43 protein-coding genes (1 of these 43 running past the window's edge) are annotated in these 57,671 nt (G+C 29.2%); 23 read left to right on the forward strand and 20 right to left on the reverse strand.

What is annotated here, in order from left to right; translation table 4 throughout:
• Positions 1 to 125: 125 nt before the first annotated feature.
• The 8 genes from R7X45_RS02030 to alaS all read right to left on the reverse strand — a co-directional run bounded on the left by R7X45_RS02030 (position 126) and on the right by alaS (position 9,801).
• Entirely contained in the window at positions 126 to 959 is an 834-nt protein-coding gene (locus R7X45_RS02030) for an HAD family hydrolase (RefSeq protein WP_044284444.1), read from the reverse strand.
• 1 nt (position 960) lies between these two features.
• Positions 961 to 2,427: a lysine--tRNA ligase gene (gene lysS / locus R7X45_RS02035; protein ID WP_318055725.1), complete on the reverse strand. Its 1,467-nt coding sequence runs from the start codon at positions 2,425 to 2,427 to the stop codon at positions 961 to 963.
• A gap of 83 nt (positions 2,428 to 2,510) precedes the next feature.
• Positions 2,511 to 4,823: an ATP-dependent zinc metalloprotease FtsH gene (ftsH, locus tag R7X45_RS02040; protein ID WP_318055726.1), complete on the reverse strand. Its 2,313-nt coding sequence runs from the start codon at positions 4,821 to 4,823 to the stop codon at positions 2,511 to 2,513.
• 29 nt (positions 4,824 to 4,852) lie between these two features.
• Entirely contained in the window at positions 4,853 to 5,746 is an 894-nt protein-coding gene (gene tilS / locus R7X45_RS02045; RefSeq protein WP_318055727.1) for a tRNA lysidine(34) synthetase TilS, read from the reverse strand.
• Positions 5,724 to 6,278, reverse strand: coding sequence for an aminoacyl-tRNA hydrolase (pth, locus tag R7X45_RS02050; protein WP_318055728.1), 555 nt, complete (start codon positions 6,276 to 6,278; stop codon positions 5,724 to 5,726). The genes tilS and pth overlap by 23 nt, the downstream gene beginning before the upstream one ends.
• Before the next feature lies 1 nt (position 6,279).
• Complete coding sequence (locus tag R7X45_RS02055; RefSeq protein WP_318055729.1) at positions 6,280 to 6,750, reverse strand: hypothetical protein; 471 nt, start codon at positions 6,748 to 6,750, stop codon at positions 6,280 to 6,282.
• Positions 6,734 to 7,174, reverse strand: a complete 441-nt coding sequence (ruvX, locus tag R7X45_RS02060; protein WP_303536502.1) for a Holliday junction resolvase RuvX — start codon at positions 7,172 to 7,174, stop codon at positions 6,734 to 6,736. The genes R7X45_RS02055 and ruvX overlap by 17 nt, the downstream gene beginning before the upstream one ends.
• Positions 7,150 to 9,801 carry an alanine--tRNA ligase gene (gene alaS / locus R7X45_RS02065; RefSeq protein ID WP_318055730.1) on the reverse strand — a complete coding sequence of 884 codons (2,652 nt, stop codon included), beginning with the start codon at positions 9,799 to 9,801 and terminating at the stop codon, positions 7,150 to 7,152. Before alaS ends, ruvX begins: the two co-directional genes overlap by 25 nt.
• A 72-nt stretch (positions 9,802 to 9,873) precedes the next feature.
• Here alaS and R7X45_RS02070 point away from each other — a divergent pair, with 72 nt between their 5' ends.
• Positions 9,874 to 10,557: a 16S rRNA (uracil(1498)-N(3))-methyltransferase gene (locus R7X45_RS02070; RefSeq protein WP_318055731.1), complete on the forward strand. Its 684-nt coding sequence runs from the start codon at positions 9,874 to 9,876 to the stop codon at positions 10,555 to 10,557.
• Between the two features lie 217 nt (positions 10,558 to 10,774).
• Positions 10,775 to 12,151 (forward strand): FAD-dependent oxidoreductase, encoded by a 1,377-nt coding sequence (locus tag R7X45_RS02075; RefSeq protein ID WP_318055732.1) that lies wholly within the window; start codon positions 10,775 to 10,777, stop codon positions 12,149 to 12,151.
• Between the two features lie 201 nt (positions 12,152 to 12,352).
• Here the strand turns inward: R7X45_RS02075 and R7X45_RS02080 are convergent, their stop codons facing one another.
• The gene (locus R7X45_RS02080; protein ID WP_318055733.1) at positions 12,353 to 14,353 is read right to left on the reverse strand and encodes a hypothetical protein; all 2,001 of its coding nucleotides are present in this window, start codon (positions 14,351 to 14,353) and stop codon (positions 12,353 to 12,355) included.
• Between the two features lie 300 nt (positions 14,354 to 14,653).
• On the opposite strand from R7X45_RS02080, the gene R7X45_RS02085 reads away from it, so the two are divergent.
• The 14 genes from R7X45_RS02085 (at position 14,654) to R7X45_RS02150 (ending at position 37,275) form a co-directional block, all read left to right on the forward strand.
• Positions 14,654 to 14,881 (forward strand): hypothetical protein, encoded by a 228-nt coding sequence (locus tag R7X45_RS02085; protein WP_044284445.1) that lies wholly within the window; start codon positions 14,654 to 14,656, stop codon positions 14,879 to 14,881.
• Positions 14,874 to 16,694, forward strand: coding sequence for a transcription termination/antitermination protein NusA (nusA, locus tag R7X45_RS02090; protein WP_318055734.1), 1,821 nt, complete (start codon positions 14,874 to 14,876; stop codon positions 16,692 to 16,694). The genes R7X45_RS02085 and nusA overlap by 8 nt, the downstream gene beginning before the upstream one ends.
• 9 nt (positions 16,695 to 16,703) lie before the next feature.
• Positions 16,704 to 16,994 carry a YlxR family protein gene (locus R7X45_RS02095; protein ID WP_318055735.1) on the forward strand — a complete coding sequence of 97 codons (291 nt, stop codon included), beginning with the start codon at positions 16,704 to 16,706 and terminating at the stop codon, positions 16,992 to 16,994.
• Positions 16,961 to 18,760, forward strand: a complete 1,800-nt coding sequence (gene infB, locus R7X45_RS02100) for a translation initiation factor IF-2 (protein ID WP_318055736.1) — start codon at positions 16,961 to 16,963, stop codon at positions 18,758 to 18,760. The genes R7X45_RS02095 and infB overlap by 34 nt, the downstream gene beginning before the upstream one ends.
• A gap of 11 nt (positions 18,761 to 18,771) precedes the next feature.
• Positions 18,772 to 19,119 (forward strand): ribosome-binding factor A, encoded by a 348-nt coding sequence (locus R7X45_RS02105; protein WP_129643727.1) that lies wholly within the window; start codon positions 18,772 to 18,774, stop codon positions 19,117 to 19,119.
• Between the two features lie 688 nt (positions 19,120 to 19,807).
• The gene (gene dnaE / locus R7X45_RS02110) at positions 19,808 to 22,750 is read left to right on the forward strand and encodes a DNA polymerase III subunit alpha (RefSeq protein ID WP_318055737.1); all 2,943 of its coding nucleotides are present in this window, start codon (positions 19,808 to 19,810) and stop codon (positions 22,748 to 22,750) included.
• Positions 22,751 to 22,772: 22 nt separating this feature from the next.
• Positions 22,773 to 23,663 carry a 5'-3' exonuclease gene (locus R7X45_RS02115; RefSeq protein WP_318055738.1) on the forward strand — a complete coding sequence of 297 codons (891 nt, stop codon included), beginning with the start codon at positions 22,773 to 22,775 and terminating at the stop codon, positions 23,661 to 23,663.
• A gap of 17 nt (positions 23,664 to 23,680) precedes the next feature.
• Positions 23,681 to 24,874: an endonuclease/exonuclease/phosphatase family protein gene (locus R7X45_RS02120; RefSeq protein ID WP_313359343.1), complete on the forward strand. Its 1,194-nt coding sequence runs from the start codon at positions 23,681 to 23,683 to the stop codon at positions 24,872 to 24,874.
• A gap of 190 nt (positions 24,875 to 25,064) precedes the next feature.
• On the forward strand, positions 25,065 to 25,223 hold the full coding sequence (locus R7X45_RS02125) for a hypothetical protein (RefSeq protein ID WP_313359342.1): 159 nt from the start codon (positions 25,065 to 25,067) through the stop codon (positions 25,221 to 25,223).
• Between the two features lie 427 nt (positions 25,224 to 25,650).
• Positions 25,651 to 27,336: an MnuA family membrane nuclease gene (locus R7X45_RS02130; RefSeq protein WP_318055739.1), complete on the forward strand. Its 1,686-nt coding sequence runs from the start codon at positions 25,651 to 25,653 to the stop codon at positions 27,334 to 27,336.
• 35 nt (positions 27,337 to 27,371) lie between these two features.
• A complete protein-coding gene (locus R7X45_RS02135; protein ID WP_313359340.1) occupies positions 27,372 to 28,022 on the forward strand; it encodes a phosphotransferase in 651 nt (216 codons plus the stop codon).
• A gap of 180 nt (positions 28,023 to 28,202) precedes the next feature.
• Complete coding sequence (locus tag R7X45_RS02140) at positions 28,203 to 30,122, forward strand: DNA gyrase subunit B (protein ID WP_313359339.1); 1,920 nt, start codon at positions 28,203 to 28,205, stop codon at positions 30,120 to 30,122.
• A 657-nt stretch (positions 30,123 to 30,779) separates the two neighbouring features.
• A complete protein-coding gene (locus tag R7X45_RS02145; RefSeq protein ID WP_334308812.1) occupies positions 30,780 to 33,974 on the forward strand; it encodes a P97 family adhesin in 3,195 nt (1,064 codons plus the stop codon).
• 25 nt (positions 33,975 to 33,999) lie between these two features.
• Positions 34,000 to 37,275 (forward strand): P110/LppT family adhesin N-terminal domain, encoded by a 3,276-nt coding sequence (locus tag R7X45_RS02150; RefSeq protein ID WP_318055740.1) that lies wholly within the window; start codon positions 34,000 to 34,002, stop codon positions 37,273 to 37,275.
• A gap of 131 nt (positions 37,276 to 37,406) precedes the next feature.
• On the opposite strand, the gene R7X45_RS02155 is transcribed toward R7X45_RS02150, so the two are convergent.
• The gene (locus R7X45_RS02155; protein WP_318055741.1) at positions 37,407 to 38,555 is read right to left on the reverse strand and encodes an amidohydrolase family protein; all 1,149 of its coding nucleotides are present in this window, start codon (positions 38,553 to 38,555) and stop codon (positions 37,407 to 37,409) included.
• A gap of 653 nt (positions 38,556 to 39,208) precedes the next feature.
• Positions 39,209 to 39,349, reverse strand: coding sequence for a hypothetical protein (locus tag R7X45_RS02160; protein ID WP_318055742.1), 141 nt, complete (start codon positions 39,347 to 39,349; stop codon positions 39,209 to 39,211).
• Between the two features lie 158 nt (positions 39,350 to 39,507).
• Between R7X45_RS02160 and R7X45_RS02165 the strand changes: the two genes are divergently transcribed.
• Genes R7X45_RS02165 through R7X45_RS02175 form a run of 3 tightly spaced genes read left to right on the forward strand, consistent with a single transcriptional unit; the run spans position 39,508 to position 42,908 of the window.
• On the forward strand, positions 39,508 to 40,272 hold the full coding sequence (locus R7X45_RS02165) for a glucosamine-6-phosphate deaminase (RefSeq protein WP_318055743.1): 765 nt from the start codon (positions 39,508 to 39,510) through the stop codon (positions 40,270 to 40,272).
• Positions 40,273 to 40,285: 13 nt separating this feature from the next.
• A complete protein-coding gene (locus tag R7X45_RS02170) occupies positions 40,286 to 42,067 on the forward strand; it encodes a PTS transporter subunit EIIC (RefSeq protein ID WP_318055744.1) in 1,782 nt (593 codons plus the stop codon).
• Between the two features lie 10 nt (positions 42,068 to 42,077).
• Positions 42,078 to 42,908 carry a class II fructose-bisphosphate aldolase gene (locus R7X45_RS02175; RefSeq protein ID WP_318055745.1) on the forward strand — a complete coding sequence of 277 codons (831 nt, stop codon included), beginning with the start codon at positions 42,078 to 42,080 and terminating at the stop codon, positions 42,906 to 42,908.
• A 390-nt stretch (positions 42,909 to 43,298) separates the two neighbouring features.
• On the opposite strand, the gene R7X45_RS02180 is transcribed toward R7X45_RS02175, so the two are convergent.
• From R7X45_RS02180 to R7X45_RS02220, 9 genes are all read right to left on the reverse strand, one after another.
• Positions 43,299 to 45,716 (reverse strand): DEAD/DEAH box helicase family protein, encoded by a 2,418-nt coding sequence (locus tag R7X45_RS02180; protein WP_318055746.1) that lies wholly within the window; start codon positions 45,714 to 45,716, stop codon positions 43,299 to 43,301.
• 4 nt (positions 45,717 to 45,720) lie between these two features.
• Complete coding sequence (locus R7X45_RS02185) at positions 45,721 to 47,058, reverse strand: site-specific DNA-methyltransferase (protein ID WP_318055765.1); 1,338 nt, start codon at positions 47,056 to 47,058, stop codon at positions 45,721 to 45,723.
• A complete protein-coding gene (locus tag R7X45_RS02190) occupies positions 47,036 to 47,425 on the reverse strand; it encodes a type III restriction endonuclease subunit M (RefSeq protein ID WP_318055747.1) in 390 nt (129 codons plus the stop codon). Before R7X45_RS02190 ends, R7X45_RS02185 begins: the two co-directional genes overlap by 23 nt.
• Positions 47,426 to 47,739: 314 nt before the next feature.
• On the reverse strand, positions 47,740 to 49,044 hold the full coding sequence (locus R7X45_RS02195) for a site-specific DNA-methyltransferase (protein ID WP_318055766.1): 1,305 nt from the start codon (positions 49,042 to 49,044) through the stop codon (positions 47,740 to 47,742).
• On the reverse strand, positions 49,022 to 49,414 hold the full coding sequence (locus R7X45_RS02200; RefSeq protein WP_318055748.1) for a type III restriction endonuclease subunit M: 393 nt from the start codon (positions 49,412 to 49,414) through the stop codon (positions 49,022 to 49,024). The genes R7X45_RS02195 and R7X45_RS02200 overlap by 23 nt, the downstream gene beginning before the upstream one ends.
• 281 nt (positions 49,415 to 49,695) lie before the next feature.
• The gene (locus tag R7X45_RS02205; RefSeq protein ID WP_318055749.1) at positions 49,696 to 51,648 is read right to left on the reverse strand and encodes an ATP-binding cassette domain-containing protein; all 1,953 of its coding nucleotides are present in this window, start codon (positions 51,646 to 51,648) and stop codon (positions 49,696 to 49,698) included.
• 89 nt (positions 51,649 to 51,737) lie between these two features.
• The gene (locus tag R7X45_RS02210) at positions 51,738 to 54,056 is read right to left on the reverse strand and encodes an ATP-binding cassette domain-containing protein (protein WP_318055750.1); all 2,319 of its coding nucleotides are present in this window, start codon (positions 54,054 to 54,056) and stop codon (positions 51,738 to 51,740) included.
• 2 nt (positions 54,057 to 54,058) lie between these two features.
• Positions 54,059 to 54,244: a hypothetical protein gene (locus R7X45_RS02215; RefSeq protein ID WP_318055751.1), complete on the reverse strand. Its 186-nt coding sequence runs from the start codon at positions 54,242 to 54,244 to the stop codon at positions 54,059 to 54,061.
• Positions 54,245 to 54,296: 52 nt separating this feature from the next.
• The gene (locus R7X45_RS02220) at positions 54,297 to 54,914 is read right to left on the reverse strand and encodes a hypothetical protein (RefSeq protein ID WP_318055752.1); all 618 of its coding nucleotides are present in this window, start codon (positions 54,912 to 54,914) and stop codon (positions 54,297 to 54,299) included.
• Between the two features lie 416 nt (positions 54,915 to 55,330).
• Between R7X45_RS02220 and R7X45_RS02225 the strand changes: the two genes are divergently transcribed.
• The 4 genes in view from R7X45_RS02225 to R7X45_RS02240 are tightly spaced (at most 2 nt apart) and all read left to right on the forward strand, a layout consistent with a single transcriptional unit that may run on beyond the window.
• A complete protein-coding gene (locus tag R7X45_RS02225) occupies positions 55,331 to 55,663 on the forward strand; it encodes a glycine cleavage system protein H (protein WP_010321305.1) in 333 nt (110 codons plus the stop codon).
• On the forward strand, positions 55,644 to 56,507 hold the full coding sequence (locus R7X45_RS02230; protein WP_318055753.1) for a hypothetical protein: 864 nt from the start codon (positions 55,644 to 55,646) through the stop codon (positions 56,505 to 56,507). The genes R7X45_RS02225 and R7X45_RS02230 overlap by 20 nt, the downstream gene beginning before the upstream one ends.
• 2 nt (positions 56,508 to 56,509) lie before the next feature.
• Positions 56,510 to 57,541, forward strand: coding sequence for a lipoate--protein ligase (locus R7X45_RS02235; protein WP_318055754.1), 1,032 nt, complete (start codon positions 56,510 to 56,512; stop codon positions 57,539 to 57,541).
• A 2-nt stretch (positions 57,542 to 57,543) separates the two neighbouring features.
• Positions 57,544 to 57,671 carry the start of an NADH-dependent flavin oxidoreductase gene (locus R7X45_RS02240; RefSeq protein WP_318055755.1) on the forward strand. The gene runs 1,045 nt beyond the window's last position, so only the first 128 of its 1,173 coding nucleotides appear in the window; it begins with the start codon at positions 57,544 to 57,546; its stop codon lies off the right edge, out of view.

The raw sequence follows: 57,671 nt of genomic DNA on the forward strand, positions 1-57,671 counted from the left end.
CCATAAATTGATTTTTGCCAGTGTTTTAAAATAGGTAATTAACTTTTGCCAAAAAAGTTAAAAAGTGCCCAAAATCGGACACTTTTTAAGATTATCTCATCAAACTGGCAAACTAGGGAGTAATTTTAAGAAGAAAATAATTTGTCTTGATTTTCTAAAAGAATATCGATAGTTCTTGCGATTGTGTCAGATTTACAGCTTCCAATTTTTCTTGAGGCTACCTCAATTAAATCAGGAGTTGCATCTTGCATTGCAAAACCATAACGAGCTAGTTTTATCATTCCATAATCGTTAGAACTATCGCCAAAAGTTATTAATTTTTTGGTACTTATGTTATTTTTTTCTAGTAATTCTAAAATTGCAGTAGATTTATCGACATTTAAAGGATTAATATCCAAAAAAATTCGGTTTGTTATTGTTACTTTATATAAATTATTTAGCTTTTCAGCCCATTTTTTATGAAGATTTATAATTGCTTTTTCATCATTCCGAAAGGCAATTTGTGTTATTGGATCTGCTTGAATAATTTCTATAATTTCAAAATCATTCAGTTTTGTATAGTGTTTTAGGTCCATTATATGCTGATTTTTTAATCAATCATAATTTTTATGGGGAGAATATTCAAAAAGATTGTGTGGGGTTGAAAAAGCACAAATTGAATTAGTATCTTTACAATCTTTAAATAAATCAAGTGCAACTGATTTTTTAAGTGTGCCTTTGTTTATTGTTTTTTTGGTTTTAATATCATAAATTAGAGTGCCGTTATTTGAAACAAGATAATGAAAATATGGATATTGTTTTGCTAAATCAATGCAAGCTGACAAACCTCGACCAGTTGCTACAACTAAAATATGCCCTAATTCATAGAGTTTTTTGAGCATTTTAACATTTTCAGGATGGATTGTATTGTCATAGCGCAATAATGTTCCATCAAGATCAAAAGCAAAAAATAGTTTCATTTTAATCCTTTTTAGATTTAAGTTGTGGAAATAAAATAACTGACCGAATGGATTCATTATTTGTTAATAACATCACAAGACGATCTATCCCAATTCCGCAGCCTGCCGCTGGAGGCATTCCATACTCAAGAGCTTGAACAAATTCGTGGTCAACTTCTGAAGCTTCTTGATTTCCTTTTTCTTTTTCATTAATTTGTGCTTGAAAACGACCTAATTGGTCAATAGGATCGTTCAACTCATCAAACATATTTGCAAATTCTTTTGTAGCAATAAAGAGTTCTGCTCTAAGTGTAAAATTGCGATTATTAGGATCAGATTTTGCTAAGGGTGAAATCTCAATGGGATGACCGGTAATAAAAGTCGGATTTATTAAAGTAGGTTCAACAAATTTTTCAAAAAATTCGTTGATTAAATGACCTTTTGTAAAAAATGGTTCAATTTTTATATTGTGTTTTTTAGCTTCCTCAACTAAAGCTGAAAAATCTGCATTTTTAAGGTCAAAATTCATTTTTTCCGAAGTTATTTGGACCATATCATACCGTGAAAATTTTTGTGAAAAATCAATTTTATTATCTCCATATCAGTGTTCTGATTGATTTAATCCGAGTTCTTCAAACAAAAAGCGAATTAAATTTTCAGTTTGATTCATTATCTTGTTTAAATCTGAATAGGCTTGGTAAAATTCAATCGAAGTAAATTCGGGATTATGAGTTGTATCAAAACCTTCATTACGAAAAATTTTACCAATTTCATAAACGGCATCGATTCCTCCAACTAACAATTTTTTTAACGGTAATTCAGTTGCAATTCGTAAGTAAAAATTTTGACTTAATGAATTATAAAATGTTATAAACGGTTTAGCCGAAGCACCACCTAAAACTGGTTGCAAAACAGGGGTGTCAACTTCTAAAAATCCTTGTGAGTCAAAAAACTTGCGAATTAAGGAGATGATTTTGCTTCTAATAATAAAAGTTTGTCTTGATTTTTCATTTACTAATAAATCCAAATAGCGCTTACGATATTTATCATCAGCATTTTCAATTCCATAATATTGATCAGGTAATGGGTGGAGTGATTTTACTAAAATTGAAAAAGTTTCTGCTTTAAGACTTATTTGATTTGTTTTAGTTTTAAATAAATATCCAGAAATTTCAACTATGTCGCCAAGGTCTAAATTTGAAAAAGTAAACTGATTTTGTGTTTGAAAATCTTTATTTGCATAGACTTGAAATTCTAATGATTGACTATAAATAATAAAAAACGGGGAGCGTTGACGAATAAGACGACCTGCAAAAGCGACTTTAATCTGATTTTCAACAAAAAAGTCATGGTTTTTATCTTGATATTTTTTAATTATTTCGTCTAAATTATCATGCAAGAAAATTGATTTTGGGTAATTAAATCCTTTGGATTGTAAATTTTTAAGTTTTTCAAGGCGAAATTGTTGTTGGTCGTTTAATTTTGACATAGTCTTATTCCTTAAAACGTCAATTTAATTCTGAAACTATTTTCAGTATTTCTAAATTTTAAATAAAAATGAAAAAATTTTAATTAGTCTTGTTTTGGGGTAGTGTCAGAATTTTCTTCTGAATTTTCTTCAGGGGTTTGTCCTGAATATTGTTCAGGCTTTTTTTGTGAACTTTGATCTGAATTTAGTTCAGGGTTTTCATCTGATTTTTGTTCAAGATTCACACTTGAATTTTTCTCAGAATTTTGCTCTGAATTTTGTTGAGGATTTTCTTCTAAATTATCTTCAGGATCTGGATCTACTGATAAAAGTTCATCCAAAATATCAGAAGGTTTTACAGCGCTAGTTTGAACTGGGTCTGATTTTGGAAGTGGCTCAAGAGTTTCGGCTAATTGTTGAATTTCTTCATAAACAATTGTCTCTTTTTCTAATAAAGTATCTTTGATTAATTCAAGTAAATCTAGATTATTTTTAATTGTTTCAGAAGCTTGTTTGTAAGCATTAGAAATAATTTGGCGAATTTCAATGTCAATTTCGTGACCAACTTTTGAAGAAAATGATGTATTTTTTATATAATCTCTTCCTAAAAATGGCGATGATTGATCTTGTTCATACTGAATTGGACCAAGTGATGACATTCCAAGTTCGGTAACCATTTTACGGGCAATTTTTGTAGCTTTTTCAATATCATTACCAGCACCAGTAGAAATTTCTTGTTCACCATATTTTATTTCTTCGGCTGCTCGACCACCCATAAATGCAGCAATTGTTGCTAGAAGTTCTGATTTTGTACTGTTATATTTTTCTTCTTCAGGAAGCATTAAATTATAACCACCGGTATTTCCGCGGGGAACAATTGTAATTTTTTGAACTTTTACCCCAGATCTTAATTTTAAACCAACAACGGCATGTCCAGCTTCATGATAAGCAACCATTATTCTTTCTTTTTCAGTTATTACGCGATTTTTCTTGGCAGGCCCACCAATTACTCGGTCAATTGCCTCGTCAATTTGCTCACTTGTGATGACTTGAGTTTTTTCACGAACTGATAAAAGTGTTGCTTCATTTATAACATTTTCTAATTGAGCCCCTGAAAATCCAGGAGTTCTTTTGGCAATATTTGCAAGTGTGATATTTTTAGAAATTCTTTTACCTTTTGCATGCAATCTTAAAATTTCTTCACGCTCTCTAACGTCAGGAAGTCCAACAATTATTGAACGGTCAAAACGACCCGGTCGTAAAAGGGCTGGATCAAGAACGTCAGTTCTATTTGTTGCTGCTATTACTAAAAGTCCGGTATTTTCAACCATACCATCCATTTCAACTAGAAGTTGATTTAGTGTTTGCTCTCTTTCGTCATTACCCCCACCAATTCCTGAACCACGAGAACGTCCAATTGCATCAAGCTCATCAATAAAAATTATAGCCGGAGAATCATTTCGTGCATCTCTAAATAATTCACGCACTCTTTTTGCTCCAACTCCAACATATAGTTCCACAAAATTAGATGCAGAAATGAAGAAAAAAGGCACATTTGCTTCACCTGCAGTAGCTTTTGCAAGTAATGTTTTTCCAGTTCCTGGAGGACCTCCTAGCAAAATTCCGCGTGGAATTTTTGCACCAGCACTAGAATAACGCCCAGGATTTTTTAAGTAGTCGATAAATTCAGAAATTTCCTCCTTGGCCTCAACATTCCCGGCAACATCAGAGTATTTTTTATCAGATTTAATACGGATTGCTTGATTTTTTCCAGGATTGAAAAAACCTGCACCTCCTTGAGAATTTTTGTTCACACGAAAAATAATAAAACCAATTATTAAAGCTGGCAAAAGTATAGGGAGAAATGAGAGAATATATTGGCCAAATGTTGTAGATGGTCTATCGGCTGAAGTAAAAGAAGGCAAATAGACATTATCTTTGGGTTTTTGTGCGCCGACTAAATCATAAAGTTCATTAAGAAGGAGCTTTGTTGGTTGTGTAGGATTTGTATAATTTGAGGGAACTGTTTTAACTGAAAGTGAAACTAATTCTGAATATGTTGTAATATTTGAATTTTGCAGTTGATTTTTAATCAATGGGCTAAGTTCAGCAGCACCAGATTGGAATTTTGTAATAACGGCAGGATCTGCTATTACCGAATAAGCAATTATTTTACCTTCAGTAGCTTCAACTACACGAATTCGATAAGCATTAATATCAAAAATAACTGAGTAAAAGAAATTACCATCGGTTGTATTTTTGGCATTTTTAATTAACTGTTCTTCAAAATGAGATAAACTTTTAACAGTAAGGCTGGGTTGTAATTGAGTATATATAAAATAACTAAGTCCCCCTAAAACTATAATCAAAAGAACAATTCAACCGACCGATGGCTTCTTTTTTTGTTTTACTTGCATGATTTTCCTTTCTAGTTCAACAAATCTTACTAAATTTTACTAGATTTTGCGTATATTTTTAGTTTTTTTTTAATTATATAGTTATTTTTTTTTATTAAAAACGATCCATTGGGTGCTTTTGAACTAATAAAGTCAATTATTGAATTGATTTTCCCCTTTGATAATTTAATATTGTCAAAATTTTGGTGCAAATATAAAAAGATAATTTCTGGTTTTTTTCGAATTTTTTGGAAAAAATAAGCATGATATTCTGTTTTTTTTCACTTTTCAAGAGTTTTATAATTTTTTTTTAGCTCTATTAATTTAAAAAAATTCACAATGAAATGAACAGAAAAAGTAAAAAATAAAGAAAAAGTGCTTAATTTTTGTAATTTAAAGCGAATTGCATTCCTTCTATATTTGTCTGTGAAATTTGAATCATCATCAAGGTAAGGGATTTTTCTTTTTTTACAACTATTAAGAATTCTTTTTTTTGTATAAAAATACAAAAGTGGTCTTGAGATTTGCATTCCAAAAAGGAAATTTTGCCCGCGGATTCCTCAAAATGTTACTAGTTTTTTTTGTTCTTTTTGCAAAAAAATTGTCTCGACAAAATCATTTCAATGATGAGCCACAAGTAATTTTGTGCATTTAAAATGTTTATAAACTCGATAAAAAAACTCGTAACGAACCTTTCTTAAATTTGCCTGCAAATTTCCTGAAACAGAAAAACTATCAAATGATAAAATTTTAAGCATTAAATTATATTTTTGGCAAAATTTTGAAACTAATAAAGTTTCAAAAATGGCCTGTGGCCTCAAATTATAATTGACATGAACAACAATTATATCTTTATTTTTATATTTGTCAAGCAAAAACATTGAATCAGAGCCGCCAGAAACTGCAATTAAAAATCTTTCTTTAGGCTTTGTTTTTGTTAGCATTAAATTTTTGAACCGTAGTCATAAAACTATTTGATAAATAAAAAATAAGAATGTCAGCAGCTTGGTCAACAACTTGTTTAACTTTAATTTTGTCTTGATTTTCAAAAGGACTAAGCACATATTCCTTAGAATTTTCGAACCGCGAAATACCAATTTTTAGTCTTTTTATATCTTTAGTACCGCATTTTTCAATAATATTTTCCATACCTCGCTGGCCGCCTGCGCTTCCAGTTGCTCTAATTATTGCCTGGCCAATTTCAAAATTCATATCATCATAAACAATTATCACGTCCAGAATATTAATTTTGTAAAATTGGACTAATTCAAAGACAAAATCACCTGATTTATTCATGTATGTTGTTGGCTTTGCAAGAATAAAATCACTTGTTTTACAAAAAACGCCGTTCTCAGTTTTTTGATCAAAGGTCAGTCCGAGTTTTTCAGCTAATAAATCAAGAACTCAAAATCCAACATTATGTTTTGTTTGAGCATATTTTTCACCTGGATTACCAAGTCCAACAATTAGTTTCATCTTAATTTACCTTCGATTTCATAGCTTTTTTTGCTTTATTTTTTAATTCAGGAACTCTAATTGCTTCTTTATCACTAAGTTCCTCAATTATATCATCATAATCAGTTTCGGGCGAGAAATTATTGAAAAAAGTAAAAGGATCAATTGGCTTACCTTCAAATATGAACTTATTTGTGTCAAAAAATTCACTAATTTGCATCTCTAAAAGTTCAATAGTCTGGTCGTCAAATTCAACAAAGGTTTTTGTAGTTTCTCAAGTATTTCTGTCAATTTCAAAAGCAAGAATATTTTTTTTCTCATCAAAAACAACAGAAAAAATACGCAAATCTTCAAATTCAGTATAAAAAAGTGAATACAGTTTTTCATAACCCGGTTTTGTTGAATTAGAAATTTCTTTTGCAATTATTACTCGCTGCGGGTCTGAAAGGTTGATTGGTTCTTGAGTTAAAGTTTTTTTAGTTTTCATATCCATTTTGTGTTTGTAAAAATCTTTCGAGTATAATTTGAGCTGCTAATTTGTCAATAATTTTTTGTCGTTTTTTAAAGGACAGGCCTGAGTCAATTAAAATTGAGTTTGCTTCCTTGGAAGAAAGTCGCTCATCTTGGAAAAAAAGCTGTATTTTATAGTGTTTTTTTATTAATTGGGCAAATTCTTCAACCATAATTGTTCTTGGCGAAATTTTACCTGATAAAGTCAAAGGATAACCTAAAACAAGAGTAGAAACAGAATATTGATCCAATCAAAAACCAATTCGCGCGATAACTCTTGCAAAATCATACCTATTAAAATTATATTGCTCGAGAGGTAGTGAAATTTTCCATTCTGAATCAGAAATTGCAAAGCCGCAAGATTTAACCCCTAAATCAAGCGCTAAAACTCTGGGTCTAATACTCATAAAAGCTTAATTATATCGTCTTTTATAGGTTTTTTCTTAATTTTTGCCTGAGCTATTTTAGAATTTCCACCTCCTGCGCCATCGTAAATTTCTTTAATTTTTTCAAGAATGACATTTGAATCTAAGTTAAAAGATGCAACTGTAATTAAATAATTTTCATCTTCAAGATTTGTGGCTAAAATAAATGTTGATTTTGGGTTTTTTTGTCTAAAAGTAGCCGCTGATTGTTTTAGATTTTTGGAATTAAATTCCAAATCAATATAAAACTTATTTTGATTAATGTCAACAAAATTTTCTAAATTTAATTCTAGTGATTGAGAAATATCTTGATTTTTTAGGATTTTTTTATATTTTTCTTTGAGCTCTTCTTCAATTTTTGTCAAGTGCTCAAATTCTAAATCTAAATCAGTAAAATTTGGAAAATCAAAGGTAAAATCTTGACTAATTTTTGCAATTTTATTAACTAATGAAGCAATTTGAAACTTTAAAAGTTCAATATTTTGCTTTAAAAACTCAACATTTTTGGCAAAAGAGCTAACTGCACGAATCCGGTAAATTCCTGAACCCTTAGTTTGACAGGATAAAATTGTGAATTTCTCTAATAATTTAGTGTTTTGAATATGAGTTCCGCCACATAAATCTGTTGTAATTCCAGGAAAAACTACAAGCCGAAGCGCATTAGGATCCATGTATTCTGATTCTTCTAATGTCATAATTGCATTTAGTTTTTGGGCTTTTTCTAGATTTGTGACTAAATATTCACGCTGAACTTGTTTGCTTATATATGAATTTACACGGTTTTCGACAGATTTTATTTGTTCTTTTGAAGGTTTTTGAGCGCAAGGAAAGTCAAAAGTCAGTCTTTCTTCATTATTGTCAGAACCAAGTTGTTTAATTTGAGGACCAAATTCTGCCCGAAGTGAGGCAAATAAAAGGTGAGTTGCCGAGTGATTTCGCTCTAAATTCAAACGGTTGTCTGAATTTAACTCTAAAATTACAGGTAAATTTTTTGACAGTTTACCTTCAAAAACATGGACATTATTTAAAAATTTATCTTTAAAAACATCAATAATTTCAATTTTTTTGTCGCCTTGAATTATATATCCCTGATCATGTTTTTGACCACCAGCTGTTGCATAAAATGGAGTTTTTTCAAAAATTGCATATGAAATTTCGCCTTCAGAAGTTTGGTCAATTTCATTAAACTGGTTTGCTAAAAAAGCAATTTTTGTTTCAGTTTTGTGAAATTCATAACCTATAAATTCTGAAATTTTTGACTTAACTTGATTTAAAGAATCAATAACTTTCCCCATGCCTTTTTTAATATTTGCCCGAGAAATTTGAGCGTGTTTTTCGTGATATTCTTCTAATGATTTAAGGTCAAAACTAATATTTTTTTCTTGAAGAATTTCCTGAGTTAGTTCAGGAGGAAATCCGTAGGTAACAAAAAGTTTAAAAACAATTTCTGGAGAAATTTGGTCTTGAGTTTTTTTTATCTCATTTTCTAAAAGTTCATGACCGATTTCAAGAGTTTTTATAAAGTTTTTTTCTTCATGATAAATCACGGACTCAATTTTTTCAATATCAAAATTAGCGTTCAATGTTTTAGCGACAATTGGGACCAGTTTGTGTAAAAACTCTTCTGAAATTCCTAATTTTTTCCCGTTTCAATAAGCTCTTCTAATTAAACGCCTAATTATATAGCCTCGGTGTAAATTTGATGGCATAACTCCATCATTTACTGCGGCACTTATTGCACGAATGTGGTCGGCAATTAGTCTAAAACTTTTATTGATTTGTGCTTGTTTTGCATCTTTTTTAAAATAATTTTCAATATCGTATTTAAAATTAGTGTACTTTTGGATTTCTGCAATAATTGGCAAAAATAAATCTGTATCATAATTAGTTGGGCCATTTTGCAAAATTGAAACGATTCTTTCAAAACCAGCACCAGTATCGATATTTTTTGACATTAATGGTGAATAATTTTGCGCACCGTCGTTATTAAATTCTGAAAAAACAATGTTTCAAATTTCAATAAAACGGTCATTTTCGATGTCATTTCTTATTAATTCATCACCACGAGCATCAAATTTTTCACCACGGTCAAAATAAATTTCGGTACATGGACCACAAGGCCCTTGACCTAAGTCTCAAAAATTAGTTTTTTTACCACCAGGAATGAGTCTATTTTCAGGAAAACCTAAACTTTTCCATTTATTTAAAGTCTCAAAATCACTATCATAATAAGTTATATAAAGTTTTTCAGGGTCTAATTCTAATCATTTAGTCAAAAATTCAAAGGCAAAATCAATCGCTTCAAGTTTAAAATAGTCTCCAATTGAAAAATTTCCTAGCATTTCAAACAAAGTGTGATGTCTTGAGGTTTGCCCAACATTTTCAATATCATTAGTTCTTAGTGCTTTTTGCGAATTAACAAGTCGTTTTGAAGGTGGAATTTTTTTACCAATAAAATAATCTTTTAACGCCGCAACTCCTGAATTAATTCAAAGAAGTGAATCATCATTTTGGGGAACAAGGGGTTTAGATTCTATAAGAAGATGATTTTTTTGCTGAAAAAAATCATATCAAAGTTGACGAACTTCATTAGCTGATAATTTTTTCATTTGTTTTATCCTTATAATAATAATTTTACTTAATTTTTAGGATTTGTAAAATTTTATATTAAAATTTTATCTATGTTCCGTTTTTTTGTTAGTGAAAAACAAGAAAATTTTTTTATTCTTGATGACTTAATTTTAAGTCATATTAAAGTTGTGCGAATTAAAAACGAAAATTTTATCTGTGTTTATAAAGGTGAATTTTATCTTACAAAATTAGTTCAAAATTCAAACAAAGCTGAAATTATTGAAAAACTTGAAATAAATAATGAACCTAAAAACAAGATTATTTTAGCACTTGCAATTCTAAAGACAAAATCTTTTGAATTTGCAATTCAAAAAGCTGTTGAAATTGGCGTCAGTGAAATTTGACCGTTTTTTAGTAAAAATGTCAGCCAAAAATTAGAAGGAGACTTAAGAAAAAAATTAAAAAGATGAGAGCAAATTTGCCTCCACAGCGCTCAACAGAGTTTTCGAAATTTGATTCCAAAAATAAATTTACCTATAAATTACAGTGATATTTTGAAAAACTCTAGTAATTTTAGTCAAAAATTAATCGCCTTTGAAGGTCGAAAAAATCAAACAAAAATAGACGAGTCACAAAATAATACAATTATAATAATCGGTCCTGAAGGCGGATTTGATGAGTCAGAGATAAATTTAGCCCAAAAATTTGATTTTAAGGTTGTGTCTTTAGGCAAAAGAATTTTACGTTCTGAAACAGCGGCAATTTTTTTATTAAGCAAATGCATAAATGATTAACTTTTTAGCAAAAAAGTGCAAAAATCTTCGAAATTTAGTAGTTTTTCCTAAAATTTCGAAGATTTTTTATTTTAATGGTTTTTAGCAATTTTTTACTTTATTCTTAATTTTTTAAATTATGACTTAATTTTGATAAAAAATTGGAAAAACATTGTATAATTTAATAAAATTAAATTTAATTTTTTAACTCCCGAAAAAACAATAAATAGGAGATTTTATGAAAATAATATCAATTGGAACTAACCATGCCGGAACTTCATTTTTAAGAACCCTAAAAACTATTCACCCACAAGCAGAACTTGTCTCATATGATAGAAATACTGACATTTCGTTTTTAGGTTGCGGAATTGCACTTTGAGTTTCTGATGAATTTAGCGATCCATCTGGACTTTTTTATTCAAGTCCTGAACAATTAAAATCAATGGGAATTGATGTTCATTTACAGCATGATGTTCTCGAAATTGACCGTAAAAATAAAATTATTACAGTTAAAAATTTAGTAACTGGCGAAATTTTTAAAGACAGCTATGATAAATTAGTTTTTGCCGGCGGAACTTGACCGATTATTCCACCTTTTGAAGGAATTAATCTTAAAAATATTTTAGTTTCAAAAACATTTACTCACGCAAAAGAAATTAAAGCAAAAGCTGTTGATCCATCAATTAAAAATGTAATTATTATCGGTGGTGGTTACATTGGTATTGAATTACTTGAAGCTTTTCACAAATATGGCAAAAAAACAACACTAATTGACATGCAAGATCGAATTATCCCTAATTATTTTGATCAGGAATTTACTCAAAAAATCGAGGATAAAATCGTTGAAGAGGGTATTAATTTACAATTTAATCAAAAAGTTACTCGTTTTATTGCCGATGAAAGTGGAGAAAAAGTTGCTTTTGTTGAAACAGACAAAGGTAAATATGCCGCTGATCTTGTAATTTTAGCAATCGGATTTGCACCAAACACTAAAATTTTAACAGACGTTGAAAAAACTGCTAATGGTGCAGTCAAAGTTGATGAATTTCAGCGTTCATTAAGTGATCAAGATATTTATGTAATTGGTGATTCAGCTTCAATGGTTCATAATGTAACTAAACAACACGCTCACATCGCTCTTGCAACAAATGCCGTAAAATCAGGGATAGTTGCTGCTTTCCACATTGCAGGACGTGAAGATATTCCTTTCCCAGGTTATGTTGGAACAAATGCAATTTCCGTTTTTGGATTTAATTATGCCTCAACTGGATATTGTGAAAATGCTTGTCCAAAAATGGGCTTAGACAATGTTGGTGTTGAATATCTTGAAGACTGAGATCGCCCAGAATTTATGCAAAATAAATCAAAAGTATGAATCAAAATCGCTTATGACAAGCCAAGTCTAAAATTAATCGGTGCTCAAATTGGTTCATATGGAAAAGAATATAATCACACTGAAGTAATTTATTTCCTTTCTCTAGCAATTCAAAAAGGTCTAAAATTACCTGAAATTGCTCTTTCAGATTTCTACTTCTTGCCTCACTATAATAAACCATTTAACTTTGTAATCCAAGTAATTTTAAATGCACTAGGGCTAAAATATAATAAAAAATAGGATTTTTGGCTCAAAAATTTAACTAAAAAAACCAGTTTATTCTGGTTTTTTTAGTTTCTTGATTTTCTCGGTTGGATGAGCTAATCTTAAAAAGTGTCGTGATTTATAGACTTTTTTAACTTTTTTGGCAAAAGTTAATTACTTATTTTCTTGAGTTTGACTGGTTTTTTTAGTTTTTAAAATTCAAGGCAAATTTTAGGACTAAAGTTTTTTCATAAGCAAGATTGACTGTCGTTTTTCAATAATATTTTGACTAAATTGTAATTTAGAATTAAAAAGAACATCAAAATCTTCAAAATTATAGTCATAAGAATTGGCTGAAAAATTATGAATCACCTTAATAATTTCGTTTTTAATTTGGATATTAAAAATAATTAAGCCTTTTTTATTGTCCACAGTTTCAAATTTTATCGAATCACAAATTGCTTGATTATCTGGCAATCTAAAAAACTGGGTTTTTAGGCGAAATTCGTTAATTTTTGCTAAAAAATTAAAAATTTTAGTTTTAATTTCGCCAATTTCAAGAAGGCTAAAATCAAGACCGTTAGTAAAATCAGTAGTTTTATTTGAATAAAAATCAAGAAATTTATTTCCCTGATATGAAAAAGGTGGTTTTGTTGAATTTAAATTAAGATGACAATTTGAATAACTAGCACCCGAAAAATCACATGCTTTTGAAAAGGCAAACTCAGTTCCTGAACTTAAAAGAACTTTTCCCTGAACAAATAAAGTCATCATTAATGCTTGACGATAAGTTTCGATAAAGGCGTTTTTTGTCAGTCCTGAGGCACTTGTTAAAATTTTGTCAGCTAAAGTAGGACCATCATATGAAGTTATATAAGAAACATTTATACTAATATCGTTTGCAAAAAGGTCATCTCTTCTAGCTGAGTGATAAAAATCGCCAAAATCAAAGTCAAAAATCCCGCCTGGAATCAGTGAGACATATGAGGCAAATTTTGAACTATTTTTTGACAAAATTAAACCTTTATCACCAGGAACATTCGATCCGCGAATAACATTTGGAAGTCCATAATTTAAATAAGCAAAGTTAAAATTATTAGAACGACTAGTTTTTTCAGTTCGATTTTTGTGCTGTAAATCAGTTTTTTTACAAAATTTACCAAATAAAATAATGTTAGGATTTATTTTTTTCAGCTCAATACTTATAATTTCAAGCGATTTTTTATCAAAATACGAAGCTGCATCAAAGCGAAATCCATCAACTTTATAGTATTTAACAAAAAAAATGAGTGAGTCTAAAATTAGTCTAAATGCCATTGGCTTTTGTGAATCAAGAGGCGGAAATTGGGAAGGAAAAGACAAAGCCTCATCACGATAAAAATAACCACGGGCGACATCATCTAAAATTGATTTGCAAAAAGTTTGACTAAAAGCAACATCAAGAATAATTCCAATATTTTTTTTATGAGCTGAGTCAATAAATGTTTTAAATTCTTTTATTTTTAAATACGGGTCAAGCGGATTTGTCGAATAACTTGAATTAATTGAGAAAAATCCAAGCGGATCATAGCCCCAATTATAGTTTGTAAAATGCCCTTTTCCTTGACCTTTTTTAAGAATTGAAACATTTTTTTGACTAAAAGTATAACAAGAATGAACTGGTAATAATTGCAAAAAATTAAAATTTAGTCCAGATAAATAATCAAAAATTTTTTGATCTAGAGCTCCAAGAAAAGTGCCTGGATTTGCTATGCCTGAATTTTTTGAACTAAAATCACGAATATTTAATTCATAAATTAGTGCGTCATTCAGCGGATTTTTGCTTTGAAATGATAATTCAGAAGGACTTTTACCAGCCTGAGGTGAATAAATATCAATTAAATAACTTTTTGGAACTTCATTTTTAGTTCAATCAAAAGGACAAATACTATAAGAATAAGGATCAAGTGCTTCAGTTATTGTTGAATCACGGTGTTCAATTAATAAATTATAAAGATATCCGTGAAATTTTTCGTCAATTTCGCAAAACCAGACATCAGATCGCTTTGTCATTGCGATTATTTCTGTCGGATTTGTGTCTTGAAAATTTTCATAAATTGCAAAGTGAACCCGCGTTGCATCAGGTGATCATAAATAAAATTCAAAACGGTTTGAATTAAAAATTAAGCCTAGCGGTCCTCAATATGATTCGCCGCGCGAATTTTTTCTAATTAAAGCTGTATCATAATTTATAAACATATTTACTATAAAAACCCAAAAAAGTGCTAAAATAAACGATAAATCTAGAAGTTGTTATAATACTTATGTTGAAAAAATAGCAAAACTTCTATAAATGTGCTAAAAAAACATATTTTTAAATTATAACATAACAGCTTAAAATCATTTACTTTTAATTTTTTATTTTAAAAAAATTTTAAAAGTTGTATAATTATTTTAACCTTTATAAAATTAACATTTCAATAAAAGGTTGTCCTTGTGACGACTTTTTTGTTTTAAACCTAAGAAACTATTGAAAACATTGAAGAAAAAGGAGAAAATTTGAATTTAATACAAAGGTTAAAAGATGAATTTAATGATATTTTGTCAATTAATTTTGTTTTAGAAGACGGGCTGAACTATTTAAGAGTTGTTACAAATTATAATTCACTTGATCAAGTTGAAGCGATTTCTAAAAAAATTTCTGAATTTATTGATAAAATTGAATCTAGTGAAAATAATTTTATTTTAGAAGTGCTTTCAAGAGGACAGGATTGCCAAGATGAATAGAAAAAGAGAAAAAGTTACTAAAATCAACCCAAGAGACAATGCAAAATTAATTGTTCAATCAATTAAGGAGGTTGCTAAAAACAGCGAACTATCGCTAGATAGAGTTGTTGATATTTTCCAAGAAGCTATTGAATTTGTTATATCACGAAAAATTGACCCTGATGCACATATTTTAATTGAAGCTAATTTGGAAGATTCAAATTTTAAAGTTTTTAATACAAACGGAATTGTTGTTGAAGATACTTACTTTGATGAGCTGACAAATGAAGAAAAAATTAATGAATCTATTTCATTTATTTTAGTTACTGATGCAAAAAAAGTTAACGAAAATGCACGTGTTGATGACATTTTTTCAATTGAACTTGACCTTACAGCTTTTGAACAATGACTTTTTACAGCAATTATGCACACTTTTAAACAAAAAATTTCTGAAATTGTTCGCAATAATGTTTTTAATAAATATTCTTTATTAAAAAATCAAGTTGTCTCTGCGACAATTACAAACAAAATTTCAGCTGGTTATATTTTTGAAATTGATGATGACAAAGTTTCTGCTTTTATGCCAAGTCATTATGCAACTGGAAATAATTTAAAAATTGGTTCACGTCATGAAGTTGTTATTGAAAATGTAACTAAAAATACAAAACAGTCACAAGTTGTTGTTTCATCAAAATCAGTTCAACTTGTTAAGAAAAAAATAATTGATGCAATTCCTGAATTACAGTCTAAATATCTTGAAATAGCTTCAATAGCACGAATTCCTGGTGAAAAATGTAAGGTTGCAATCCGAAAAACTGATGATGCCGAAGCAAGTGATATTTCCGAAATTGGTTCAGTTGTTGGCGAAACCGGTTCAAGAATTTTTGCAATTAGCCAAGAACTTGATGGTGAAAAAATTGAAGTTATTAAATATGATGACAATATAATTCAATTTATTGTAAATGCAATGTCACCTTCAAAAGTTATTTGTGTAAAAGAGTTCAAAATAAGTCATAAATTACGTCGTTTTACCGTAGTTGTGCCTGATTTTCAACATAGTCTTGCTATTGGAAAAAACGGTTCAAATGTAAAATTAACAGCTGATTTAACTCGTAGTCAACTTCAAATTTTGCCTTATTCTGCAGTTCTAAAAGACAATAATTTCCAGATTGAATGAAATGGAAATGTTAAGGATCACCAGGAACTAATCGATCTCAAAAACGAATATATGCAACGCCAACAAAGTCGCGCTTATCAAAATCAAAATAAGTGAAATTCATATAGTCGACCTAGCAATAGTTTTGACTCAATTTTGCAGCAATTTGAATCTGATATTCTCGAACTTGAAAAACCTTACGGGGTTGAAAATGAATTCATCCCTAGAAGTAAGCTAAAATCTGCTAAAACTCAGCCAGAAGTTGCTAAACCAGCTAGTCCTGTAAAACAATCAGCAACTAAAAATAGGCCTTCAAACAAAGTCGGCAATAAACAAGAAAATAAACCAAATTACTCAAATTATCAATCGGATTCAGAAGAAAAATCATACTCTTTTTCAAATGTAAATCAAAAAAAATTTTTTGATGCCGATTCTTTGTTTGATTCAGCCGTTAATGAAGCAATTAGCGAAAATGAATTAATCGACAAGCAACATTTAGAAGAAGAAGGCAAAAAACAAGAGCAAAAAACTCCAAAAGTACAAGTCAGTCCTCAAACCGAAGAAGACAATGAACCATATATCCAAAATGAAAGACAGATTAAAAATTTCAAATCAGATGATGATCTTGTAAAATACACCGGTGTTGATGATATTGATATTGACGATTTTGACTTTTAAGGTAAGAAAATGAAAAATCACACAAGAAAATGTATAGTTGATCAAAAAGTTTATCCTATTAATAATTTAATTAGGTTCACTTATATTAATCAAAAATTAATTATTGATAAACATTTTGATAAAGAAATTGGTGGCAGGGGCGCTTACATTTTCAATGATTATGAAAAAATTCAATATGCAATTAAAAGAAAACTTTTTAATCGCGCATTTAAAACAAATATTTCCGCTTTTGCTTACCAAAATTTAGCAATCGAGGTAGAAAACTTATGAAAAAACCACAAAAAAGAATCTCAAATGTAGGCGAAATTAAGGCTCAACTAAAAAATGTTGAAACTAAAGTTCACAACGGAGTTTTCCTCTTTTCGGGAATAATGACAATTAGCGAACTTTCAGAAAAAATTAATGTCTCTGTTAATGAAATTATTACTTATTTTTTCAAACAAGCAAAAATGTATAATTTAAATCACAGTCTATCTGAAGATGAAATTGCTGAAGTTTGTCTTGAATTTGGACTTGATTTTAAAAAAGAAGTCCAAATTGATGCATCAAATTTCATGGAAGAAGTAAGTATTAAAGACGAATCTGATCATCTCAGCCACCGCCCACCAATTATTACGGTTATGGGTCATGTCGATCACGGAAAAACAACACTTCTTGATTTTATTAGAAAAACTAATGTTGCAAAAAATGAGCGCGGCGGAATAACCCAACACACTGGTGCTTATCAAGTTACTTTTGAAGACCATATTATCAATTTTATTGACACTCCAGGCCATGAAGCCTTTACCCAAATGCGAGCTCGCGGGGCAAAAGTTACCGATATTATCGTGCTTGTTGTTGCCGCTGATGATGGAGTTATGCCTCAAACTAAAGAAGCTATCAGTCATGCTACTGCCGCAAATGTGCCTATTATTGTTTTTGTTAATAAAATGGACAAACCTAATAAAGACCTCGATCGGATCAAAAATGAACTTTCAGCATTAAATATTGTCACCGAAGAATGAGGAGGGAACAATATTTTTGTCTACGGTTCGGCTCTAACTGGTCAAGGAATTGATGAACTTTTTCGGTCTATTTTACTAGTTGCTGAAATTCTTGAATTAAAAGCAAACAAAAATCGCTACCCAATTGGAACCGTTATTGAAGCAAAACTTCACCATAATAAAGGAACAATTGCAACACTAATGGTACAAAATGGAACTTTGATGGTTCGAGATTTCATTGTTGCTGGTTGCCAATACGGTCGAATTCGTTCACTTGAAGACACAAACGGTAAGCCAATTAAATTTGCTCCTCCAGGAACTCCTGTTATTGTCACAGGTCTAAATTATGTTCCTGAAGCAGGTGATAAATTTTTTGGTTTCCATGAGGAAAAATTTGCGAAACAACTTGCATTAGAACGAAGACAATCAGAAAAACTTTCAAAAACAAAAGCCCAAACTACACAACAAACAAAAGAAAAAACCTTAAATATTATAATCAAAGCTGACGTAACTGGAATTGCCCAAGCGTTGCACTCAACAATTGAACAACTTGCTTCAAAACATGTTCATATTCACATTTTACACTCAGGAGTTGGGATTATTAACAAAGCCGATATTTTGCTAGCCCAAACTTCAAATTCAACTATTTACACTTTTAACCTCCAGATTCCACCAGCAATAAAAGCGCAAGCTAAACAAGCACAAGTCGAAATTCGCGAGCACACTATTATTTATAAAATAGTTGATGAAATTAAAAAACAAGTTCGAAGTATGCGTGAAATCAAATATGAACTTCAACAAATTGGAACTGCCAAAATTATTGCTAAATTTTGGTTCTCAAAAGTTGGTTCAATTGCCGGATGTAGCGTTGTCAGTGGAAAATTTGTTGAAAATTGCAAAATTGAATTGTGAAGAAATTCCAAATTAATTCACTCAGGAAAAATCGAATCACTTCAGCGCGATAAAAATCCTGTAAAAGAAGTAACAATTGGAAACGAATTTGGAACACACATCTACAAATTTGATGACATCGAAATCGGAGATGAACTTAGATCTTTTATTGAAGTTGAAATTGATAACTAAAGGAGAAAATTATGTCTGTTAGTCATGAAAAACGGCAAACTTATTATCACCAGTTGATTTCAAAAATTATTGACTCACATTTTTCTGAAAGAATGCCAATTGCTGTAAATTGAGTTCGACTTTCAGGTGATAATTCTCATCTTTTTGTCTATTTAGAGTTTGAATATGACGAAGATAAATTTCTAGGCGAAATTATTAAAGCTGAAAAATTTATCCGGCTCAAATTTGGCAACCTTCTTGAAGGATTTAAGGTTCCAGAACTCCACTTTAAACTTGATCCTGTTGCAAAACGTGTCGATGAAATGGACAAAATTTTTGCCAGAATTAAATCTCAAGATGAAAATGATGACAAAAACTAACTATTTTAAATATGAATCTAATTCTCGAGTTTCCCAGTTTCAAATAAGGCAAACTAAAAAAGCTAAAATTTTAACTTAAAAAGCAAAATTATGAAATTTTTAAACACTGCTTTTTTAGTTTAAAACACTAACTAAAATCATAAAAAATACAACTGCTATTTAAACTCAATGCAAAAAGAAAACTTGTTTTTACTTACATTGAGCCTAAAAAAATATATGAAGTTTTGAAAGAACTGAAAAAAAATAATTAAAATCCTTAAATTTATAGATTTCTAAACGGTTAAATTTAAGGCATTCCATCATATTTAAAAATATAATGGATAATTCGCAATGTCTGATTTTTTAGACAAAAAACATAACTAATTCCCCCCTAATTCAATATTAAAATTTATTAATTTATTCTTAGTGATGGTTATTATAACACAATTTTATTTTTGACCAAACATTTTTTTTTTTTTTTTTCAAAAGGTTAATTTCGAAACTATAAAAATTAAGGTTTTAGCCTCAAAAAACACTGATTTATGGGTATTTCTGCCTATTTATACTCACTAAAAAGTGAATTTGCCATCAAACTGTCAAACTCAGGACTAACTTTTTAAAAAGTTTTTCAGGAAAATTCATTTATTTTTTGACATTTTTTCAAAAAATAAATGAATTTTTTTAAATTTAAAATAAAATTACTTTAAATATGAATCTAATAAATTTACACACAAGAAGCGAATATACATTTTTATCATCAACGATCAAATTAGACTCCTTGATTGATTTTGCGCTCAAAAATAACCTAAAAACATTGGTGCTAACTGATTTTAACACGATGTTTGGGGTTCCAAAATTCTACAAATTATGTAAGGAAAACGGGATCAATCCTGTAATTGGCCTTGAAATTGAAATTGAAAAATTTCATTTTATTTTGCTTGCAAAAAACTATCAAGGCTATGTTTTTTTGTCGACAATCTCGACCAAAAAAACAAAAAATGAGGACATTTTTCTTGGCAACTTACTAAATCAAGACAATATAATTATTATTGACCACCCCAGAAAAGGTTTTTACTGGCAAAAAAAGGTGCAATTATCAACTTTTTTAGGACAGAATAATTTAAAAAACTACTATATTGTCGAAAATAATCCTAAAATTAGCAATGCAATTTATGTCCAAGAACGAAATGTGCTTCATGCATCAGAGAAAATTTATTTAGAAGCCCTTTACAAAATCAAAGGCGAAACTTTTGATGCAAGCCAAAAATTGTACGATTTTGATGACTGAGAAGTTGAGATTGAGCCTGAAATTATCAAGAGAACAAACGCTCTTGTTGAAAATATTAAAATTGAATTTCCTAAATTTGGCATTAATTTGCCAAATTTAGACCAAACAGGCCAAGGCGATCCTGATATTATTTTAAAAAATGTTTTAATTGAAGCAATAAACAAAAAAAGAACTGAACTTGAAAATTACAACTACTCCTCAAGGTTAAAATATGAATATAAAATAATTTCTGAACTAAAATTCAGTAACTATTTTTTGATAATTTGAGATTTACTTAAATGAGCAAGAGAAAATAATATTCTAATTGGTCCAGGTCGAGGTTCGGCTTCTGGATCGCTTGTTGCTTATTTATTAGATATTACCGCCGTTAATCCTTTAAAATATAACCTAATTTTTGAAAGATTTTTGAATCCTAAACGAATATCAATGCCCGATATTGACATTGATATTCAAGATACTCGTCGAAATGAGGTAATTGATTATCTTTTTCAAAAATATGGTCCAGAGCATTGTGCGACAATCATCACTTTTTCGACACTTGCGGCAAAAAGTATTTTTCGTGATATTTCAAAAGGCTTTGGTATTCCTGAGGTTCAAATTAATAAAAATGCTAAATTAATTAGTGCAAATATGACCTTAGCTCAACTTTATCAAAATACTAAGTCCGGATTTTACAAACTAATCCAAAAAGGCGACAATTTTCAAGGCCAAGACAACAGTGCAATTTACAAAAAAATCTATGAAATCAGTGTCTTTTTGGAAGGAATGCCCCGTCAGTCATCAACTCATGCAGCCGGAATTGTTCTTTCAAAAAGACCAATTTCTCAGCTAGTTCCACTTCATTACTCAAAGGAAAATCTTAATCAGATTCAGTATTCTGCTGAATTTATTGAAGATTTTTCACTTTTGAAAATTGACCTTTTAGGTCTAAAAAATTTAACTATTGTGGCAAATATTCTTGCCGAAATTAATAAAAAAGGTCACAATTTGCAATTTAATGAGCTTCCTATCTATGATAAAAGTGCAAATAAACTTTTATCTGAAGGAAAAACAAGCGGAATTTTCCAACTTGAATCGCCCGGAATGACAACAAGTATTAAAAAAATCGGCGTAAATTCAATTAATGATGTTGTTGCGGTAATTTCTCTTTATCGACCTGGACCAATTAAGCAAATTCCGACCTATGCAACAAACAAAGAAAGTAGAAATTGGCCTAAATATTTTCTTGAGTATGACAAAATTCTTGAGTCAACTTTTGGAGTTATTATTTACCAAGAGCAAATTATGGAAATTTGTCAAGTTGTTGCAGGTTTTGATTTGGCTCAGGCAGACATAATTCGTGTTGCTATTTCCAAAAAAGATGAATCAAAACTAGAACAAATTAAGAAACATTTCCTTGAAGGAGGTGCTAAATTAGGCCGTGATCCTAAATTAGTCGCTGAAATTTATGATAAAATTTATGAATTTGCTGACTATGGTTTTAATAAAGCCCACGCGGTTGCTTATGCAAATTTAGCCTATAAAATGGCTTATTTAAAAGCTAAGTTTCCCCTTTATTTTTTTGCTGAACTTATTTCAAATGAAAACGGGGCGCAAGCAAACATTAAAAAATATGTTGAAGAAGCAAAAAAAGAAGCAAAAAATTTTGGCATTCAGATTTTACAGCCAAATATTAACTTTTCTTCCCACAAGGCGACTTATTCTGAACAAAATAGCACGATTTACCTCCCACTTTTAATGATAAAAGGTCTTGGAGTAATTGCGATTAAATCAATTGTTGAAGAACGTGAAAAAAATGGAAAATATAAGTCTTTCCTTGATTTTATAAGACGAATGAAAATAATTAATTTTTCAAAAGTTGTAATTGAAAAATTAATTTTTGCAAATTCACTAAAAGAATTTGCAAATCAAGAAACATTAGCTCATAATTTAGATTTACTTTGAAATCATGCTACTTTAGTCTTAACTGATAAAGATGGAAATTTGGTTGCCCTTGAAAATAACAGCGAAACTGAATCAAATTTGCTTGAAAAACTACCTTATAATGAAGATGAAAACTACGAAAATGAAATAAAATATCTCGGAATGTCTTTTATTGAAAAAAAACAGGCTCCGATTGTTGCAGGTCAAACTCCGCTTAAAGATTTAAGACCTAATAATGAATATTTATTATATCTTGAGTTAAAAAATGTAAAAGAATATGTTAAAAACGGCTATACACTTTATCATCTAACTCTAACAGATGGAGAAACGACAATCGGCGTCTATTCAAAAAATCCGTATTATTATTCACTTGAATTAGGAAAAAACTATAAATTTAAATTACTTCTAAGAAATGATGGAAAATATTCAATAAAAAAATAATTACAGAATAAAGTTGACAATTATGGATAAAAAAATTTTGCTAATTGATGGAAATTGACTTGCTTTTAAGTCATTTTTTGCTGGTTACTACGGAAATCAGCTAGTTAATTCTAAAGGTGATATGACTTTTGCAATTCATATTTTCTTTAATACCGTTTTTAAATTAATTAAACTTGTTGAGCCAAACAATATCTATTTTGCATTCGATTTTGGCTCAACAACTAATCGACACCAAAGCTATCCTGATTACAAAAAAGGTAGACAAAAACCACCTGATTCTTTATTTTTCCAAATAAATATAATCAAAAAAATCCTTAGTTTATCAGGGTTTTTTTGATCACAGGACAGCGAATTTGAGGCTGATGATTTAATTGCTTCTATGCAAAAAATAATAAGAAATGCTAAGCCTGAAACAGAAATTTTTATTTTTAGTTCAGACCAAGATTTACTACAATTAGTTGATGAAAAAACAACTATTATTAATAAAATTAAAAATGACTCTATTAACGCAGTTAATTTGGAAAATTTTCACCAAAATTTTGGGATTAATCCTGAGCAAATTGTTGATTTTAAAGTTTTAGCAGGTGATAGTTCTGATAATATTAAGATAATTGATGGTCTAGGAGCAAAAGGCGCAATAAAATTACTTGAAAAATATAAAAATGTAGATAACATTTTGGAAAATCTTGATAAAATTAGTGCGAAATTGTCAAAACAAATCGAGGAAAAAAAGGACAAAATAGTGTTTTTTAAAGATTTTATTAGATTAAATTATGGTGCCAAATTTGATTTTGATATTTTTAAGAGTTTAAATATCAAAATTTGTCCTGATTTACTAGAAATTTTAAACGAACTTGAGTTGAAAAAAGTTAGTGATGCTCTAATTGAATTATCTAAAAGGAAAATTTATTAACACAAATTTAATCTAAAATGAAGAAATCTATTTTATTCCCGCTTATTTTTGCAGGATCGGCGGCAGCTATTGGAGCTGGTGCATATTTTATTTATAGTTCACCTACCGGAGAACAAAATGGAACGGGAGTTATTATAAATAAAGGTAGTCAAACATCGCCTAGGAAAAACTTATCCGCTTCGGTTGATGATACTAAAAAACAAGACCAAAATGAACAAAAAACTCCAGAATCTGAAAAAAATCCGCAAAATGATAATAACCAATCAATTCGCGTTGGTTTTTGAAACGTTTTAAATTACACAAATAAATCAAAAAATCCAAATAGTGCAAAAACTTATGCTCTTGCTAATGTTATAAATTCTTCTGGAAGTGATGTTGTTGGTCTTGCCGAAATTACTACAACTGGTGATGGGACTGATATTGTAAAAGAACTTCAAATATTAAACCCTTACGCTGGTTGAAAACAAATAACTACTGACAAATATGGGAAAACAAACCAACAGGAAAAATACACTTTTTTATATAAGTCTTCGCTTCTTGAAACAATAAATTTTGAAGGAAGTTCTAATCCATACTTAATTCAAAACGGTACAAATTTAACATGAGCTCGACCGGTCGCGGCTGTTAAATTTAAAACTAAAACTAATATTAAAAATGATTTTACTTTAGCAGTTGGTCATTTTGATGCGCCGGGCAATAAAAGTAAAAGTCGTAATGAAAAAGCTGATTCTGAAGCTCCTGGTCAAGGTGAACAAGAAGCAAATGAAGCTCGTGATTTAGCGAATGTTTTAACTGAAATTGACAAAAAAGATGGCCAAAATAATGAAATAATCTTCATGGGTGATACAAATATTCGTGGTGAAAACACCGAAAAATTATTTAAGTCAACATTAGAGTCATACCAATCGCTCCTTAATAAAGATGAAAAAACAAGTTTATCTTCTAAAGATTTTGGTGAATATGCAAATTCTTATGACAAAATTTTTTATAAAGGTGATTTAAAGACAAAAAACGCACAAAAATACGACCTGTATTCAATTTTTGAGAAAAAAATAGTCGATTTAGAAAAATATGACAAAATGCGAAAACAAGATAATAGATCAACAAAGTATAAAGTCGGAGATCCAAAAGATATAAATAGAATTAGGGCGATTTCAGACCATACAATGGTTTATTTTGATCTTGAATTAAGCGAATCTGACAAAGACTAAAATAGATAATTTTTTCCCCAATTAATCAAAAAAGCTTATGAATTTCAGCGTTTTTCCTCAAAATGTTAGTCATTAATAAAAAATCCAACTTTAGTTTATTGTGGTTTACATAATTGTACTTTTATTGCTTTTTATTAAGTCCAAAAAGTACAAATTCGAATAGCAAAAAATAATTTTGTTGATTGACAAAATGAAAAAAATTTCATTCAAAATGATCCAAATTTTCTTTTTTACCAAAGGGGAAAATATTAAAAAATGGATTGAAGGACAAATTTTACATCCAGAAAACCTGGATTTTTATATTAAAAAGTTATTCACTGAACCTTCAAAGTTTCACCACAAAAATTAAAAAATTAGTAAATTTAATTGACAAATTGTCGAAATTACGATGAAAAATAGAAAAAACTAGTTCAAAAATATCAATTTGATTCTCAAGTAATTTGTCATAATGATTTACAGTTTAAAAATATTATTGTTTCTAAAACAATAAATTAGTAGAAAAATATAAAAATGTAGATAACATTTTGAAAAATCTTGATAAAATTAGTGCAAAATTGTCAAAACAAATGAGGAAAAAAGGGACAAAATAGTGTTTTTTAAACATTTTATTAGATTAAATTACGGTGCTAAATTTAATTTTGATATTTTTGAGAGTTTAAATATCAAAATTTGTCCTGATTTACTAGAAATTTTAAACGAACTTGAGTTAAAAAAGTTAGTGATGCTCTAATTGAATTATCTAAAAGGAAAATTGATTAACACAAATTTAATCTAAAATGAAAAAAGCTATTTTATTCCCACTTCTTTTTGCAGGATCGGCGACAGCTGTTGGCGCTGGTGGATATTATATTTATAGTACATCTACCGGAGAACAAACTGGAAAGGGAGTTATTATAAATAAAAGTAGTCAAACATCGCCTAGAAAAGACTTGTCTGCTTCGGTTGATGAGACTCAAAAACAAGACCTAAATCAAGAAAACACGCAAGAACCTGAAAAGAATGTAGAAAAAGACTTGTCCGATTCGGTTGAAGAGACTAAAAAGAAAGACCTAAATCAAGAAAAAAGCCAAGAACCTGAAAATAATGTAGAAAAAGACTTGTCCACCTCGATCGACGAGACTAAAAAGCAAGATCTAAATCCAGAAAAAAGCCAAGAATCTGGAAAAAATGTAGAAACAGACTTGTCCACCTCGACCAATGAGGCTCAAAAACAAGACCTAAATCAAGAACAAAGTCAAGAACCTGAAAAAAATGTAAAAACAGACTTGTCTACTACGGTTAATGAAGCTCAAAAGCAAGACCTAAATCAAGAAAAAACTCCAGAACCTGAAAAAAATCAAGAAAAAGATTTTTCCACTTCGGTTGAAGAGACTAAAAAGCAAGACCTAAATCAAGAAAAAACTCCAGAACCTGAAAATAATGTAGAAAAAGACTTGTCCACCTCGATCGACAAGACTCAAAAGCAAGACCAAAGTCAAGAACCTGAAAAAAATATGCAAAATGATAATAGCCAATCAATTCGCGTAGGTTTTTGAAACGTTAAAGATTACACAAACAAAACAACAAAACCAAACAGTGCCAAAACTTATGCTCTTGCTACTGTTATAAATTCTTCTGGAAGTGATGTTGTTGGACTTGCCGAAATCGAGTCAACTGGTGATGGGACTGATATTGTAAACGAACTTGAGAAATTAAACCCCGACGCTGGTTGAAAACAAATAACTACTGGCAAGTATGGTAAAGTAAACCAACAAGAAAAATACACTTTTTTATATAAGTCCTCACTTCTTGAAACAATAAATTTTGCGACAAATTCCAATCCTTACTTAATTCAAGAAGGTATAAATTTAAAGGAATGGGCTCGACCCGTTGCGGCTGTTAAATTTCAAACTAAAACTAATATTAAAAATGATTTTACTTTAGCAGTTGGTCATTTTGATGCCCCAGGTCCATATAAAAAGCGTAATGAAAAGGCTGATTCTAAAGCTTCTAAACAAGGCGAACAAGAAGCGGGTGAAGCTCGTGATTTAGCTAATGTTTTAACTGAAATTGACAAAAAAGATGGTCTAAATAATGAGATAATCTTCATGGGTGACACAAATATTTATGGTAAAAACACCGAACAATTATTTAAGTCAACATTAGAATCATACCAATTACTTCTAGATAAAGATGAAAAAACAACCTTATCTTCTAAAAAATTTGGTGAATATACAAATTCTTTTGATAAAATTTTTTATAAAGGCGATTTAAAGACAAAAAATGCACAAAAATACGACTTATTTCCAATTTTTGAGAAAAATATAGTCGATTTAGGAAAATATGACCAAATGCGACAGCAAGATAAGAGACCAACGAAAGATAAAACTGGGAATCCAAAAGATGTAGATAGAATTAGGGGAATTTCAGATCATACAATGGTTTATTTTGACCTTGAATTAAGCGAGTCTGACAATAATTAAAATAAATAATTTTTTCTCGATTAATCAAAAAACCTATGAATTTCAGCGTTTTTCCTCCAAATATTAGTGCATCGATAAAAAATCCAACTTTGATTTATTGTGGTTTACATAATTGTACTTTTATAGCTTTTTATCAAGGCCAAAAAGTACAAATTCGAATAGCAAAAAATAATTTTGTTGATTGACAAAATGAAGAAAATTTCATTCAAAATGATCCAAATTTTCTTTTTTACCAAAATGGAAATTACATTAAAAAATGGATTGAAGGACAAATTTTAGATTCAGAAAACTTAGATTTTTATATTGAAAAGTTATTCACTGAACTTTCAAAGTTTCATCAACAAAAAAATCAAAAAATTACTAAATTTGATTGACAAATTGACGAGATTAACGATGAAAAATACAAAAAACTAGTTCAAAAATATCAATTTGATCCTCAAGTTATTTGTCATAACGATTTACAGTTTAAAAATATTATCGTCTCTAAAACAGATCTTTATTTTATTGATTTTGAATGAATTAGGCACAATGACCCTTATTTTGACTATGTTTCTTTGCATTTAAATTTAGGAATTTCCGCTGATAAAATTATTGAATTTTTTGGTCTAAGCACTGAAAAATTCAGTGATTTTATATATTTATACAAGATTTTTACAAACTTTTGAAATAAAAAGTGGTATGTTTAGCATTAATTTTGACAACCTCTTTTTATAGGTAAACTTAAATTTTTAAACTGATTTTGATAGTATTTTTTCTTATTTTTTAACTTATTTTTCAAAATTATTAATTAAAAAATAAGTTAAAACACTTACGTTTTTTGCTTTTTATGGTAAAATTTTAACGTAACTTGTCGGAGAAAAAATATAATGTCAAAAGATTATCAAGCTGAAAATATTGTTGTTTTAGAAGGTCTAGAAGCTGTTCGCAAACGTCCTGGAATGTATATTGGTGGAACTGGAATTAACGAATTACACCATTTAGTTTGAGAAGTTGTTGACAATGCTGTTGATGAAGCTCTTGCTGGTTTTGCATCTAAAATTACCTTAACAATTATAGATGATAATACAATAAGTATTGAGGATAACGGGCGTGGAATTCCGGTTGGAATTCACCCAAAACATGGTGTTTCTGCTGCTGAAGTTGTTTTTACCGTTCTTCATTCAGGTGGAAAATTTGATGGAAAATCCTATAAAGTTTCGGGCGGACTACATGGAGTTGGTGCCTCAGTTGTCAATGCCTTAGCTAAAAATTTAAAAGTTTATATTAAACGTGAAGGCAAGTTGTGGTTTCAAGAATATGTAAATGGCGGCCAAAAACTTGGTGATTTAAGTCCAATTGCTGACTTGGAAAAAAATGAAACAGGAACAACTATTATTTTTCAGCCCGACTTTGAAATTTTGGAAAAAAATAATTTTCAACTTTTAACAATCGTAAATCGTATTAAAAACACAGCCTACTTGACTCAAGGAATCGAGTTTGTAATTATTGACAAGAGAAATGGATTTAATCAAAGTTTTTGCTACAATGGCGGAATTCGTGATTATGTTTCTGATCTTAGCAAGGATTTTGAAAAAGTTAGTGACAAAATCATTTATGCTGAAGGTGAATTTGAGCATAATGATGAAATTATCAAAATCGAAGTTGCCTTAAACTATATAAGTGAAGATCACGAGCAAATCAAATCATATACAAATAATATTCACAATATTGAAGGCGGAACTCACGAACTGGGACTATCAGACTCACTTTTAAGAATTCTAAATAATTATGCAATTAATAATAAATTTATTAAATCTGAAGCAGATAAATTCGATAAACAAGATATAAAAGACGGTCTAATTGCAATTATTTCGGTTAAGCATACAAATCCTATTTTTGAGGGTCAAACAAAAGCAAAACTAAATAACAAAGAAGTTCGTCCACTTGTAAACAGAACTCTAAGTGCTACTCTTGAACGGTTTTTAGCTGAAAATCCAGAAAATGCCGACAAAATTATTAAAAGAAATCTACTAGCCCAAAAAGCAGCTCGGGCTGCTAAATCTGCTCGCGAAGCAGTAAAGCGTAAATCAGCCTTTGATGTAGGAACACTTCCAGGAAAACTTGCTGATTGTTCAACAAAAGATCCCCAAATCGCTGAATTATATATAGTTGAGGGAAACTCAGCTGGCGGGAGTGCCAAAATGGGTCGCGATCGTAATTTTCAAGCAATTTTACCTTTGCGAGGAAAAGTGATTAACTCACAACGTTTTCAACTTGAAAAAGTTTTACGCAATGAGGAAATTATTTCAATGATCACCGCTTTTGGTACTGGAGTTGGTCCTGAATTTAATATTAGTAAAATTAGATACCAAAAAATTATAATAATGACTGACGCTGATTCAGATGGATCTCATATTCGCTCGTTACTTTTGACATTTTTGTTCCGTTATTTTAAAAAGTTAATTGAATATGGTTTTGTTTATATTGCAATTCCACCGCTATACAAAATTTCTTACAATAAAAAGATCGAATATGCCTATAATGATGCAGAAAAAGAGGCTATTTTAAGTAAAATTAGTGGCGAAAATCCTAAATTTAATATCCAAAGATACAAAGGTCTTGGAGAAATGAATCCTGAACAACTTTGAGAAACAACAATGGATCCAAAAACTCGTCGAATGACTCAAGTTCAAATTCATAATATCCAAGAAGTAGCACAAATTTTTGACTCCTTAATGGGTACAGACGTAACTTTGCGTAAAATTTTTATCGAAGAAAATGCCCAATATGCAAAAATTGACGTTTAATTTTTGCATATTATAAAAAAAGAGATAAAAGCTAGAAGTAATTTTTCTAGTCTTTATTCTTTTTTTCGAGTTTCCCAGATGAACTAAACAGCAAAAATCATAAAAAAATACAACTACTATTTAAACTCAATGCAAATAGAAAACTCGTTTTTATTTAAATTGAGCCTAAAAAAATATGTGAAGTTTTGAAAGAGCCATAATTAAAAGCCATAAATTTGTAGATTTCTAAACGGTCAAATTTAAGGCATTCCATCATATCTAAAAATATAATGGATAATTCGCATTATCTTATTTTAATACGACAAAAAACATAACTAATTCCTCCTTAATTCAATATCAAATTTATTAATTATTCTTAGTGAGATTTATTATAACATAATTTTATTTTTGACCAAGCATTTTTTTTTTTTTTGCAAACGTTAATTTAAAATAATAAAAATTAAGATTTTAGGTCAAAAACACTGTTTTACCGGTATTTTTGCGTATTTAGATTCACTAAAAAGTGAATTTTCGCCATCAAACCGACAAACTCAGCTCCTTTTTTTTTTTTTTTTAATTGAAAATTAGTATAATTACTATGTATAATTATGAAAATAAAATTAGTTTATAATTTAAACTATTTATTTTTTTATTTTTAGTACAACATAGGAGGTTTCTATGAATAAATCATCAAAATCCAAAACCCTTTTGCTAGCGGGGGGGGTTTCGGGACTTATCGGAGCTGGTATTGTCGGCCTTACAATCGGTCTTACAGTAAATATAAAATATAATTCTGAAAATCCAAGAACTCAAGTAAATCAGTTTGCATCTCGTGTTTCAAATTTGGCCTTTAATTTAAATGCTTTTAATGCTGATTCGGATTATAAAGACGTAAAATCAGCGCTTTTAGATGAAAGCAATAAAATTAAAAATGCCGAAAATGCTCTTGAATCCTTTTCTTTTTTTGAAAAAAAGGGTGGGAATTTAGAAAAATTAGACTTTTCTGACTCAGAATTTTCTGATGCAAAAATTAGCTACCAAATTCTAGAAATTCTCCCAGATGATGCTAACCAAAATTTTAAAGTCAAATTTCAAGCTAGCCAAAAATTACAAAATGGCGATGTTGCCAAATCTGACATTTATGAACAAGTTGTTTCTTTTGTCAAGGAATCAACTATTTTAATTGCCGAATTTAATTTTTCCTTACAAAAAATTACTAGCAGACTTAATCAACAAGTTCAAAATTTAATTTCTGCTAGAACCGCAAATTTTGCTGAGCAAAATTCAGCAACTTCAAATCCAACAGATCCTAGCACAATTAGACCAGTTGATTTTCAACATGACCTAAATAAAGCAAAAGACTCAAAAGAATTTGGTGAGAAAATTAGCTCTTATTTTCCTTCGCTTAATAATTTATTAGCTAGTCTTAAAAACTCACAGGAAAATAAACTTCCAAATTCAATGGATACAATTTTTAATTTTGATTTTGCCCGCGATAAGTCAACCGGTCAATTTATTAGCCTTCAAAATCAAGTTCCTTCATTTTTTTTAGAGGCAAATCTTACTTCAAGCGCTAGACAAATGCTTGACTCAAGTTCAAGCTTTTCTACCGTTGTAAATGCAATTAAATTAGAAAAAAACGATAAAAGTTCTTATTTTTTAAATTATTCAGATTTTTTTGATAATTTAAGTTTGAAAAATTTAACAAAAACTGACTTTAAATCAGACATGGACGACAAATTGGCTGTTGAATTTTTAGCCCAAATTAAATCTGGATTTTTTAGCGATCCAGCTCAGCGCTCTGAAAGTCTAAAGTCAGAAATTTTAGATCTTTTAAAAGACAAAAAACTTGCTTTTAGTTTTGGTAACTTTGGCCAAAAATTTAAAAATCACAACTCAAGTCAAGCTCTTAAAGTTTCATTTGATCCTTTAGAAGCAAAAATTGATGCAAGCGATAAAACAAAAGTTTTAATTCCTTATTCAATTTCAGTTAATAGCCAATTTTTCATGCCAAGCAATTCTCCACTCGAAATTAGTCAAAAAACTGGAACTCTTGAGATTAGCGGACTTAAACAATTAGAAAGCTTAGGACAGTTAAATAACGATATTTTCAAAACACGCTTTTTGGAAGGACTTGGAAAAGAAAACAAACAAAAACAGGCAGTTTTTGATCAATATGGTGCAGGAATCAAATCATCTTCACGCAAAGTTGCAAAAGAAGAAATTGAAGCTCTTTTTGGAACCAGCCCAAAAACCAATGAAATTCGCAATATTTTAGAACGTAATTACGATTTAGACTTTGGGCCTTATATTTCTTTATTAGATTCTTGAGTTGGAAAAATTAAACACCCAAGTTTATCAGACATTCAAAGAATGACCAAAGACGGGACTCAATCAACTAGAAACGCCGGAGTTTCAAGTATTGAGTCTCGTAATTTTTTCCGTGACGGACACCAAGTTGCTAGTTATTTCCAAGATTTACTAACAAAAGACAGAAAAACTTTCCTTGAAACACTTTTTGAACTTTCCAAAAAATGAGGGCTTATTGATGAGTCAAGTCAAATACCTCAAGCTCTTTTAGATTCTAAAGACAATATTTTTGAAGAAGCAAATAAAATTAGTTTAACTTCTTCAGGTGATATTAAAAAACTTTCATTCAATAATTTATGAAGAGATAGCGAAGGTATTGGTTTTTATGGAACTTTGGTTTTGCCAACAAGTGTTAAAAATGAGCTTGGAAAGAAAAAAGGTGACTCATCACTTTTTGAGTATTTAAAAACTCAAAAAGTGACAACTCAAGAATCAAATGGGACTGGAACTAATACAGAAAATTATGCCAAATTTGAAAAATTTGGCGATGTTTTATTAGCATTTTTTCTAAAAGCCGGTCAGTTTGACAACTTTAAGTCTTGGGCAAAACTTGATGACAATTTAAAATATACACTTGAATTTGTTAAGGAAGCTGAACAAGACAGAGAAGAAGTTTCTAAACAAATTGAAGAAGTAGGAAAAGAACAGGAAACTGAAGAAGCTAAAAAAGTCGAAGGCGCTCAGAACCAAGGGAAAAAAGCAGAAGGGTCACAGAATCAAGGCAAAAAAGCAGAAGGCGCTCAGAACCAAGGTAAAAAAGAAGAAAAAGTTTTACCTGTTAAATTTAGCTTCAAACTCGAATCCATCGACGGAAGTATATTAAACGTTAAAACTCCAGAAATAAAAGTATTTGTAGAACTCGAAGATGAAACTACCTATAACAATAGAAAAGAAATTGACGAGCTAGATAGAGCCGTTGTTCAACTTCAAAGCCAATTTAGAGAAACCAGCCTTGACTCAACTAAATATTCAGATTTAACTTTCCCTAAAAAAACTGAAGGTGCACAAAATCAAGGGAAAAAAGCTGAGGGAGCACAGAACCAAGGTAAAAAGGCAGAAGGTGCACAAAATCAAGGCAAAAAAGCTGAAGGAGCTCAAAATCAAGGTAAAAAATCAGAAGGCACTCCAAACCAAGGTAAAAAGGCAGAAGGTGCACAAAATCAAGGCAAAGCTGACACAAATAGCCTTACAAGTTACCTTCCTGAATTAGGGAAAAAAGTTGAAGAATACCTCGAAACTCATTTTAAAGATAAAAATTATAAAACCCTAGTTGAATCAATTTCAGACTCATTTGGCAGAACTACTAAAGAACTATTTTTTGTTTTAGTAAAAGATGAAACTAGTTCAAGTTCAGGTTCATCTACAACTACAGCAACCCCTCAAAAAAGATCAACTCTAAGAGTTAAAATTACTATTAGTGAATCTAAAACCGCCACCCCAGCGACAACAAACGCCTCAAGCACCTCAACAACAGCAGCAACAACTGTCAGTAGCAGCAGCTAAATAATTTTCAAAATAGGAGAAAAAAATGAAACTATTAAAAAAGCCTTTTTGATTAGTATCAACAATTTTAGGATCAGCAATTGCACTAAGCGCTGTTATTGGGATCCCAGTAGGTCTAAAAGCCTATAATAATTCTTATTATTCATTTTTAAATGAAAGTCCAACAGAGCAAGCCCTTGCAAATACAGCCAGCGTTTCAAGTGAACAATTTAGTACAATTGTCTCAAATTTAAAACTAAATCCAAATATTGCTAATATTTCAGCAAAAACTGCACTTGCGGCAGCCAAAAGTAGACTTTACCAATTTGATTTAAGCTCAGGTTTTGATTTTGGTGATCTAAAATCAAAAGACTACCAAATTAGTTTTAATTTTGAAAATGCCGTTGCTGATGGTAATTCAATTAAAAATGTTGTAGTTTTTGCCCGTTCAGAAAAAGAACAAATTACTTATTCAAAACAAATTGAACTCAAAGGTTTTGCAGCTAGTGATCAAGCCAGCGGTGATCTTGATAAATTTCAAGTTGATGAGTCAAAATCTTTTATTGATGTCTCAAGAAGTAATCTTTTACAAGCAGAATTTGAAAATAAATTAAAAACAAATTTCGAAAAATCAACAAGAATTGTCAATAATTTTTCAAAACTTGAAAGCACACTGGCTACTTCTGGGGCTAGTCTTAGTCTTTATAATTCTTTAGATGAGCCAATTTTCTTGGATAGTGATTATAGTCTGGAAGTTGTTCTTGATTCTAAAGAGCAATTATCTTTTACACAAAAAGATAAAAAATTATTTTTAGATGTTAATTTAGTTAATAAAAAAGATAACAAAACTAAAAAATTAAGTCTTGAAATTCGTGGTTTAATTGATCCTGATGAGTTCAAATCAACTCTATCAACTTGACTTGAAAATCATTTCAGTGGAAACATTAAAATGAAAGAAGTCCTTCAAGATGCACTAATCAAAGACAAAACCACATTAGTTGATTTTTTATACAATAAAAAATCAGGAACAAATACTGCCGGTATTATTGAAAAACCAGTTAGTGAACTTTTTGAAATTGATTTAAGCCAATTAAGTCCAAGAACGAAATTTGGGACTTTTGATCTCAAAATTGAACCAAAACTTTTTGATGCAACCAAAATTAGTCAAGCTGACCAACAAAAACTTCTTAAAGACAAAAAAGTTCGCTTTGAACTTGATATTAACTTTAGCCGTCAAGACAGCCAATTAGAACAAAAAACAACCGTTTATCTTGATGTTGTTGTTGATTTAAATAAATACGAGCAAGCCTTAGGACAAGTTCTTGGATCAGTAAATTCAGTTCAAGAATTTAGCCTCAAAGATCAAAGTGGACCAAGAACACTTTCAACTAATGAAATCAAAGAAACAGTTAACCAACTTTTTGAACTAGCAAAAACTGCTGACAACTTGGAAAATCCTAGCGATGAAGTTGTTACAAATGTATTTTTACTTGACAATGGTAGATTCCCAACAACTAAGGAAATTAAAAAATCAAAAGAAGATCTTAAAAAAGTAATACAAGAAGCTAAAGCAAAAGCTAGCTCAATTAGCTCACAATCTGTAAATGTTTCTAATTTTGCTGAAGAAGGATCAAATACAACTACTAATTCAACTGGTGATTCAGCTCCAGCTACTGATTCGACTAATGGCTCAGGTACAACCGGTGACTCAAATACTAATACAGCATCAGGTAATGGTTCAACTTCAGCTACTGAATCTGCTCCTAATCCAACCCCTGAATCAGCTCAAAAAATTGGAACTAATGTTTGGACAACACTAAACACAGCTTCAATTTACAATCTTAATGATGCAAAAGTTGAATACCAAATTGAAGTTAAAGAAGATCACCAATTAGTTTTTGACTTTCAATTAGTTTCAACTAATGATGATTCAAAAGTTCTTGCTTCTTCCCAAATTGTTGTTAATAATGTTATTAACTCTGAAAAATCAGCTTATGATATTATTAAAAAATATAATCCTTCCTTATTTTTAGACCCAATTAGTTTAGAAAATACTGATAAAGATGGCAAAGTTAATTTATTTGACCCTGAAAACAAAAATTTAGCTTTCCACTCTGAACAAGCAAGAAGAACTGCTGATGGTCTTGAGCTTACAAAACCTTTAAAATTTCAAGATATTCAAGCCGAAGATTCTAAACCTGAGGCTACTAAAACTGAAGTTACAAAAACGGACACAGCAAAACCAGTAGCGACAAAAACTGAGGCAACAAAAACAGAAGCCACTAAGCCTGTAGCTACAAAACCAGAGGCTACTAAAACCGAAGCATCTAAACCAAAGGTGACTCTAAAACCATTTTCACGTGTTGATTCAGGTGCGGTTTATTTGGCTTTTAGCGCCAAAGGTATTTCTGATGGAAAACAACACTATCTTTTGTCAGATAAAGACGGAAAAGGAATTTTTATCCAAAAACTTGAAACAAAAGAGGGCGAAAAACCAGTTTATGTCATTGGAATGGATTATAAACAGCTTGCAAATTATGTTTATTTAAAACAACAGTTTGGGAGCAAAAAACTCGGAATTAGTGCCTATACTCAATTGTTTGGTGGTTCTACTGATTTATTAAGAGTTCTTGACAAACAACAAGTTCTAGTTACATCAGGAATTTCTAGGGCAAATACAACCCAAGGAAGTAACCGTTCTACTAATTCGCAACTAAAACCTTCTTTATACTTGCATAATTCATGAGACGGATTTGCTTTATTCCCTACTATTCCTCCAAAAATGTTGTATGAAAAAACCGAGATTTTTCTTGGCAAAACAACACCCAAACCAACAGTTCCAACAATAAATGACACTGCAAATAACGTCTATTATAGCCAATCTTTTTACTCACCAAAAGAAGAAACTGATGTTACAAAAAATAAAAATTTAATTGAAGAGGATGCAAATCTTTTATTAGAAATAATAAAAACTCCTTTTTCAATAACCCTAAGTTTATATTCTTCCAACGCTGAAGATCCTAAAAATTACAAAGAAGTTGGCGATGTTATTTATAATATCGACCCTTCGAAAACTTGAAATCCTTTCCCAAACTACTTTAATTTAGATTGAGACCAAATAGGTCCAGTTGAAGCAAAACCAGCTGAACCAGTGACAAAAGAACCAGTGGCAGAACAAACTCCTGAGTCTGCAAAATCTCAATCTACAATTACATTAAAAGCTTTTGCCGTTTTTGATCACCCTGATTTTACAAGTGGTAAAACTTCTCTTGCTCGTCAAGAAATAGTTGATGCATTTATTGATTCTTACATTAAAAAATAGTTTTTATTAAAGTTTGCCAAAAAAACCTATGAATCCATAGGTTTTTTTGATTTTTGAGAAAGAAAAAGTTCAAAAATTCTTAACTCAAACTTAAGTTTTTTATCTCTTAATTTATTGTTTAAGCAAAAAAATTAAAAATGAGTGTAAATTTGACCAAAAATTACCACCATTTTTAGATTAAAATCATCATCAACTATAACAAAATTTGCCTTTTGACCAGCTTTGATTGTCCCAAAATAATCTAAAAGATTGTGGGCTTTTGCAACATTATACGAAGAGCAGTAAACAATTTCTTGTCATGAAAGTTTAAGATTTTGCTTTAAATTTTTGAGAATACTAAGATAACTCATACCACTTCCGGCGATTTGTTGTGAATTTTTCAAGTAAAATAAATCGCCTTTTTTCTCAGTTTCTAAATCTCCTAAATTATAAAATCCGTCTTTAAGTCCTTTTTGGGCAAGCGAATCTGAAACAGCAATTCAATTTTCCTTTTTAAGATTTTTTATTGTGAATTTTAATGTTGAATTTCTAATATGAAGTCCGTCGGTAATTAGCTCAACTAGAAAATTTCTAGGTAATTTTGATTCAAAAATTAGGTTAGTAAGCGATTGACTTCTATGGTCAAAGTTAGAACTACCATTAAAAAAGTGAGTAAATCTACGGTAGTTTTTTAATTCGTGATCTTTTTCAAAGTCAAAACAATTTGAATGACCAATTGCAAAATTAATGGATTTATGATAAAAATCAATTAATTTTGCTGAGTTTCTTTCAGGGGCAACTACAACTGTAATTTTTTTAGCAAATTTTTTTGCTAAAAATTCAAAATGAAAATTTTTAGCCGGAATTATTAAATTTGCATCATGAGCACCCTTTTTTTCAACAGAAATAAAAGGCCCTTCTAAATACCAATTTAGCAAAAAATGAGGATATTTTTTAAGTAAAAAAATAAAAAACTCAGAATTTTGTTGAATTTTAGACCAAGATTGAGTGACTGTTGTTCCAAAAATAGCCGCTACACCTTCAAATTTATGTAATTTTTCTTTATACTCTAGAAAATTTTTTTCTCAATCCGGATTAGAAAAATCCTCAAATGAAAAGCCATAACCACCATGAGTGTGTGAATCGATAAAAGCTGGCAACAAAATGTTATTTTTGCAATCAATACCTTCAAAATCAGTATTTCCACGCCCTAAATTAACGATAGTTCCGCTCTCATCTAACTCAATTCAGCCAAAAAATTCTTCTAAATGACTTATAATTCTTAAATTTTTGTATAACATTTTTGAAGTTTACCTTTATTTTTAAGCTATTTTTAAAAATACTTGAATTTATTAAATAATTGTATCATTATTTAATAAATTAGTAGAAAAATTACCAAAAATACTCAATCAAAATCACTGATAAAAAACTAGTTGCCTGAATTTTTTGTACTAATTTAGTGTCCAGTCTTGTGCACTTTTTTAACTTTTTTAGCAAAAGTTAATTACCTATTTTAAAAGACTGAAAAATCAATTTATGGTAAAATAACAAAAATCATAAAAAAATACAAGTACTATTTAAACTCAATGTGAATAGAAAACTCGTTTTTATTTACATCGAGCCTAAAAAAACATATGAAGTTTTGAAAGAACAATAACCAAAAGCCATAAATTTATAAATTTCTAAGCGGTGAAATTTATGGCATTCCATCATATTTAAAAATATAATGGAAAATTCGCATTTTTTATTTTTTTATGACAAAAACATAATAAGTCCCCTTTAATTCAATATCAAAATTTATTAATTATTCTTAAGCAAACGTCATTATAACATAATTTTATTTTAGACCAAGCATTTTTTTTTTTTTTTGCAAAAATTAATTTTAAAATAATAAAAATTAAGATTTTAGCCTCAAAAACCTGGATTTACCGCTATTTTTGCATATTTGTATTCACTAAAAGTGAATTTTTACCATCAAACTGTCAAATTCAGGAAATTCTTGGTAAAAACCTAAAGTTGCAATTTTTAACACTTTAAATTCAGCAATTTTGATGTATTTAAATTTGTCTTCAACGCTAAATTTGTATTGTTTCATTTTGATACACCCTTTTTCGAATCTGTCTGAAATTCATATACTATATTTTTATACTTTTTTATACTTTTTTTTTTTTTTTTGCGTGTTTTGATAAAATTATAATTAAGCAAATAATAATAACAACTTTTATTTGCTACTTTAAATTGGAGAACATTAAAATGAAAATATTAATTTTTGAAAAATTAACTGACCTACACAAATATTGTGCAGACCTTTTTATTGAACAAATCAGAACAAAACCTAATTCAGTTTTAGGCTTTGCAACCGGAGTTTCACCAATTGAAACTTATAAACACTTAATTGAAGACCACCTGCAAAACGGGACTTCCTGGGATAAAATTACAACATTTAATCTTGATGAATTTGTCGGAATTGACCAAGATCATCCAGAGGCATTTATCAAACAAATGAAAACTAATTTATTTGATCATGTTAATGTTCCAGCCTCCCAGATCAATATTCCTAACTCAAAAGCGAGTGATTTGGAACAAGAAGTAAGACTTTATGAGCAAAAAATTGCTGAAAATCCGATTGATTTACAATATATCAGCATCGGAATTAACGGTCATATGGCCTATAATGAACCTGGAACACCTTTTGACTCAAGTACTCATGTTACTAATTTAACAGATGAGACAATTATTGATATGGTGAAAAAAGGGAAATTTGCTAATTTTGACCAGTGTCCAAAACAAGCAATGACAATGGGAATTCAAACAATTTTAAAACACACAAAAAAAGCAATTATGGTTTCTTTTGGCGCGCATAAAGCTGACGTTACAAAACAAATGTTAGAAGACAAGCCTAATTCAGAAATTACTGCTTCTTTTTTACAGTTGCATCCAAATTGTATTTTTATTTTAGACAAAGAAGCTGCCTCTAAATTATCAAAAGAAACACTTGATAAAGCAATTTTTTACTAAAAAAGGTGTTTAAATGACCGTTAAATTTTCTGGTAAAATTAAAAAAATTACTCCAAAACAAAAATCACATAAATCAGAAAATTCGGTTTTCAATCGGATTTTAAACCAATTACAACGACTTGGAAAATCACTAATGTTTCCAATTGCAGTTTTGCCAATTGCTGCACTTTTATTAAGAATTGGCGCCTTGATTCAAGATCCTTCGGCAAATGGTTCTATCGGAATTCCCGAGGCACAAAAATTTATCGGGCGACTAATTTCAACTCCAGGTGGAATTGTTTTTGATAATTTGGCAATTATTTTTGCAATCGGAATCTCGTTTGGTTTTGCCAAAGATAATCGCGGCGAAGCCGCGCTTGTTGGTGCTGTTGTCTGATACGGAATGACGGCACTTTTAAAACAAAATCAACTTGCTGAGGCAATTTATTCAAAAGTTTTAGTGGCCGAATCAGGCGAACTTAAAGGACTGACGCAACTTTTGTATTTCCTAAAAGCTGGCAAGCCCGTCTACCAGTTAGACTCAGGGGTTATTGGCGGTATTGTTGTCGGAATTGTTGTTGCGTTTTTGTACAATAAGTACAAAAACGTTAAGTTACCACAGACACTTTCCTTTTTTGGTGGTAGAAGATTTGTGCCAATGTTAGGAATTTTATCAATAATTCCGCTTGGTTTATTTTTTGCAATTATTTGACCTTGGGCTCAATACGGACTAATTAAAATTGGCTCAGCCCTTTCAGATCAGAGTGCAAATCGCTATGCCCGGGGATTTTATGTCTCAGTTTATGCATTTCTTAATCGACTTTTACAGCCTTTTGGACTTCATCATATTTTAAATACTTTTGTTTGATTCCAATTGCCAATTGAAGGTGTATTAATTAGTCCTGTTGTTGATTCAGTGGGAAAAACTATTGCAAATGCTGGCGATATTCACACTGTAAATGGTGATATAACTGCATTTAATACCGGAATTATTGGTTCTGGTGGATTTACAACTGGATTTTTCCCATTATATTTAGGTGGACTTCCTGGTGCTGCTGTGGCAATGATTTTTGCCGCAAAACGGGAAAATCGCAAAACAATTACTACCTTTTTAGCAGGCGCAACACTTGTAAGTTTTCTTACTGGAATTGATGAACCTTTAATTTTTACTTTTATTTTTATTTCACCACTTTTATGACTTTTAAATGCTTTTCTTACTTCATTAATTTATATGTTCGTGACATGAACTGGAATGAGTATCGGAATTGGATTTAGTGCCGGATTTATTGACTATATTGTCTCTTTCCCACGTTCTTGAGCTTTTGCAAAAACTAGTGGAATTTTAGCAAATCCACTATGAATTTGGGCATTTTCAGCAATAATGTTTTTAATTCAAGGCTCAAGTTTTTACTTTTTCATTAAAAAGTTTGATATTAAAACCTTAGGTCGTGAAGACAAAATTGAAACCGAAATAAGCACTAATGGTGAAAATTTAGAAACTGAAAGCACTAAAAAAATAGACCCGCATAATGAAGATATAGCTAAAAACACTGATAAAGTTAGTGACAAATATGAAAAAATGGCACTAGAATTTATTGAAATTATCGGCAAAGAAAACATTGAAGAAGTCTCAAATTGTGCATCCAGATTACGACTTATTGTTAAAGATAATAAAAAAGATGAACAGCTAGATGCAAAAATTCTTGCAGCTGGTGGTCGAGGAATCGTTCGTGTTGGCAATAAAGGTTTACAAATTATAGTTGGCACTGATGTTGAATTTGTTGCTGATCACGTTCGCAAAATAATAGGAAAATAATAGGAAAATAATGGCACTTATTGATCCAAGATCTGTATTTTTGAAACTAAATGCAAAAAATAAAGCAATTTTTGCTTTTAATGTTTTAAATTTAGAAACACTTTTGGCCGTAATTAAAGCCGGCGAAATTTCCCAAAAACCTTTAATTATTCAGGTAAGCCAAGGGGCAATAAAATATTCGCGCATTGAAATTTTAGCACCTATGATTTTATCAGCAATTCAAAATTCCTCTGGTAAATTTATTTTTCACCTTGATCACTGTGATGATTTAAATCTTTTTGAAAAATACCTTGAATTTGGCTTTAATTCTGCAATGTTTGATGGTTCAAATTTTCCAATTGATGAAAATATCGAAAAATCACTAAAAGCTAAATCGATTGCTGATAAAAAAAATGTTTTCCTTGAGCTAGAAATAGGCCAAATTGGCGGCAAAGAAATTGGTCATCAAGAAAATACTGAACAAATTGTTGAAATTGATAGTGTTAAAAAATTCTACCAAAAAACAGAGCCAGATCTTCTTGCAATTGCTTTTGGAACCGCACACGGAATTTACAAAAAAAAGGCTAATTTAGATTGAGATTTAGTTAAAAACTTTAAAAAAGACTATAAAATCCCGCTTGTTATGCACGGAACCAGCGGCCTTTCTCTAGAAGAAATTAAAAAAGCAATCAATTTTGGAATAAACAAAATTAATGTTGGCACTGACCTTTTAGTTAATTTTTCTAACGAAGTTGAAAAATATTTTCAAGAAAATCCTAAAAGTTATGATATTAGAAAAATTAATCAAAAAGGAATTGAAAAAATGATCCAAAAAGTGCTTTTTTACCTTGAATTATCATAAAATCTTATGATTTTATATTTAATTTTTTCAATTTTAATTGCCATTTTCCTCTTTTTGATTGCTATTTTTCTTTGATTCTATCAAAAGAAGCGCAATCAAAAATGATCAGATTTTAAAAAAGAGATAATTAGACTTGTAATTTTTATATTTATTGTGTTTGGTTTTGTCTTTATAATTTCAGGTTTTTATCTCTTTTTTAAAAAATAACCTAAAAATAAATTTCTACACAAAGTTAAATAAATTTAGCCATTTTCAAATTACTTTCAAATTTGAAAATGGCTTTATTTTATATTTGAAAAGCAAAAAAATATTTAAGATTTTTTGTTTGAAAGCTACAAAAAAACCTATGAATTATAGGCTTTTTTGACTTTTAAGAAAGATTTTTATTATTTAATTTATAATGTCGGTTAAAAGCATTGGCACAAGTTTTCTTCTTTTATCTTCAAACTCTTTATTATCAATGTTGTTAATGTCACTTTCGGTTATTTGATTAAAATCAATTTTATCTTGAATTTCTTTTAAATTAGAAGATCCAGCAAAATAAAGGTCTCCTTGTTCAACATCAACTCAACAAACAGCTAAAGTTAAATTTTTTTTATTTATTTGATTTTTTTTGAAATATTGATTATAACCGCTTATTAATAATTGGGTTTTTTCAGGATCTAAATCTTTATAATTTTTGATTTCAAAATAAAAATAATTTCCATCTTTGCTAACCAAAAAATCAGGATGTGATTTTGCAATTTCATGTCCATTAATATATTGAAAGCCTAATTTAGTATGAATTGGGTTTTTAGCTCAAAAATGAATATTCCGCTTTGCTTTACTAATTCTTATTAGTTCTTTTGCAAAAAACTGTTCTGCGTTTGAATCTAACGGAAGATTATCTTCTGATGTTTTGTCATCAATTTTTTCATAACCAAAAGAAGAATCATTAGTTTTTACCAATTTATCATTTTCAGCACTATTAAATTCAATTTCTTCAGGCAAATCTTCAAAAATAAGTTTATACTGAGCATTTTCAACTTGGTCTTTAATTGTTTTTTTATAAATTTTAGCAAGTTCTCGCCCAAATTTTAACAAAATAATTAAATCTAAAATTTGTTTATTTGTTTTTTTATTTGCTAAAAATTTTTGTTTCATTTGGGCAAAAAAGTCTTCAATTTTAGAAGTAAAATATTTTTTTAAATTGTTTTTAAGTCTAATAATTGCTAATTCTAATTCAATAATGTTGGAAATTTTTGATTTAATCAATCTTGCTGAACCATATTCTTCAGTATCGATAGAAATGAATTTATTGGCATTATAAGCTTCTTCATACTTTTCCAAATGGTAGTTAAAAAAATCACTAGCTTTTTTGTCATTGGTGTATTTGTTAAATTCATTTTCAAAATTATTATAATATTGATCTTCATTAATTATTTTACTTCTATTTTCAACAGGTGTTCCAGGAAGTTCGATTTGACCTGATATAAATATGTCATTTTTATATTCTTCCTTCAAAATAAGTCTAAGCACATTTTTATCTTTAGGGTCGACATTACTATAGATAAAATATTCATGAGCGATGGAATTATGTTTTAAATCTTCATACAAAGGGCAAGGATTTCTTTTTATTCTTCCAATTGTTTGAATACTTAAATTAGAAGATGAAATATTTCTAAGTTGAACTAACATGCATGCTCTTGGAATATTTCATCCTGTTGCAGGTCCAATTTTAAAAATTATTACATCAACTGAAGACATATTTCTAGAAATATCGCGTAATGCGAAATTAGATTTTTGACGCAAATTACTTTCTTTTTTATTTTGGTCAAAATATTTGACCCAACTAAGATTATGCTTTTCGAGTATTTTAATTATTTTGTCAATATTTTCATCAAATTTTTGTGCCTTTTGGGCATCTTTTTCACTGCTATTGTCAATTTGGATTAGCATTGCAGGGTTAATACCGACTAAACCAGGCTCTTTAATATTATCATTATATTGTTTTTTGATTTCGTTAAATTTTTTACAAGCTATTTCCAAAATTTCTTCATCATCATAATCTTTACCTGTTTCTAAGTCAAGATTATGATGTTTTGTAGTTTTTAAAAGCCGAATATCATCTTTCCTTAAATCTTTTTCAGATAATTGAACTAATGGCAAGTCAGTTTTTGGGGTTGCTGTCATTTTCAATATAAATGATGCATTTTTTTGCATTTTTTCTTCAAAAGATTTCTCCTTTGAAGTAATTTTAATATCAGAACCAATATGAGCCTCATCTCTTATATAAATAAGAATTTGCCCTTTTCGTTTAATTTCGGACAAAAATGCTTCAATTGCTCCTTGTTCACGTAAAATAGATTTTTCTTTAAAAGACGCCCCACCCATAATAAAAACTGAATCAGGTGTGGCAAAAAATTCATAGTTTTTATCAACTTTTGCCGTTCTTTTCAAGTTTGAAGGACTTTCAATTCTCTCTATATTCAAATTTGAATTTTCTATAAAAATTTTATATTCATTAAAACTTTCTTCCATTTGTTTAGGTAATTCAGCACTTGATAATGTTACAATTACAAAAACTAATTCTTTACCAGCTTCTTGTTTATTTCATTGAATTAATTTATCAATATAGTTCAGAATCATGAAAGTTTTTCCGGATCCAGTCGGGGCTTTAAAATAAATTGCATTTTTTAGTTTTGCTGGATTTGTTTGGTTTTTATCATTCTGTAATTTTGTCTCAATTTCTTCGCTAGTAGTGAGATATGAAGTTGTTTTTTCAACTAATTGCTCAACAACTTTAAGTTGAGATTGCGTTAATTTCATAATTTTATACATCCTTTTCTTGTGGTTTTAGTGCTAAAAGATGATTTAAAAGTTCAACATACCTGGTATTTTTAGTATCTATATGATTTAGGTCAACTTTAATATCAAAATCTTTAAAAAGTTTTAAAAGTAAATTAACCAAATCATTAAGTCCACTTTTTGAATCAAAAATTTGAGTATTATAATAACAAATGTCAAAAACCTTTAAATTTTCCAAGTAAGGCTTGTTATTTTTGCTTCAGTTAAATTCTTCATTTTTGGTTCCTTTGCCGTTTGAAACTCGGAAAAGTCGTTCGTATGTTACATCTGTTGCAATATTATTTTGATTGTTGGTTACCAAAGTAAAAGTTCTTTCCCCTCCATCTTGGCGGTTTAAATTCCAAACTGCGTGACCAGTTGTCCCACTGCCGGCAAAAAAATCAAGAACTCTTGCATTTTTATTGGGATGAATATTAATTAAATGACCAATTAGTTCAACTGGTTTGGGAAAATCGAAGATATTTTTACTATTAAAGATTTCTTTAAGTTCTAGGCCTCCATTTAGTGAATAAAAATCACTAATAATATTTTTAAATGGTAAACCAGCTTGAATTTGTTCAATTTTTTTAGTTTTAGGATTAAATTTAACATTTTGATACTGTTTGCGTTTAGCGACTCAGTTGCCACGAGAATTTTTCACAATTTCAATAAATCCGTGTTTTTCGCCTTCGACAAAAGTGTCTTTTCCTCAAGTATAGCATGCTGATTCTGGGCTGTTTTTATTTAAATATAAAGTAAAACTGGTACCATCTGGGGCAATAATAGGATAATCTAAAGACTTTATATATTTAAATGCGCCAGTAGAGGATGTATGATGAAGGTCAATTAATTTATAATAACCTTTTTGCTCGAAATATTTATCTTTAAGCGTATAACCTAATTTTTTAAGAGTTTTTTCATCATGTTTTTGGTAATTGAACTTGCATTTGTTTAAATTTTTAGCGTAGGTAAGAATATATTCTGTGTTTTGTGTTATTTTATAATCAAAACTAGTGTTTCCACCTGGACTATTTTTTTTGACTCACACAATATTTGTAACAAAATTTTCCTCACCAAAAATTTCATCCATTAAAACTTTTAGATAGGCGTGTTGATTATCATCAATTGAGACAAAAATTAGACCATCTTCTTTTAAAAGTTTTTTGGCTAAATTTAGTCTTTCATTTAGTAAATTTAGTCAGCCATTTCGTGAATATTTATCTCGATAAATAAATTTTGAAGGTAAAATATTTTCCTTGTCATTTGCAATCTGATTACCTTCATTAAAACTAGCTTGAGTATTATAAGGTGGATCAATATAAATTACATCATACCCGGCGCGGTCTCTCTCTCTCTCTCTCTCTCTCGAGAACTAAAAGATTTTTAAGAGCATCGTAATTTTCACCAATTATTAAAGTATTTTCTTCAGATTGGCTTTTATCTAAAACAAATGATAAATTTTCATTTTTTTGTAAAATTGCAACTAGATCTGAATTAGATTCGGGGGCTGCATCGAAACGAAAGCCGGTTTTGATGCGCTGAGAAATAAACTGAAAAATATATTCAAGTTTACTTGGTTCAAATTTTTTTAAAATTTGGATTGCTAAATTTTTTTGGTCTGAATTTAGCTCTTTTGAGGAAATTTCCTCGATTTGTTTTTTGTATTTTTCTAGGAGATTATTTTGATTCATATTTTGGGCCTTTTTAGTTTTATTTTGTAATATTTTATCATTTTTCAGCTATTAAGGGGATGGAAAGAGAATAAAACTTAAAAAAATGGGTAAATTTTGATTTTTTGCTATGTTAAAAATGATCATATGACAACAATTTGTTTTTCTTTTTCGACATTTCATCGTTAATGATGGTGATATGATCAAAAATTTTTCTTGATTTTTTTAAAAAAATATTCAAAAAATGAGTGAAAATCTAGATTTTTTTGTACTAATTGCCTTAAATTTTTACTTATCTATTCAAATTTAATTAAAAATTTTTTTACAAGCAAATTTTATTTATTTTTTGCTTGTGGTTTTAGGGCTAAAAGATGATTTAAAAGTTCAACATACCTGGTATTTTTAGTATCTATATGATTTAGGTCAACTTTAATATCAAAATCTTTAAAAAGTTTTAAAAGTAAATTAACCAAATCATTAAGTCCACTTTTTGAATCAAAAATTTGAGTATTATAATAACAAATGTCAAAAACTTTCAGGTTTTGCAAATAAGGTTTGTTTTTTTTGGCTCACTCAAACTCTTGATTTTTGGTACCTTTTCCATTTGAAATTCGGTAAAGTCGTTCGTATGTTACATCTGTTGCAATATTATTTTGATTGTTTGTGACTAAAGTAAAAATTCTGTTTCCACCATCTTGGCGATTTAATTCTCAAACTGCATGACCGGTTGTTCCACTTCCAGCAAAAAAATCAAGAATTTTTGCATTTTTATTGGGATGAATATTAATTAAATACTTAATTAATTCAATTGGTTTGGGATGATCAAAAACCTTTGTTGGAAAAATATTTTTTTGCTCCTGGGTACCTTCAGTTCCTTGGGCTAATAATATTAAATTAGAAAATTTCGAAACTCTTTCAATTTTTTGGTTATTGTTGTCAACAAATTGATACTGTTTTGAATAAACCCTTTCATTCTTGAAAACAATAAAGCCATTTTTGATTCCTCAATCTAATTTTTGCCTAGCTCAACGCCATCGCCAATCTTTAACAGCGTGGTTTCCCTGATGCCTGGCTTGTCACTTTTCTTGGCTACCGCCAGCATAATAAATTTTTCCATTGTATTCAATCGGATAATCAAGTCCTTTAGATCAAGTTAATGACGCAAAATCGAGTTGGACCAGCCTATATTTTCCTCTTTCCTGAATATATTCATCAGAAAATTTATATGAGCCGTCATTAATATTTTGGACATAAATATTTGTCGTTAAATGTTGAATGTTTTTTGAGTAAGCTAATACATGCTCCGTTAGAACTTTTAAAAATTTGGAATCTGCAGCTGATCCTTCGTTTTTCTTTTGCCAAACCAAATTAGCAACAAAATTTTCCTCACCAAAAATTTCATCCATTAAAACTTTTAAGTAGGCGTGTTGATTATCATCAATTGAGACAAAAATTAGACCATCTTCTTTTAAAAGTTTTTTGGCTAAATTTAGTCGTTCGTTTAATAAATTTAGCCAACCATTTCGTGAATATTTATCTCGATAAATAAATTTTGAAGGTAAAATATTTTCTTTATCGTTTGCAATATGGTTACCTTCATCAAAACTAGCCTGGGTATTATAAGGTGGATCAATGTAAATTACATCATACCCGGCCGCGGTCTCTCTCTCTCTCTCTCTCTCTCTCGAGAACTACAAGATTTTTAAGAGCATCATAATTTTCACCAATTATTAAAGTGTTTTCTTCAGATTGACTTTTGTCTAAAATAAAAGATTTTTCTTCATCTTTTTGCAAAATTGCGACTAAATCGGAATCAGATTCAGGAGCTGCATCAAAACGAAATCCAGTTTTGATTCGTTGAGAAATAAACTGGAAAACATATTCAAGTTTATTTGGTTCAAATTTTTCTAAAATTTGAATTGCTAAATTTTTTTGGTCAGGATTTAGCTCTTTTGAGGAAATTTCCTCAATTTGTTTTTTGTATTTTTCTAGAAGTGTATTTTGATTCATATTTTAGGCCTTTTTAGTTGTATTTTGTAATATTTTACCATTTTTCGGCTATTAAGGCGATTGAAACAAAATAAAACTAAAAAAATCGGGAAAATTTTTGGTTTAAATTAGTGTATTAATTTAAAAAATTCAGACACTTTTTTTTGATTTGTCTCAGCAAAATTAAGCCCTATGTTAAAATATCCGTTTTCGGTGCCTATCTCCGCTCTAAAAAAATAAAAAACCAAATATTTTGAAAAAAAATATTTGGTAGTAAATTATCTATTTTTAAAAAGTGATCGTTAAAATTGATCGAATTTTAGCAATTTTGTGACAGGTTTTCTATAATTAATCCATGAAATCAATAAGTAAATAAAGGAAATTATAAAAAACATTGCTATTCATATTATGAAAATTAACATTACTATTTGTGAAATCGAAGGATATATGGCTTCTTGACCGAGTATTTGCATGTAAATTTTTGGAATTAAGGGGAGAGACACTGATAAGTTAATGACTAAAATTAGAAATGAAATTATAATTATATTTAATCAATGGTAAAGAAAAATCTGCCATGTCTTAGCGCGAAGCGCCTTTAGGATTCCAATTAATTTTACTTTTGAATCAGTTAGATTTTTTGTATAAAAAATCGTTTGTATTAATAGAATTGCTATAAAAACAATTAAAATTGCTCCTACAATTATATTTATAAAATTTTGTAAATTATAAGTTAATTTTGATACACCTTTTAATGAGGAGTCAACATTATACTCTTTATTATTTTCAATAAAATTATCAATATTATTTTCCAAATTATCATTTTCAAAATACAACCTTAAAATAATGGGTTCTATTTTGTTGGTCTGACTGGTTTGCGAATTGTCTGGTTCCCTGTTTTTGCTTTTTTGTAATTCGATATCTTCACCGAATTTATGATGCAAAAAACTTAGGTTTAAGTTTTTTGCATTAAGCAAATTATTTATTCCAACAACTTTTAATGTTTTTTTATCTTTGGGGCCAGTTAAGACAGCAATTTCTTGTTCTTTTGGTTCTTTGATATCTAATTCTGTAGCCACTTCTTTTGAAATTATAATTTCATCTATGTTTTCAATGTTTCTTCCTATTAAATTTTTTTGATCAAAATTGAACCTATTTTTAAAAAATTCACTTTCATCAATGTAATCAATATGTGCTCCAAGCTTTCTTTTGTCATTATATTCAAAACCTAATGATGGGAAAGTAAAGAAAGGAATAATTTTTTTTATTGATTTATTTTTTTCTCTGAGATTATTAATGTCATTATGTGTGAAGGTTGCCACATCTCTCTCTGATTTTTTGCTAATTAAAACAGAATCAAGTTGCAATTCATTAACTTTAAGAGAATTAGAAGCAAAAATATTTAAATTTAAAACACCAAATAATAATGTCCCAAAAATACTTGTTAGAAAAAGTATTACAAATAAAATAGTTGAAACTAATTTTGATTTATAGTCTGACAGAGTAAGCAATAAACCTGTTTTTAATTCTTGCTTAATTTTTGCAATTTTTGAATAGGAGGAACTCTTAAAAGAAACTAACTGACTACTTTTTTCATTGTTAATTGCTAAATTTTGTTCAGTTCTGTCAATATTTTCTTCGGAAATTTTTCCTTTTTCAATGCGAACGATCTTGTCGGCATATTTTTTTGCAAATTCTAAATTGTGGCTGACCACTAATATTGTTTTATTTTTTGCAATATTTTTTAGATTTTCAAATACAGAAACACCGTTTTCAAAATCTAAATTTCCGGTTGGTTCGTCAAGCAAAATAAAATCACTATCTCTTGAAAGTGAGCGGAGAATTGCTATTCTTTGTTTTTCGCCACCAGATAAATTATTTACTTTTTGTTTTAATTGTTGATTTTCAATCAACACGTATTTAGACTGTTGTTCTAATTCCTTTGGGTCTAAAACTCTATTTATTACATTATTTGCAATTAAAATGTTATTTTCTGATGAAATATTAGTGATTAAATTAAAGTCCTGAAAAACAACATCGACTAATGGTTTTTTAATTTCAGAACCATTTTCATCCAAAAAAGAGATTTTTCCACTGTCTTTTTTAGTAAAACCGGCAATTAAGTTAATTAGCGTGGTTTTACCGATCCCTGATTTACCAATTATAAACGTTATTTGTTTTGAAGGTATATCAAGATTTAGATTATTGAAAATGATTTTCTTATCAATCTTTTTCGTTAAATTTTCAATTTTTATCATTTTGCTCCGAGTTTGCTGTATTCTTCTTATTCAACATAATAAAATTAAGACTTTTGATAAAAAAATATAATTTTAATAATTTTTAAAAATTATTTTAATAATGCCACAATATCTTTTTTATAAGTTATATAAGAAATTAATGAATATATGATTGATAAAATAAGGAAACTAGCAAACCAGATAATTATAAAAATAACGCTAATTTGCTGATAATCAGGAAAAATTGAATTTTGATGTGAAATTGCACCATAAATTAAAGGCACAAAAGAAATTGAAAATATAATACCAAAAACGAAAACAAAAGCAGAAAGTATTACCAAATTTAATCAATGATACAAGAAAATTTGTGATGTTTTTCCACCAAGAGACTTTAGAATACCAATTGATTTTTTCTTGAATTTAGAAAGATTTGTTGCATATAATGACACAAAAATTAACAAACTTATTCCAAAAATTATTATTGACACAAAAATAATTAATAACAAAGTATATTGAGAGGAAATTGCTCGATTTAGAATTTGATCCGGGCCGCCATTTGTCGAGTAATAACGACTAACGCCCAGTTTACTATATTTATTTAAAAATTCAGTAATATTATTATATAAATTATCATGATCAAAATAAACCACAGCAGCTATTGGAAGTAATTCGTTGGAATATTTTTCAATATTATTGTTAAAAATAGCAATATTTTCGTCATCTTTTTCAGGATCAAAAACTCCAACAACTTTAAAAATTAAAGTATTTTTATTGTTAGAAATTTTTAAAAGTTTTCCTGTTTTGTCAGTTATATTCGAGCTAACTGCTATTTCATTAAAATTTTTAGGCAATGTACCATTTTTCAAGTTTATTGAATTGGCTTGATTTGAATTCTCATAGAAAGACTTATGTATTTTATTGGGTTTTGCAAGTGTCTCGTCAGTTTCTACGGTTGTTGGCCTACTAAAAACATACTTTTCAAAGTCTAATGAAAAATAATCATCAGGTAAAAACTCAAATTGATCAAATTTACTTTCTTTTTCAGTTGGTTTTGATTTTTGATAAACTGACTTTAGTTTATCTATGTGAACAAGCGAAAAATTGTTACCATCATCAAGAGACTTATCTAAAATTCCCACAATTGTTGCTGATTCAGAAAAGGGATTTAAATCTTCAAGGTTTTGCCCTAAATTTAATGAATTAAGGTGAACAATTTTAATTGTTTTTCCAATTGGATTATCAATTTCTAATTCTTCAATTAATTTTTGTGAGAGGATAACTTCATTTGGATTGGTAATAAACCTATTACTAAAATTTCCATCTTTACTAAATGAGCTAAATCTGTTTTTAAAAAAATCAGATTCATCAGTTGATCGAATAGAGCGATTCTCGAGAGAAACATTATCATTATAGATGAATGTATAATCTTTAAGACTACTATATAGTAAACTAGTGTGTTTTATTTTGGGGTTATCCTTTTTAAGTTGGTCGATTTCTTCAGGGGCTAAAGAAATAATATCCTTTTCGCGAATTCTAATGGCGTCAAAATTTGATTGGGCAAGCGTGTCAGTGACTATATTTTTTGCTGAAACATGTAAGTTCATGAAAATAACCATGCTAAAAATTAAAGCAAAAAATGTTACTAAAACTAAAATAAAACTCGTAATTTTTGATTTAAAATCCGCGAGCACAAGCAATAAAGCTACTTTAAATTTTTGTATCAAACCAGGCTTTTTATAGACCTGGTTTGATATTAGGTTTGAGTGTTTATTTTTTCATTCAATATTAATTTGTTTATTATTTTCTATAACATTAACGGATAAATCTTCTAAATTAATAATTTGATCGGCATATTGGTTTGCTAATTCTAAATCATGACTAACAATTAAAATTGTTTTACTTTCAGAAGCTTTAACTAATAAATCGAGTAAAGCAATGGAATTTTCATGGTCCAAATTACCAGTTGGCTCATCAAGCAAAATAAAATCACTTTTTCTTGATAGACTTCTTAAAAATGCTGTACGTTGTTTTTCACCACCTGATAAGTTTTTCGCTATCTGATCTAATTTATTGGTTTCAATACCAATGGAATTCGCGGCTTGTTGTATTTCTAAATCATCTGATTCGCGATTCAAAATGTGATTTGCTATTAAAATATTATTTTTTATACTTAATGACTCAATTAAATTAAAGTCTTGAAAAACAACATCAACTAATGGTTTTTCCAATTCAGAACCATCTTTGTCAAAAAAGGAGATTTTTCCACTGTCTTTTTTTGTAAATCCGGCAATTAAATTAATTAGCGTGGATTTTCCAATTCCAGATCTTCCAATTACAAATGTAATTTTGTTTAAAGGAATTTCCAGATTTAAATTATTAAAAATAAATTTATTATCAATTTTTTTAGTTAATTTTTCTATTTTTATCATTATTAAAATTTACTTCTTTTATCCATATAATGCGGGAATATGGAGGATCCGTAATTTGAATTTTTGTCGCGAATCAGCGGGTTATTTGTTGCGATTGAAGTATATTCATAGTCATCTATCACTAATCCGGTTGCATATTGACCAAAATCTGATATTTTGTAATTCCATCCAACACCTTGATAATTCATTACTAGTCTATTAGCATTTCTTTTTTCAAAAGCTTCTATTAATTCATAGGAATTAAATTCAAATTTTGCTGATGCACCAATTTCAGCAGCTACTTCCCTTTTTTTTAGTAGAATAAGCTACCTTACCATTTATTACAAAAGACGGGGTAGCTAGTCCAGAAATTCAAGCATGCGTCTTTAAATTAATTTCATCTGGTTTGTAATTATAGTAATAATTATAATAATTGGAAAAATTTCTGTTTTTGGTGTACTGAATTTCCGCTCTTCCTAATCACGCAGCTTTATCTTGCCAAAATAATCCGCCCCAATATACAACTTGTTTAACACCCTTAATAAGAATTTCTAATTCTCCTTGATCGGTTGTTCGGATTTTGTGATTTTCTTCAAAATCAAGTTCTTCTGGATTAAAATCATCTGGATCAAAGTAACCGTTGTAATCATTGTTTTTAGATAGTCCCTTGTGATTTGATTCGCGAAGTTCATCTAAAATACGCTTTGCTTTTGTTGCTCTTAATACTTTGTCTAGTTTATAATATGAAAATAATTGAGGTTGTGATTTTTCGTTTGTTAAATTTATGTTGTTGTGGACGCTACTATAGGAAAAAAATGTTGCAGGAATAAGGCTAATAAATGCGAAGCCTAAAATTTTTTTTAATTTTGAAATAGTCATGATTGTACCTTTCTGAAAAATAATAATGATAATTGTTAATAATGTTTTTTTTTAAAACTTTTACTATTATACCATTTTCGGAAAATATTTTTCCATTCCAAATTATTTTTTTAATTAATGTCTATAATTAGCTAAGAAAGTAAAAATTATTTAATTAGAGCCATGCTAAATTTTAATTTTATCTACAATAATTTTTTATAATTTTATAAAAAAGTAGTGACTGTTTATAATTTTGTTTTTAAATGTGATTTTCTATTCTTTCAATTTGACGCAGTATTCATGATTTTTTTGAAATTAATATACTAATTTATCCAATTTTTGAAGTGATTTATTTATATTTATAGATTTTTTGCCATTAGTTGCTTTTTTGTGGTAATATCATTTTAGATATTAACAAAAAATTTAAGAGGATTGCTATGAAAAAAATTGCTAATTTCTTGATAATTGAACAAAAAAATGAAATTTTTACTATCTATTTAACGGCCGAATTACAAGATGATCTTGGAACAATCGGATTTTTAAAATTTACCAATAAAAAACAACTAGAAAAAGATGATGTTGTTGCTAAAATTGAAGCGTCAAAAACTGTTTTTTCAATAAAAACACCATTAAAATGTAGAATTATTGAACTAAATCAATTAGCTGAAAAGGATCCAAAAATTTTGAATTCGCATGAGTCAGATAAAAATTGACTTTTTAAAGCAAAAGATATAGACCAAAGTGAATTTGATGAACTTGAGGACTTTTAGTATTCTAGATCAAGCGATAAAAATCAAGAAAATCCTTGATTCAGTTGATGCAATTGTTGTTGGAGTTGGTTCAGGACTAACAAGTGCAGATGGAAATAATTATTATGGATCAAAATTCAGCGATAATTTTAAAGATTTTATCGAAAAATACCATTTTTTAGATATGCTTCAGGCTTCGCTTTATGATTTTGGATCATGAGAAACATACTGAGCTTTTCATAGTAGATTTGCGAAAGTTAATTTTTTAGATCTTAAAGAATCAGAAAGTTTTTTGAATTTGAAAAAAATTTTAGAAAATAAAAATTTTTTTATAATAACCACAAATTCTGATAGTTTTTTTGAAAAATCAGGATTTGACAATCAAAAAATTTTTTACATCCAGGGTAAATATAATTTAATGCAATGCTCAAAAATGTGTAAAAATTTTTTATACCAAGATGATGAATTGATTTTAAAAATGGTACAAAATCAAAAAAATATGAAGGTTGACTATAATTTATTGCCCAAATGCCCAGAATGTAATGCCTTTTTAGAAATAAACAAAAGAATTTCGTTTAAAGGAATGGTTGAAGATCAAAACTTCGACAATCAAAAAGCAAATTACAATAATTTTATTGAACAAAATAAAGATAAAAACTTAGTTTTTCTTGAAATAGGGGTTGGATTTACGACCCCGCAATTGATTAAATTGCCTTTTCAAGAGATGACAAAAAAATTTAAAAATGCAAAATATCTAGTTATAAATCAGAAAAAATACCGTACTAACAAGGATATTCTTGAAAAATCCTATTTTTTTCATGAGGATATTAAATTACTTCTACAAAAAATAACAGAACAGGAATAAAAATGTACTTAATCGAACCAAAACGCAATGGAAACTGAGTTTTTGACGGTGCAATTTTGCTCGCTATTCAATATTGAGCAATCAAAAACTTAAAACTAGATGAAACAATTGTTTTTCCTTATATTTGTGATCCACATGTCCAAATTGGTTATTTCCAAAATCCAAGTGTTGAAGTTAACCTTGAGCTTTTAAAGCAAAAAAATATTGAAGTTGTTAGACGCGACACCGGTGGTGGCGCAATTTATTTAGATAGAAATGGTGTAAATTTTTGTTTTTCATTCCCATATGAAAAAAATAAAAATTTACTCGGAAATTATGCACAATTTTACGATCCTGTTATTAAAGTTTTGCAAAACTTAGGGATAAAAAATGTGCAATTTAGTGGAAAAAATGACCTTCAAATTGAAGGAAAAAAAGTTTCTGGTGCGGCAATGTCGCTTGTAAATGATAGAATTTATGCAGGTTTTTCACTTTTATATGATGTAGATTTTGATTTTATTGGCAAAATTCTAACTCCAAACCAGAAAAAAATTGAAGCAAAAGGAATAAAATCTGTTTCTCAACGGGTAACTAATTTAAAAAATAAGCTTTCACAAGAATACCAAAATTTTTCAGTTTTTGAAATGAAAGACTTATTTTTGACTGAATTTTTGAAAGTAAATTCAGAAAAAGAGTTTAAAAAATACGAACTTACTGATAGTGATTGAGTCCAAATTGACAAAATGGTTACTGAAAAATACAAAAATTGGGATTTTGTTTGAGGACTTAGCCCAAATTATTCGTTCAACAGATCAATTAGAACAAAAGTTGGAACAATTACATTTTCGTTAGAAATTGATGAAGGAAAAATTAGCAAAATTAAAATTTCAGGCGATTTTTTCCCGAAAAAATCGCTTTTAGAGTTAGAAAATTTCTTAATTGGGACAAAATTAACTCAAGATCAACTATTAAATCGGCTAAAAGATGCAAAATTGGATGATTATTTTAGCCAAAAAGTTGATGAAGAAGAAATTTGTAACTTACTTTTAAACTAAATATGAAAAACAAACTTTTTAAACCATATCAAATTGGTAATTTCACATTAAAAAACCGATTTGTTTTTAGCCCAATTAATCTTAATCTTTCTGAAATGGGGCAAGTTTGCCAAGCAGATTTAGATTTTTT

Origin of the sequence: Mesomycoplasma ovipneumoniae, assembly GCF_033343935.1 — a bacterium.
Classification (GTDB): domain Bacteria; phylum Bacillota_I; class Bacilli_A; order Mycoplasmatales; family Metamycoplasmataceae; genus Mesomycoplasma; species Mesomycoplasma ovipneumoniae_G.